The organism is Bradyrhizobium sp. CSS354 (assembly GCF_029051725.1).
GTDB lineage: Bacteria > Pseudomonadota > Alphaproteobacteria > Rhizobiales > Xanthobacteraceae > Bradyrhizobium.
The window spans coordinates 115,344-172,037 of sequence record NZ_JAACFU010000011.1 but is presented as its reverse complement, the minus strand read 5'-3'; the positions used below and the strand labels follow the sequence as shown (position 1 = coordinate 172,037).

Annotated in this window: 49 protein-coding genes and 1 pseudogene (1 of these 50 cut by a window edge); 26 read left to right on the top strand and 24 right to left on the bottom strand. The window is 65.1% G+C overall.

Annotation, left to right across the window (positions count from 1 at the left end):
- The first annotated feature begins 166 nt into the window (after positions 1-166).
- From GWG67_RS25810 to GWG67_RS25800, 3 genes are read left to right on the top strand one after another with little or no spacing between them, the layout of a single operon-like run.
- The gene (locus GWG67_RS25810; RefSeq protein ID WP_275172194.1) at positions 167-664 is read left to right on the top strand and encodes a (2Fe-2S)-binding protein; all 498 of its coding nucleotides are present in this window, start codon (positions 167-169) and stop codon (positions 662-664) included.
- The gene (locus GWG67_RS25805) at positions 661-1,716 is read left to right on the top strand and encodes a xanthine dehydrogenase family protein subunit M (RefSeq protein ID WP_275172192.1); all 1,056 of its coding nucleotides are present in this window, start codon (positions 661-663) and stop codon (positions 1,714-1,716) included. The genes GWG67_RS25810 and GWG67_RS25805 overlap by 4 nt, the downstream gene beginning before the upstream one ends.
- Positions 1,709-3,964, top strand: a complete 2,256-nt coding sequence (locus GWG67_RS25800; RefSeq protein WP_275172190.1) for a xanthine dehydrogenase family protein molybdopterin-binding subunit — start codon at positions 1,709-1,711, stop codon at positions 3,962-3,964. The genes GWG67_RS25805 and GWG67_RS25800 overlap by 8 nt, the downstream gene beginning before the upstream one ends.
- Before the next feature lie 43 nt (positions 3,965-4,007).
- Here the strand turns inward: GWG67_RS25800 and GWG67_RS25795 are convergent, their stop codons facing one another.
- Both GWG67_RS25795 and GWG67_RS25790 read right to left on the bottom strand, forming a co-directional pair.
- On the bottom strand, positions 4,008-4,160 hold the full coding sequence (locus GWG67_RS25795) for a hypothetical protein (protein ID WP_197031157.1): 153 nt from the start codon (positions 4,158-4,160) through the stop codon (positions 4,008-4,010).
- Between the two features lie 140 nt (positions 4,161-4,300).
- Positions 4,301-4,849, bottom strand: a complete 549-nt coding sequence (locus GWG67_RS25790; protein ID WP_007606338.1) for a cupin domain-containing protein — start codon at positions 4,847-4,849, stop codon at positions 4,301-4,303.
- Positions 4,850-4,998: 149 nt separating this feature from the next.
- Here GWG67_RS25790 and GWG67_RS25785 point away from each other — a divergent pair, with 149 nt between their 5' ends.
- On the top strand, positions 4,999-6,327 hold the full coding sequence (locus GWG67_RS25785; RefSeq protein WP_275172188.1) for an aspartate aminotransferase family protein: 1,329 nt from the start codon (positions 4,999-5,001) through the stop codon (positions 6,325-6,327).
- A gap of 69 nt (positions 6,328-6,396) precedes the next feature.
- A complete protein-coding gene (locus tag GWG67_RS25780; protein WP_275172187.1) occupies positions 6,397-7,662 on the top strand; it encodes a D-amino acid dehydrogenase in 1,266 nt (421 codons plus the stop codon).
- Between the two features lie 116 nt (positions 7,663-7,778).
- Here the strand turns inward: GWG67_RS25780 and GWG67_RS25775 are convergent, their stop codons facing one another.
- Together GWG67_RS25775 and GWG67_RS25770 are read right to left on the bottom strand one after the other, a co-directional pair.
- The gene (locus GWG67_RS25775) at positions 7,779-8,453 is read right to left on the bottom strand and encodes a helix-turn-helix domain-containing protein (RefSeq protein WP_275172186.1); all 675 of its coding nucleotides are present in this window, start codon (positions 8,451-8,453) and stop codon (positions 7,779-7,781) included.
- 19 nt (positions 8,454-8,472) lie between these two features.
- The gene (locus tag GWG67_RS25770) at positions 8,473-8,610 is read right to left on the bottom strand and encodes a hypothetical protein (protein WP_275172184.1); all 138 of its coding nucleotides are present in this window, start codon (positions 8,608-8,610) and stop codon (positions 8,473-8,475) included.
- A 23-nt stretch (positions 8,611-8,633) separates the two neighbouring features.
- Here GWG67_RS25770 and GWG67_RS25765 point away from each other — a divergent pair, with 23 nt between their 5' ends.
- Genes GWG67_RS25765 through GWG67_RS25750 form a run of 4 tightly spaced genes read left to right on the top strand, consistent with a single transcriptional unit; the run spans position 8,634 to position 12,104 of the window.
- The gene (locus GWG67_RS25765; protein ID WP_275172183.1) at positions 8,634-9,392 is read left to right on the top strand and encodes an ABC transporter substrate-binding protein; all 759 of its coding nucleotides are present in this window, start codon (positions 8,634-8,636) and stop codon (positions 9,390-9,392) included.
- A gap of 31 nt (positions 9,393-9,423) precedes the next feature.
- Entirely contained in the window at positions 9,424-10,077 is a 654-nt protein-coding gene (locus tag GWG67_RS25760) for an amino acid ABC transporter permease (RefSeq protein WP_007600584.1), read from the top strand.
- A complete protein-coding gene (locus GWG67_RS25755) occupies positions 10,074-10,805 on the top strand; it encodes an amino acid ABC transporter ATP-binding protein (RefSeq protein WP_275172182.1) in 732 nt (243 codons plus the stop codon). The genes GWG67_RS25760 and GWG67_RS25755 overlap by 4 nt, the downstream gene beginning before the upstream one ends.
- Positions 10,806-10,817: 12 nt before the next feature.
- Positions 10,818-12,104, top strand: coding sequence for an FAD-binding oxidoreductase (locus tag GWG67_RS25750; protein ID WP_275172181.1), 1,287 nt, complete (start codon positions 10,818-10,820; stop codon positions 12,102-12,104).
- A 3-nt stretch (positions 12,105-12,107) separates the two neighbouring features.
- Here the strand turns inward: GWG67_RS25750 and GWG67_RS25745 are convergent, their stop codons facing one another.
- From GWG67_RS25745 to GWG67_RS25735, 3 genes are all read right to left on the bottom strand, one after another.
- Entirely contained in the window at positions 12,108-13,697 is a 1,590-nt protein-coding gene (locus GWG67_RS25745) for a gamma-glutamyltransferase family protein (RefSeq protein WP_275172180.1), read from the bottom strand.
- 224 nt (positions 13,698-13,921) lie between these two features.
- Positions 13,922-14,098 (bottom strand): hypothetical protein, encoded by a 177-nt coding sequence (locus GWG67_RS25740; protein ID WP_275172179.1) that lies wholly within the window; start codon positions 14,096-14,098, stop codon positions 13,922-13,924.
- 9 nt (positions 14,099-14,107) lie between these two features.
- Positions 14,108-14,341, bottom strand: a complete 234-nt coding sequence (locus tag GWG67_RS25735; RefSeq protein WP_007600593.1) for a hypothetical protein — start codon at positions 14,339-14,341, stop codon at positions 14,108-14,110.
- 206 nt (positions 14,342-14,547) lie between these two features.
- Here GWG67_RS25735 and GWG67_RS25730 point away from each other — a divergent pair, with 206 nt between their 5' ends.
- The 3 genes from GWG67_RS25730 (at position 14,548) to GWG67_RS25720 (ending at position 18,670) form a co-directional block, all read left to right on the top strand.
- On the top strand, positions 14,548-16,620 hold the full coding sequence (locus GWG67_RS25730) for a sorbosone dehydrogenase family protein (RefSeq protein WP_275172177.1): 2,073 nt from the start codon (positions 14,548-14,550) through the stop codon (positions 16,618-16,620).
- A complete protein-coding gene (locus GWG67_RS25725; RefSeq protein WP_275172176.1) occupies positions 16,577-17,518 on the top strand; it encodes an SMP-30/gluconolactonase/LRE family protein in 942 nt (313 codons plus the stop codon). The genes GWG67_RS25730 and GWG67_RS25725 overlap by 44 nt, the downstream gene beginning before the upstream one ends.
- 126 nt (positions 17,519-17,644) lie before the next feature.
- A complete protein-coding gene (locus GWG67_RS25720) occupies positions 17,645-18,670 on the top strand; it encodes a histone deacetylase family protein (RefSeq protein WP_275172174.1) in 1,026 nt (341 codons plus the stop codon).
- A 137-nt stretch (positions 18,671-18,807) separates the two neighbouring features.
- Here GWG67_RS25720 and GWG67_RS25715 read toward each other — a convergent pair whose 3' ends face one another.
- The 4 genes from GWG67_RS25715 to GWG67_RS25700 form a co-directional block, all read right to left on the bottom strand.
- Positions 18,808-19,788, bottom strand: coding sequence for an LLM class flavin-dependent oxidoreductase (locus GWG67_RS25715; RefSeq protein ID WP_275172173.1), 981 nt, complete (start codon positions 19,786-19,788; stop codon positions 18,808-18,810).
- On the bottom strand, positions 19,785-20,516 hold the full coding sequence (locus tag GWG67_RS25710) for a 4'-phosphopantetheinyl transferase superfamily protein (protein ID WP_275172172.1): 732 nt from the start codon (positions 20,514-20,516) through the stop codon (positions 19,785-19,787). Before GWG67_RS25710 ends, GWG67_RS25715 begins: the two co-directional genes overlap by 4 nt.
- 244 nt (positions 20,517-20,760) lie before the next feature.
- A complete protein-coding gene (locus tag GWG67_RS25705) occupies positions 20,761-20,931 on the bottom strand; it encodes a hypothetical protein (protein ID WP_162847227.1) in 171 nt (56 codons plus the stop codon).
- Positions 20,932-21,072: 141 nt separating this feature from the next.
- Positions 21,073-27,528 carry a non-ribosomal peptide synthetase gene (locus tag GWG67_RS25700; RefSeq protein ID WP_275172171.1) on the bottom strand — a complete coding sequence of 2,152 codons (6,456 nt, stop codon included), beginning with the start codon at positions 27,526-27,528 and terminating at the stop codon, positions 21,073-21,075.
- A 143-nt stretch (positions 27,529-27,671) separates the two neighbouring features.
- Between GWG67_RS25700 and GWG67_RS25695 the strand changes: the two genes are divergently transcribed.
- From GWG67_RS25695 to GWG67_RS25685, 3 genes are all read left to right on the top strand, one after another.
- Positions 27,672-31,136 carry an AAA family ATPase gene (locus tag GWG67_RS25695; protein WP_275172169.1) on the top strand — a complete coding sequence of 1,155 codons (3,465 nt, stop codon included), beginning with the start codon at positions 27,672-27,674 and terminating at the stop codon, positions 31,134-31,136.
- 1 nt (position 31,137) lies between these two features.
- On the top strand, positions 31,138-31,932 hold the full coding sequence (locus GWG67_RS25690; RefSeq protein WP_275172168.1) for a protein-L-isoaspartate O-methyltransferase: 795 nt from the start codon (positions 31,138-31,140) through the stop codon (positions 31,930-31,932).
- A gap of 95 nt (positions 31,933-32,027) precedes the next feature.
- Entirely contained in the window at positions 32,028-32,978 is a 951-nt protein-coding gene (locus GWG67_RS25685; protein WP_275172167.1) for a DUF6492 family protein, read from the top strand.
- 12 nt (positions 32,979-32,990) lie between these two features.
- Here the strand turns inward: GWG67_RS25685 and GWG67_RS25680 are convergent, their stop codons facing one another.
- Positions 32,991-34,058, bottom strand: coding sequence for an endo-1,4-beta-xylanase (locus GWG67_RS25680; RefSeq protein ID WP_275172166.1), 1,068 nt, complete (start codon positions 34,056-34,058; stop codon positions 32,991-32,993).
- 305 nt (positions 34,059-34,363) lie between these two features.
- On the opposite strand from GWG67_RS25680, the gene GWG67_RS25675 reads away from it, so the two are divergent.
- From GWG67_RS25675 to GWG67_RS25665, 3 genes are all read left to right on the top strand, one after another.
- Positions 34,364-35,800, top strand: coding sequence for a lipopolysaccharide biosynthesis protein (locus GWG67_RS25675; protein ID WP_275172165.1), 1,437 nt, complete (start codon positions 34,364-34,366; stop codon positions 35,798-35,800).
- Between the two features lie 178 nt (positions 35,801-35,978).
- Positions 35,979-37,052, top strand: a complete 1,074-nt coding sequence (locus tag GWG67_RS25670; RefSeq protein ID WP_275172164.1) for a fatty acid desaturase — start codon at positions 35,979-35,981, stop codon at positions 37,050-37,052.
- Positions 37,053-37,336: 284 nt separating this feature from the next.
- A complete protein-coding gene (locus tag GWG67_RS25665) occupies positions 37,337-38,893 on the top strand; it encodes a L,D-transpeptidase (RefSeq protein WP_275172163.1) in 1,557 nt (518 codons plus the stop codon).
- Positions 38,894-38,915: 22 nt separating this feature from the next.
- Here GWG67_RS25665 and GWG67_RS25660 read toward each other — a convergent pair whose 3' ends face one another.
- The 5 genes from GWG67_RS25660 to GWG67_RS25640 all read right to left on the bottom strand — a co-directional run bounded on the left by GWG67_RS25660 (position 38,916) and on the right by GWG67_RS25640 (position 43,506).
- Complete coding sequence (locus GWG67_RS25660; protein ID WP_275172162.1) at positions 38,916-39,731, bottom strand: class I SAM-dependent methyltransferase; 816 nt, start codon at positions 39,729-39,731, stop codon at positions 38,916-38,918.
- Positions 39,732-39,846: 115 nt separating this feature from the next.
- Positions 39,847-40,383: a VOC family protein gene (locus GWG67_RS25655; RefSeq protein ID WP_275172160.1), complete on the bottom strand. Its 537-nt coding sequence runs from the start codon at positions 40,381-40,383 to the stop codon at positions 39,847-39,849.
- 40 nt (positions 40,384-40,423) lie between these two features.
- Positions 40,424-41,392 carry a tripartite tricarboxylate transporter substrate binding protein gene (locus tag GWG67_RS25650; protein ID WP_275172159.1) on the bottom strand — a complete coding sequence of 323 codons (969 nt, stop codon included), beginning with the start codon at positions 41,390-41,392 and terminating at the stop codon, positions 40,424-40,426.
- A gap of 14 nt (positions 41,393-41,406) precedes the next feature.
- Positions 41,407-42,300, bottom strand: coding sequence for an MBL fold metallo-hydrolase (locus GWG67_RS25645; protein ID WP_275172157.1), 894 nt, complete (start codon positions 42,298-42,300; stop codon positions 41,407-41,409).
- A 3-nt stretch (positions 42,301-42,303) separates the two neighbouring features.
- On the bottom strand, positions 42,304-43,506 hold the full coding sequence (locus GWG67_RS25640; protein ID WP_275172155.1) for an ABC transporter substrate-binding protein: 1,203 nt from the start codon (positions 43,504-43,506) through the stop codon (positions 42,304-42,306).
- A gap of 107 nt (positions 43,507-43,613) precedes the next feature.
- On the opposite strand from GWG67_RS25640, the gene GWG67_RS25635 reads away from it, so the two are divergent.
- The 3 genes from GWG67_RS25635 to GWG67_RS25625 are packed head-to-tail and all read left to right on the top strand — an operon-like array spanning position 43,614 to position 45,703.
- Entirely contained in the window at positions 43,614-44,315 is a 702-nt protein-coding gene (locus tag GWG67_RS25635; protein ID WP_275172154.1) for a TetR/AcrR family transcriptional regulator, read from the top strand.
- Positions 44,293-44,844 (top strand): carboxymuconolactone decarboxylase family protein, encoded by a 552-nt coding sequence (locus GWG67_RS25630; protein ID WP_275172152.1) that lies wholly within the window; start codon positions 44,293-44,295, stop codon positions 44,842-44,844. Before GWG67_RS25635 ends, GWG67_RS25630 begins: the two co-directional genes overlap by 23 nt.
- 10 nt (positions 44,845-44,854) lie before the next feature.
- Positions 44,855-45,703, top strand: a complete 849-nt coding sequence (locus GWG67_RS25625) for an SDR family NAD(P)-dependent oxidoreductase (protein ID WP_275172151.1) — start codon at positions 44,855-44,857, stop codon at positions 45,701-45,703.
- Between the two features lie 15 nt (positions 45,704-45,718).
- On the opposite strand, the gene GWG67_RS25620 is transcribed toward GWG67_RS25625, so the two are convergent.
- From GWG67_RS25620 to GWG67_RS25605, 4 genes are read right to left on the bottom strand one after another with little or no spacing between them, the layout of a single operon-like run.
- Positions 45,719-46,228, bottom strand: coding sequence for a DoxX family protein (locus tag GWG67_RS25620; RefSeq protein ID WP_275172149.1), 510 nt, complete (start codon positions 46,226-46,228; stop codon positions 45,719-45,721).
- Positions 46,228-47,007, bottom strand: a complete 780-nt coding sequence (locus GWG67_RS25615) for a DNA-binding domain-containing protein (RefSeq protein ID WP_275172147.1) — start codon at positions 47,005-47,007, stop codon at positions 46,228-46,230. Before GWG67_RS25615 ends, GWG67_RS25620 begins: the two co-directional genes overlap by 1 nt.
- Entirely contained in the window at positions 46,997-47,911 is a 915-nt protein-coding gene (locus GWG67_RS25610) for a DUF692 domain-containing protein (protein WP_275172146.1), read from the bottom strand. Before GWG67_RS25610 ends, GWG67_RS25615 begins: the two co-directional genes overlap by 11 nt.
- Before the next feature lie 46 nt (positions 47,912-47,957).
- Positions 47,958-48,263: a DUF2282 domain-containing protein gene (locus tag GWG67_RS25605; RefSeq protein ID WP_275172144.1), complete on the bottom strand. Its 306-nt coding sequence runs from the start codon at positions 48,261-48,263 to the stop codon at positions 47,958-47,960.
- Positions 48,264-48,582: 319 nt separating this feature from the next.
- Here GWG67_RS25605 and GWG67_RS25600 point away from each other — a divergent pair, with 319 nt between their 5' ends.
- The 3 genes from GWG67_RS25600 (at position 48,583) to GWG67_RS25590 (ending at position 52,698) form a co-directional block, all read left to right on the top strand.
- The gene (locus GWG67_RS25600) at positions 48,583-50,676 is read left to right on the top strand and encodes an adenylate/guanylate cyclase domain-containing protein (protein WP_275172143.1); all 2,094 of its coding nucleotides are present in this window, start codon (positions 48,583-48,585) and stop codon (positions 50,674-50,676) included.
- Between the two features lie 107 nt (positions 50,677-50,783).
- Positions 50,784-51,368, top strand: a complete 585-nt coding sequence (locus GWG67_RS25595) for a HutD family protein (protein ID WP_275172142.1) — start codon at positions 50,784-50,786, stop codon at positions 51,366-51,368.
- Positions 51,369-51,510: 142 nt separating this feature from the next.
- Positions 51,511-52,698 (top strand): adenylate/guanylate cyclase domain-containing protein, encoded by a 1,188-nt coding sequence (locus GWG67_RS25590; protein ID WP_275172140.1) that lies wholly within the window; start codon positions 51,511-51,513, stop codon positions 52,696-52,698.
- Positions 52,699-52,710: 12 nt separating this feature from the next.
- Here GWG67_RS25590 and GWG67_RS25585 read toward each other — a convergent pair.
- Positions 52,711-53,168, bottom strand: a pseudogene (locus tag GWG67_RS25585) (hypothetical protein).
- 116 nt (positions 53,169-53,284) lie between these two features.
- Between GWG67_RS25585 and GWG67_RS25580 the strand changes: the two are divergent.
- Entirely contained in the window at positions 53,285-54,082 is a 798-nt protein-coding gene (locus tag GWG67_RS25580; RefSeq protein ID WP_275172226.1) for an adenylate/guanylate cyclase domain-containing protein, read from the top strand.
- Positions 54,083-54,110: 28 nt separating this feature from the next.
- Here the strand turns inward: GWG67_RS25580 and GWG67_RS25575 are convergent, their stop codons facing one another.
- Together GWG67_RS25575 and GWG67_RS25570 are read right to left on the bottom strand one after the other, a co-directional pair.
- Positions 54,111-55,112: an NADP-dependent oxidoreductase gene (locus tag GWG67_RS25575; RefSeq protein ID WP_275172139.1), complete on the bottom strand. Its 1,002-nt coding sequence runs from the start codon at positions 55,110-55,112 to the stop codon at positions 54,111-54,113.
- Positions 55,113-55,160: 48 nt separating this feature from the next.
- The gene (locus tag GWG67_RS25570) at positions 55,161-56,018 is read right to left on the bottom strand and encodes an oxidoreductase (RefSeq protein ID WP_275172138.1); all 858 of its coding nucleotides are present in this window, start codon (positions 56,016-56,018) and stop codon (positions 55,161-55,163) included.
- Positions 56,019-56,146: 128 nt separating this feature from the next.
- On the opposite strand from GWG67_RS25570, the gene GWG67_RS25565 reads away from it, so the two are divergent.
- Positions 56,147-56,694, top strand: partial view of a TetR/AcrR family transcriptional regulator gene (locus GWG67_RS25565; protein ID WP_275172137.1) — the 5' portion only. It continues 4 nt past the right edge of the window; only the first 548 of its 552 coding nucleotides appear in the window; its start codon is at positions 56,147-56,149; its stop codon lies beyond the right edge, outside the window.

The window sequence follows — 56,694 nt, the reverse complement described above, 5'->3', positions numbered from 1 at the left end:
TGACGAATTCCAAATATTTCCCGCCGGCTCTTGTTAAGCGGAGGCTGCCTCCGTATCTTTGCTGAAGACGTTGGCCCGGATGATGTTCGGGCGGCGCATGTTGACGGCGGCCACGGCGGTGGCGCGCTGCGCGACGACTCATGTCCATATCTGATCGGAGCCTTGTATGAACCACTCCATCAGCCTCACCGTGAACGGTGCGCGGCGCGACTTCGTCCTCGACGATCCGCGTGTCACGCTGCTCGATCTCTTGCGTGAGCGCCTCCATCTGACCGGAACCAAGAAGGGATGCGATCGCGGCCAATGCGGCGCCTGCACAATTCTCGTCGACGGCAAGCGCATCAACTCCTGCCTCGCGCTGGCCATCAGTCATGACGGCGCCGACATTCTCACCATCGAGGGCGTGGCGCGCGGCGACCAGCTTCATCCCGTGCAGGCCGCCTTCATCGCCCATGACGGCTTTCAGTGCGGCTTCTGCACGCCCGGCCAGATCATGAGCGCGATCGGCATGCTGAGCGAGGCGCAGGCCGGCAACGATCCCGAGCGCATTCGCGAATGTATGAGCGGCAATCTGTGCCGCTGCGGCGCCTATGCCGGCATCGTCGATGCCGTGCTCGACGCGCAGGCCGGCATGGACGAATCCACTCAGAGGCGCTCCGCATGAAGCAATTTGATTATGTCAGGCCCGCCACGGTCTCCGAGGCCGTCGCTGCCGCGGCCCAGCCGGGCGCCGTCTATCTCGCCGCCGGCACCAACCTGCTCGATCTGATGAAGGGCGGCGTCAGCCGTCCGGATCGTCTGGTCGACGTCACCCATCTCGACGGGCTCGATCGGATCGAGCGCCTTGCCGACGGTGGCATCCGCATCGGCGCGCTGGTGAGCAACGCCGATCTTGCGCATGACGCCGACTTTGCCAAGTCCTACCCGGCCGTCGCCGAAGCGCTGCTCTCCGGCGCATCCGCGCAACTGCGCAATGCCGCGAGCGTCGGCGGCAATCTGCTGCAACGGACGCGCTGTGCATATTTCTACGACACCGCCAGCCGCTGCAACAAGCGCGAGGCCGGCAGCGGCTGCGACGCGCGCGATGGCGAGAACCGCACACACGCCGTGCTCGGCTGGAGCGAAAACTGCATCGCGACGCATCCGTCCGACTTCTGCGTGCCCCTGGTCGCGCTTGACGCCATCGTCGAGATCGAGGGCCCGAACGGGCGGCGCGAGATCGCGCTCGACGAACTGCATCGCCTGCCCGGCGACACGCCGGAGCGTGAATCGGCGCTCGAACCGGGTGATCTCATCGTCGCAGTGCGCCTGCCGCCTGCAGCGCGGGGCTTTGCCGCGCATGCGCGCTATCTCAAGGTCCGCGATAGAACGTCCTACGCGTTCGCCGTCGTCTCGGCTGCGGCTGCGCTGCGGATCGAGAATGGCAAGATCATGGAGGCGCGGCTTGCGCTCGGCGGTGTCGCCGCAAAACCCTGGCGCGCCCGCGCTGCGGAGGACGTGCTCAAGGACGTCGCGCCCACGGTGGACGCTTTCCAGGAAGCCGCCTCGCGCGCGCTCGCTGACGCAAAACCGTCCGGCGACAACGCCTTCAAGATCGAGCTCGCGCGCCGCATCGTCGTGCGCGCTCTGAGCCTCGCCGCCGCCGGTACGCCCGCGCGCATTCCCGCGCTGCCGGCCTCTCCCTTTGCCTCGACGTCCGGAGCCATTCATGCCTGAGCTTAATCTCACCAGCGCACCCGCTCATCTGCGCCACGGCTCGAACATCGGCCAGCCGCTGACCCGCCGCGACGGGGTCCTCAAGGCCAAGGGCCAGGCGACCTACGCCGCTGACAACCATCCGCCCGGCATGCTGTTTGCGGTGATGGCCGTCGCCAGCATTTCGCGCGGCCGCGTGACCTCGCTGGACGTCACTGCTGCCAAGCGCCATCCGGGCGTCATCGACGTCATGACGTCAAACCACAAGCCTGAGCTCGCGATCGACCCCGAGATCAAGACCAATCCATTCGTATTCCGGATGGAAGTGCTGCAGAGCAATGAGGTCCGCTACGCCAACCAGCCGATCGCCGTCGTGATCGCCGAGACGCTGGAAGCGGCGACGGAAGGCGCGGCGCTGCTGGCGCCGCGTTACGAGACCTTGCCCGCACTTGTCGGCCTCGATGCGGGTGAGAGCTTCGTGCCGCCGGTCGTCGGCGTCGGCAACCCGACGGAAAATCACCGCGGCGATGTCGAGGCGGGACTTGCGGCTGCCGACAAGCGGATCGACGCGGTTTACGAAACGCCGCCCCAATATCACAACGCAATGGAGCCGCATGCGATCGTGGCGGCCTGGGACGGCGATAGTCTGCAGATCGACATGCCGACCCAGGGCCTCATGCTGTCGCTCGCGCGCGTTGCCGAATTGTTCGGCATCGCGCACGACAAGATCCACATCCGCAGCCCGTTCCTCGGCGGCGGCTTCGGCTCGAAGGGGCTCATGGCCGGTCCTCCGGTCCTCGGCATCATGGCGGCAAAGCTCGTCGGCAAGCCGGTCAAGCTGGTGCTGCGTCGCGAGCAGATGTATGGCCCGGTCGGCCATCGCGCGCCGACGCGGCAGCGGCTGCGCATCGGCACCGACAGCGAGGGGCGCCTGACCGCGCTCGATCACCATGCGAGGACCGTGTCGAGCACGTTCGATGATTTCTACGAACCCGCAGCCGATGCCTCGCACACGCTCTATGCGGCGCCTGCGATCCGCACCTCGCACGATGCCGTGCGCGTTAACACCGGCACGCCGTTGTTCATGCGCGCGCCCGGCGAGGCGACCGGCTCGATCGCGCTGGAGAGCGCGATCGACGAGATGGCCTGGGCCTGCGGCATCGATCCGCTCGCCTTTCGTCTGAAGAACTATGCCGAGGTCGAGCCGATCACCGGCAAGCCGTTCTCGTCCAAGGCATTGCGCGCCTGCTACGAGCAGGGCGCGGCGCGCTTCGGCTGGGCGAAGCGACCGCTCCAGCCGCGGCAGATGCGCGACGATGCCGGCCTCTTGGTCGGCTGGGGCATGGGCACTGCGACGTTCCCGGCATTGATGTTCCAGGCCGAAGCGCGTGCCGTACTTCGCCGCGACGGCTCCGGTGCCATGGAGATCGGCGCGCATGACATGGGGCAGGGCGCCTGGACGGCGCTGGCCCAGATCGCGGCCGACGAACTGGGGCTCGACATCGACCACGTCGATTTCAAGGCGGGGTCATCCGACCTGCCCGATGCCGGCATTGCCGGCGGCTCGGCACACACGGCAACCGCGGGGGCTGCGATCCACAGCGCGGGCGCGGCCGTGATTGCAAAACTCGCCGACTTCGCCACCAGCGACGAGCGATCGCCGCTGTTCGGCGCCGGCAATGCCGGCGTGATCGCGCGCGATGGCAGGTTGATCCGTCGCGACGACGAGAGCCGCGGCGAAAGCTACGCCGAGATTCTCGCGCGCGCCGGCGTCGCCGAGGTCGAGGCGCGCGGCACCGGCGCGCCGAATCCGGCGGCGATGGAGGAGTATGCGATGCACGCCCATGGTGCGGTGTTCGCGGAGGTGAAGGTCGATCCCGAGCTCGGCCAGGTCCGCGTCACCCGCATGGTCGGCGCCTTCGCGGCGGGACGCATCGTCAACCCGCGCATGGTGCAGAGCCAGCTGTTCGGTGGCATGATCTGGGGCCTATCCTTCGCCTTGCACGAGGAAGCCATCACCGACCGCCGCACCGGAAGGATCATGAACGCCAATCTCGGCGAGTACCATATCCCGGTGAATGCCGACGTGCCGCCGCTCGACGTGATCACGGTCGAGGAGCACGATCCGCATGTGAACGCGCTCGGCATCAAGGGTGTCGGCGAGATCGGCATCACCGGCAGCGCAGGCGCGGTCGCCAACGCGGTGTGGCACGCGACGGGCGTGCGTGTGCGCCGCTTTCCGATCCGGATCGAGGAGTTGTTGAAGTAGCTTTGAGGCCGCGGCGGGCGAGGCCTTCTCGCTCCGCCGCGTGCTAATGCAGCTTCTTGCGAAGAGCCTTGAGCGCTTCTCGCTGCGACTCGATGTAGTTCGCGATGGTCTTGCGCAGCTCCTCCGAATGGAGCTTGTCGCTGTCGCGCTGCACTTCATCGAGTGCAGCCTCTGCATTTGCGAGCGTGATCTTCATAGCGAGCCCTGTTACGAAGCGGCTCCGGAAAGCGGAGGCTGCTTGGCTATGGCTCGAAACATATAGAGGATCAGGCTCCCGAAATTGAGATGGCTCAAGCTCCGTAAGATACCGGTGGCTCCGTAGGATTGCGGACAACTTCAAAACGTCGGAGGCGTGCAGGCCGAGATCACCTCGCACGGCTTGCCGCCGACGCAGCGGAAGCGATGCGGGCGACGGCTCTCGAAATAGTAGGCATCTCCCGGATTGAGGATGCGGCGCTCGTCCTCGACGGTGACTTCGAGCTTTCCCGAGATCACGATGCCGCCTTCCTCGCCATCATGGACGAGGTGAACGCGCCCGGTGTCGCTGCCGGGCTCGTAGCGCTCCTTCAGGATCTGCAGGCTGCGACCGAACAGATTGTCGCCTACTTGCCGATACGAGATCGGCTTCTTGCCGACCTCGGTCAGCTCTTCACCGCGGTAGAATATCTTGCGCCGGCTCTCCGGCTCCAGCGCGAAGAACTCGGCGAGCCCCATCGGGATGCCGTCGAGAATGCGCTTGAGCGCTCCCACGGACGGGTTCATCTGGTTGGATTCGATCAGCGAAATCGTCGAATTGGTGACGCCGGCGCGCTTGGCGAGTTCGCGCTGCGACAGCTTCTGGCGCGCCCGGATGAATCGCAGCCGTCCACCGATATCGACGCTCATGTCCCTGTCCCGTGTTGCAGGTGTTGCGGATCGCGCAAATATGGACCGGCAGCCCCAGTCAAATCAATGGCTTGCAGCTCATCAGAAAAGGACTTGTTGCGCTTTTCAAGCCGTGCCTCTGGTAGCAGGTCAGCAAAGGAGCGTGGCCCGTGACCCTTCATCAGATTCCGAACACCATCAAGACCGACTCGTTCTGGATGCCGTTCACGGCCAACCGGCAGTTCAAGAAGGCGCCGCGCCTGTTCTCCTCGGCCGAGGGCATGCATTACACCACCGTCGACGGCCGCAAGGTGATCGACGCCTCCGCCGGCCTCTGGTGCGTCAATGCCGGCCACGGCCGCAAGCAGATCGCCGCCGCCGTCGAGCGCCAGCTGATGACGCTGGACTTCGCACCGTCGTTCCAGATGGGCCATCCGCTGGCATTCGACTTCGCCGAGCGTCTGGCCGAGATCGCACCGAAGGGCCTCGATCGGATCTTCTTCACCAATTCCGGCTCAGAGTCGGTCGACACCGCACTGAAGATCGCGCTCGCCTATCACCGCGCCAACGGCCAGGCGAGCCGCACCCGCCTGATCGGCCGCGAGCGCGGCTACCACGGCGTCGGCTTCGGCGGCACCTCGGTCGGCGGCATGGTCGCCAACCGCCGCGCCTTCGCCACCCTGCTGCCGGGCGTCGACCACATCCGCCACACCCATGATCTCACCCGCAACGCCTTCGCCAAGGATCAGCCCGAGCATGGCGCCGAGCTTGCCGATGATCTCGAGCGGCTGGTGGCCCTGCACGGCGCCGAGACCATCGCGGCCGTCATCGTCGAGCCGGTGCCGGGCTCGACCGCAGTGTTGCCGCCGCCGAAGGGCTATCTCCAGCGCCTGCGCGAGATCTGCGACAAGCACGGCATTCTCCTGATCTTCGACGAGGTCATCACCGGCTTCGGTCGCCTCGGCACGCCGTTCGCCGCCAACTTCTTCGGCGTCACGCCTGATATGATGACGACGGCCAAGGGCATCACCAACGGCACCGTTCCCTGCGGCGCCGTGTTTGCGAGCCGCAAGGTTCACGACGGCCTGATGGTCGGCCCGGAGAACGCGATGGAGCTGTTCCACGGCTACACTTATTCGGCGCATCCGGTCGCCTGCGCCGCGGGCATCGCCACACTCGACATCTACAAGGACGAAGGCCTGCTGACGCGCGGTGCTTCGATTTCCGAATACTGGCGCGACGCGCTGCATTCGCTGAAGGGTCTGCCGAACGTCGTCGACATCCGCAATTGCGGCATGATGGGCGCGGTCGAGCTGTCGCCGCGTGACGGTACGGTCGGCGTGCGTGGCTACGACGTCATGGTCGACTGCTTCAATCGCGGGCTGTACTTCCGCATGAGCGGCGATAGCTTTGCGCTGTCGCCTCCGCTCATCGTCGAGAAGAGCCACATCGATGATATCGTGTCGATCCTCGGCGACGCCATCAAGCGGGTGGCCTGATAATTGCTCTCGCCGTTGCGGAGTTCCTCTTGCAGCGGCGAGCGTGATGCCGCGGGAGTTTGACGAAGCGTGAAAGTTCTGATCCTCGGCAGCGGTGTCATCGGTGTCACCTCTGCCTACTACCTCGCGCGTGCCGGCCATGAGGTGACGGTTGTCGACCGTCAGCCCGAACCGGCGCTCGAGACCTCCTTTGCCAATGCCGGCGAAGTGTCGCCCGGCTATTCCTCGCCCTGGGCCGGTCCCGGCGTCCCGGTGAAGGCGGTCAAATGGCTGCTGATGAAGTACGGCCCGCTGGTGATCCGGCCGAAGCTCGATCCCGTGATGTGGGTCTGGCTGCTCAAGATGCTGCGCAATTGCACCAGCGAACGCTACGCGATCAACAAGAGCCGGATGATTCCGATCGCGGAATATAGCCGCGATTGCCTGCGCGATCTGCGCCGCGACATCGGCATCCAGTATGACGAGCGCTCGCAGGGCACGCTGCAGCTGTTCCGCTATCAGGCTCAGCTCGACGGCACCGGTGAGGACATCGCCGTGCTTAAGGAGTACGGCGTGCCCTTCGAGGTGCTGAGCAGGGAGGGCTGCATCGCGGCCGAGCCGGCGCTGGCGGGCGTGAAGGAGAAGTTCGCGGGCGGACTCCGCCTGCCGCAGGACGAGACCGGCGATTGTCACATGTTCACGCAGGCGCTGGCCAAGCACGCCGAAGCGCTCGGCGTGCGCTTCATGTTCAATACCGGTATCGATCGCATCGTCACCGACGGCGCGCGCGTCAGCGGTGTCGCCACCAGCGCCGGAATGTTGCAGGCAGACGCTTACGTGCTCGCGCTCGGAAGCTGGTCGTCGCGGCTGGTCGCGCCGCTCGATATTTCGCTGCCGGTCTATCCCGTGAAGGGCTATTCGATCACGGTGCCGATCAAGGACGCTTCCGGCGCGCCGGAATCGACCGTGATGGACGAGAGCTACAAAGTCGCCATCACGCGCCTCGGCAATCGCATCCGCGTCGGCGGCACCGCCGAAATCTCCGGCTTCTCGAGCCAGCTCTACGACGCGCGCCGCGCCACGCTCGATCACTCGCTGACCGATCTGTTCCCGCGCGGCGGTGATCTCTCCAAGGCGACGTTCTGGAGCGGTCTGCGCCCGATGACGCCGGACGGCCCGCCGGTGATCGGCCCGACGCAGTATGCCAACCTTCACCTCAACGCCGGCCACGGCACGCTAGGCTGGACCATGTCCTGCGGCTCCGGCCGCGTGCTCGCCGACATGCTGTCGGGCAAGAAGCCGGACATTGATGTGAGTGCGCTAACGGTGGACCGGTACAAGTACCGGTTTGGCTAAGTGAGGCCGTCATTCCGGGGCGTCTCGAAGAGACGAACCCGGAATCTCGAGATTCTCAGGTGCGCAATTGCGCACCATAGTTCGATGCTGCGCATCGCCCCGGAATGACGGCTGCGCTACCCCGTCCCCGTCACGCAATTCACCCACAACACCACGGCCTTCGCATCCTCGGCCGGATTTGAAAACCGGTGCGGCCGACGGCTCGCGAATCTAAAACTGTCGCCCGTCTTCAGCGACCATGTCTCGTTGTCCACTGTCAGCATCATCTCGCCTTCGAGCACGAGGCCGGCTTCCTCGCCGTCATGGGTGTAGAGCTCGTCGCCGGTGGAGCCGCCGGGCTCCAGATGTACCAGGAACAGATTGAGCCGGTTGTCGCCGCTCGCCGGGCTCAGCAATTGCTTCGACACGCCGGTGCGCCAGAGCTTCAGTTCGGGCCGCTGAAGCCCTCGCGTGACGATTTGGTCGGATGCGCCGTCGGCATTCGGGCTCGCGCCGAACAGCGCGGCGATGCCGACGCCGAGCACGTCGGCGAGCGTGGCCAGCACGCGCAGCGACGGCGACGACAGGCCGCGTTCGATCTGGCTGAGGAAGCCGATCGAGAGATCCGTGCGCGAAGCGACCGTCTCGAGCGAGAATTGCCTGATGCGCCTGAGATCGCGAATGCGGCGGCCGACCGCGACATCCATCGCCGGCTCGGCCGCTTTCGCAATAGTGCTGGTGCTGGCGCTGGCTTTCACCTTCACCTTTATCTGCACCTTCTTCACCCGCTTTGCGGCGGCCGGTCTGCGCATTCTTTTGCCACCGCTCACGTCAAACCGCTTCCTTCATGTGCATGAAAACCGCTTGCATCGGTCGCGAAAGTGTGACCAAATTTTCATACTGGTGAAAATAGGCCGAAACGGCTTGGCCCGCAACGTCGGCGATGACGAGATCTGCGAGCGCCGCCATCGGCCGGGCCCAAGGGGGATGCGATGAAGCGTTTTGGTCTGGCCGCGGTCGCGGCACTCGCAATTGCCGCAGCAGCGCCGGCTTCGGCGCAGCAGGTGCTGAAGGTCGGTTCGACGCCGACAGGCATTCCCTTCACGTTCCTCGACACCAAGACCAATACGATCCAGGGCATCATGGTCGATCTCGTCACTGAAGTGGGCAAGGATGCCGGCTTCAACGTGCAAATCGAGCCGATGCAGTTCTCGGCGCTGATTCCGTCGCTGACATCGAGCAAGATCGACATCATCGCGGCCGCGATGTTCATCACGGCGCCGCGCAAGGAGGTCGTCGACTTCTCCGATCCGATCTACACCTATGGCGAAGGCCTCGTGGTCCCCAAGAGCGATACCAAGGCCTACGCCACCCAGGACGATCTGAAGGGCGAGACGGTCGGCGCCCAGGTCGGCACCGCCTTCGTCGACGCGCTGAAGAAGTCCGGCCTGTTCGCCGACGTCAAGGCCTACGACACCATCCCCGACATCCTGCGCGACGTGAACACCGGCCGCCTCAAGGCCGGTTATGCCGACTATCCGATCCTCGCCTACAATCTGAAGCAGGGCGGCTTCCCCGAGGTGCGCCTGGTCGACGGCTACAAGCCTGTCACGGTCGGCTCGGTCGGCATCGGCGTGCGCAAGGGCGAGACCGCGCTGCTCGGCAAGATCAACGCCTCGCTCGCCAAGTTGAAGGCCAACGGCACCATCGACAAGATCCTCGATAAATGGGGCCTGAAGGCACAGGGTTGATCGCCAGACGCCAATCGATGAAAGCTGATTGATGAAGGGCTTCTGGCACGACGCGGCCGAATTCTTCCCGATCCTGATGAGCGGCGTCGTGCTGACGATCGTCGTCACCATCGGCTCGCTGCTGCTATCGACGGTGCTTGGCCTGGTTTGGGCGATGATGCGGGTCTCCGGCATCCGCGTCCTGTCGCTGCTCAGCGCCAGCCTGATCAACGTGATCCGCGGCATTCCAATCATCGTGCTGTTGTTCTACCTTTACTTCGTGATGCCCGATCTCGGCGTCACGCTGTCCGCGTTGCAGGCCGCGATCCTCGGGCTCGGCATCGCCTACTCGGCCTATCAGGCGGAAAATTTCCGCGCCGGCATCGAGGCGATCGACAAGGGGCAGATCGAGGCGGCGCAATCGATCGGCATGGGCTGGTGGCTGACCATGCGCCGGGTCGTGCTGCCGCAGGCGGTGCGCATCGTGCTGCCGCCCTATGGCAATGTCATGATCATGATGCTGAAAGATTCCTCGCAGGCCTCGACCATCACGGTCGCCGAGCTCGCCCTTCAGGGCAAGCTGATCGCGTCCTCGACCTTCAAGAACACCAACGTGTTTACGATGGTTGCGCTGATGTATCTCACCATGAGCATTCCGCTGATCCTGCTGGTCCGTCACTTCGAGAAGCGGGCCGGCAAGAAATGATCGAGCTGATCGACGTCCACAAGAGCTTTGGCGAGAACGAGGTGCTCAAGGGCATCACGGCGTCCGTGCAGAAGGGCGAGGTGGTCTGCATCGTCGGCCCCTCCGGCTCCGGCAAGTCCACCATCTTGCGCTGTATCAACGGTCTCGAAAGCTATGACCGCGGCGAGATCAGCGTCGAAGGATTGAAGGTCGACCGCGACGCGCCGTCGATCGTGAAGATCCGCACGCAGGTCTCGATGGTGTTCCAGCGCTTCAACCTGTTTCCGCACCGGACGGTGCTGGAGAACGTGGTCGAAGGTCCGCTTTATGTGAAGAAGGAGCCGAGCGCTGCCGCATTCGAGCGTGGCCGCGCGCTGCTCGCCCAGGTGGGACTTGCCGAGAAAGCCAACGAACATCCGCCGCAGCTCTCCGGCGGCCAGCAGCAACGCGTCGCGATCGCGCGGGCGCTGGCGATGCAGCCCAAGGCCATCCTGTTCGACGAACCGACCTCGGCGCTCGATCCTGAATTGGTCGGCGACGTTCTCGGCGTGATGCGCAAGCTCGCCGACGACGGCATGACCATGGTGGTCGTTACGCACGAGATGGGCTTTGCCCGCGACGTCGCCGACCGTGTGCTGTTCATCGACGGCGGCGTCATCGTCGAGGAAGGGCCGGCGAAATCGGTGCTCAACCAACCGCAGCATGCGCGGACGCAAGATTTTCTGCGCCGCGTGCTGCATCCGCTCTGATCGGTCTTCGCCATGACCACGCGCCTGCCCCTGCCGCCGTCTCTCTATGCCGACACTGCCGTCGCGCCGGTGGCCACGCCGCCGCTCGACGTCGACAAGGCGGTCTCGGTCGCCATTATCGGCGGCGGCTACACCGGCCTGTCCACCGCGTTGCATCTGGCGGAGCAGGGCGTCGAGGCACTGGTACTGGAGGCGCAGGAGCCGGGCTGGGGCGCGTCGGGCAACAATGGCGGCCACACCAATCCCGGACTGAAGCACGACCCCGATCAGATCGAAGCCGATTTCGGCGCTGAGCTCGGCCGCCGCATGATCGACTTCTCCTATGGCACGACGAATTTCACGCATGATTTGATCCGCCGGTACCAGATTCCGTGCGAAGCGCGGCAGAACGGCACGCTGCGCGCGGCCTATAATGAGGCCAGCGCCGCCGCGATCGAGACAACCGCACAACAGTGCATCGCCCGTGGCATGCCGGTGTCGTACCTCAATCGCGAGCAATTGCGGGAGATGACCGGCACGGATCGCTACATCGGCGCCATGCTGGATACGCGCGGCGGCGATCTGCATCCCCTCAGCTACGCCCGGGGCCTCGCGCGCGCCGCGATCTCCGCGGGCGCTCAGGTGCACGGCGAAACACCGGCGCTGTCGCTCCGTCGCGAGGGCAGCCGCTGGCGCATCGAGACTCCGCGCGCGGTGGTGCATGCCGACAAGGTGCTGCTCGCGACCAACGGTTTTACGGACGATCTCTGGCCGGCGCTTCGCCGCACCATCGTGCCGGTGTTTTCCTCGATCGCCGCCACGGCCCCGCTGTCGGATGAGGTCGCGCGTTCGATCATGCCGACGCGCCCCGTCCTCTACGAGAGCGGCCACATCACCGTCTATTACCGCATCGATCAGCAGAACCGCTTCTTGATGGGCGGCCGCGGTCCGATGCGCTGGATCAGTTCGCCGCGCGACGTCGCCTATCTCATGCGATACGCCGAGCGGCTATGGCCGCAGCTCAAGGGCGTTGCCTGGACCCATGGCTGGAATAGCCGGCTCGCCATCACCGCGGATCATTATCCGCATGTGCACGAGCCCGCGGACAACATCCTGATTTCGCTTGGCTGCAACGGCCGCGGCGTCGCGCTCTCGACCGCGATGGGCGCGCAGCTGGCGTGCCGCCTGATCGGCGGCGCCAAGGCCGAGATCGACATGCCCGTCACCGGAATCAAGCCGATCCCGATGCATGCGTTGTGGCCGGTGGGCGTGACGACGGCAGTGATCGCTGGTCGCGTGCGGGACCGGCTGGGGATCTAAGCCTCAGCCCTCGACCACCGCGTCGGCCCACGGTTGGAAAATCTCGACCGCGCCGGAATTGGTGTCGCCTTCGCGCATCACGACGCTCGGGCAGGCGAACTTCTGCGGCAAGGACTGCACCCGCGCTTCCTCATAGTCGAATCGCGCCGCAAGCATCTCGCGTGTGTCCGCCGGCAACCTGGTATCGCCGATTACGATCGCGCCTTCGCTGGCATCGATGCGCGGTTGATGGATCGCGGCGTCGAGATCCATGCCAAAATCCATCGCAAACGACACGATCTGCATCACCGACGGCAGAATGCGGCGGCCGCCGGAGGCGCCGACCGCAAGCCGTCTGCCGTCCCTGGCCTCGGCGATAACAGGCGTGTAGTTGGTGAGGCAGCGCTTGCCAGGGGCGAGCGAGTTGGTGGTGCCCGGCGTCGGGTCGAACCACATGATGCCGTTGTTCATGGCGATGCCGGTGTTCGGCGTGACGTATTTCGAGCCGAAGGAAGACAGCAGCGTCTGCGTCACCGCCGCGATGTTGCCGTGGCGATCGACTACCGAGAAGTGCGTGGTACAGGCGGGCGCCAGATAGTCCGCGCCGAGCGAGCGCTTGCCGTCGGCATCCCCCATATCCTTGAGCCGCTCGCGATAGGCTGATTGCAGCGCGGCGGCATATTCGACGTAGGCGGCTGCATCGGGCGCGCTTCCCGGCTTAAGGTTCTGTTGCAACAGGCGTAGCGCATGCGCCATCGTCGGCCCGGCTGTGAGCTCCGGCGTCGCAAACACCTTGCCGCCGCGATAGGGAATCGCCAGCGGCTCGCGCAGATGGGCTCGGAACGCGGCGAGGTCCTCCACCGACAGCGCGCCGCCGTCAGCCTTGATGTCGGACGCGATGCTCCTGGCGAGGTCGCCCTGATAGAAATCGCGCGGACCGGCGTCGGCGAGGTGCGCCAGTGTCGCCTTCAGCTTGTCCAGCGGCAGTCGCGTCTCGGACTTGATGCCCCATGGCGCGCTCGGCGGCAGGCCGTCCTTCAGGAATGCTGCCGCGCTCGCGGGATAGCGCCGAAGATCGGCCGCCGATGCCGCGATCGTCAGCGTGGTCCACCAGTCGACCAGCAGGCCTTCACCGGCGAGGGCCGCGGCTGGCGCGACCAGATCTTTCCAAGGCAGCCTGGCGTGACGACGATGCGCCTCCTCCATGCCCGCGACGACGCCGGGCACGGCGATCGAGCCGGGGCCGTGGATATTGCGGTCGTCCCTGACCCGCTGCCAGGGAAACAGATCGGAAGCCGCGCCTTCGCCGCTGAGCGGATAGTCGGCGGTGCGCAGGCTTTGCGGGGCGCACATGCCGTAGTCGATCACTTCGTAGCGATTTTCCGCCGCACGGTAGAGCACCATCGCGCCGCCGCCGCCCATGCCGCTGTTCCAGGGCTCCAGCACGTTGAGCGCGAAGGTGGTGGCGACGATCGCGTCCACACAGTCGCCGCCCGCCGCCAGCACTTGTGCGCCCACTTCGGCCGCCCGCCGCGATTGCGCGGCGACGATGCCGCCTTTGGATGTGACGGCGGGCTTGCGGACGGTTTGGGCGTGGCTGAACTGATGAGGCATGATGATGTCTGTGTGCTGTCTTCGGTTTGGCTTCGTTGCGCTGAGCTCCGCAATGGGCGGGAGCGTGCGAAGAATGGCACATCGCCCCCACCGAGAACATGGAAAGGGCGGCGCGACATGGCTGGTGTGAAGCAGGCGGGGGAGGCGCCAACACGTGAATGCCCGGGCAGGCCCGGGCATGACGAGTTGTGAGACCGATCAGTGGAAAGCAGGAGCCGCAGGGCTCAGCGGGCGCGATCCAGCCGGCTGGCCTGATACTTGGCGTGCCATTTCGGGCCAGGCCCGCGCATGTAGTGGAGCTCGGGCCGGTAGGGATTGCCGGCGATCCGGATCAGCGTCTGCCATTTGCTGGCGACGAAGCTCAGGGGCTGGCGGAGCAGGGTCAGTGACGCGAGCAACATGGCATCACCTCAGTGCGGCTTGCCGAGCATGGCAGTGAAGGGGAGATCGAAGATCTCCTCGCCGTCGGAGCCGCTGACATGGATCACCCAGTCGCGCCAATCCTCAGCGCCGGGCGTCAGGATCATCGCGTTCATGATCTGGGCGGCACGGTCGCGCGCCTCGGTCAGATTGGTCACCGCTGTGCCGCTGCGATCGATCAGCGTGCCCTCGGTATTTGAGCAGTGAAAATAGACCTGGACCATATGCGTCTCCTATTGGGAGCGATTGGGACGGCAAACCGATACCATTCCAAGCCTTCGCGAAACATTCGGGTCGAGCCCGGTAAGGGAATCTACGGAGATTGGTCGGCGCCAAGCCCCCTGCTGGTTTGATCACAAGGGGGTGTTGATCAACTGGACGGCATTCCCACGGCATGGAACAACCCTGGACGGAAAGCCCGGGAGGCGCCGTGAACCACCTCACATTCTGGCGTGAACGCCGAAGCCTGCGCGTATGCGCGGGCGCCTTGGTGATCCTCCTGACCTTCGCCTCGGTAGGCTCGTCAGAACCGGTCCGCAAGAGCGGCTATGCGATCGGCCCGGAGACCTGCGGCAGCTCCGATCTGGTTTTTCCAAGAATCCAGATCGACATGAAAGCGGGATTTTGCGCCGGCCTCGTCGCCAGCGAGGAGGATCGGCTGAAATTCCCGCGCTCGATCATCCAGGTGCCCGGTCGTGACCTGTTCGTGGTCGCGGACATGGCGGGCTGGGGCCATACCGACGGGCGGCTGCTGTTGCTCGACCCGCGTGCACCTGAGGGACAGCGGTTCAAGGAGCTGCTGACTGCAATCGAATATCCGTTCGGTCTCGTGATCGGTCCGGACAAGAAGCTCTATGCCTCGAGCGCGGAGACGATCTTCCGGTTCGATCCGCTCGCCGACAAACCGCGCGATACGGTCGAGACCATCGTCCGTCACATGCCGGGCCGCCGGATCACATTGCCCGACGGCACCAGGGTCGACGAGAGCGCGCATCCACTCAAGCAGTTTGTCTTTGATAAGAACGGCCGCCTGTTCGTCAACATCGGCTCGCACAGCGACGACTGCATCACGCCGGCGCCGATCACAAAGCCTTGCGCGGCGGCCGAGGGCGCTTCCGCGATGGCGTCGATCTGGCTGTTCATGCCGCCGCCGGGCGGTATTTTCCCGGCGTTGAAGCCTGGCGATGCCGACCCGCCGCATAGCGTCTATGCGCGCGGCCTGCGCAACTCGATGGCACTGGCGCTGCACCCGAGCTTTCCCGATGCGGGCTATGCCTTCCTGCAAGGCGAGAACGGTCGCGACCTGCCTGACATTTTCAAGCCGAACGAGGAGATCAATGCGATCGAGCAGGGTCGGCATTACGGCTGGCCCTATTGCTACGATCTGTCGACGCCGAGTCCCGAATTCAGGATCGTCTTGCAGGCGGGAATCTACAAGTCGCTGTGCACCTCCAACGTTCTCTACAAGTCGCCGTTCTCGCTGCTGCCGCCGCACGGTGCGCCGCTCGCGATGCTCTATTATCACGGCGTGAAATTTCCGGAGCTCGAGGGCAAGCTGCTGGTCGGCCTGCACGGCTATCGCCCGACCGGCAGCCGCGTCATCGTCTATGACGTCGACGACCACGGCTTCCCGAAGCCCGCCCCGGCGCCGGTGCGCTATCATGTCAGTTGCGCGGCCGATCCGACCCACAGCTTTCACACCGAGGCCGGCGACGTCGCCGCGGCGCCGTTCGAGGAGCTGATCGCAGGCTGGCACCGCGTCAACGGCGCGCGGCCGCAAGGTGCGCCCGTCGGCATGACGGTCGCGGAGGACGGCGCAATCTGGTTGGTCGAGGACAAGAACCAGACCGTGATCCGGATCGACCGGGCCGCGGGCGATGCGCCCGCGCCGTTGCCCTGCGACATGCGTAGCCAGGCGCTGATCGATCAACTGGCGGTCTTCGTGGCCAGGGACGCGCAGAACAGCGTCCGGCTTACCAATTTGCGCAAGGGCCTCGTCGAGAAGCATTGCGTCGGCTGTCACTCGGATTTCGGCTTGAAGCCCGGCCAATCGGACGCACAGAAGGACGCGACGGTGCTTCGCTTCATGCTGTCGCAGGATGGCTGGATCTATCCTGGCGATCCCGACTCCGGCAAGTTGCGCACGCGGCTTCACGGGTTAGGCGCGGAGAAGCTGATGCCGCCGGGTGGCGAAGGCTTGCCGAAGGCCGAGCCTGGTTACACGCGCCTGCTCGACACGGCGGATCTGCTGGTGTCAAAAATGGTTCCAGGCATCCGGATGCGGATCAAGCCCGGCCCGCCGCAGCGCAAGTTCTTTGGGAAAACCAACAAGGAATGCGGCGAAATACCGGCTGCCAAGGTCGTCGTCGTGACACAAAGGAACGCTGTAGACAAACTTGGCTTCAGCCGCTTCTTCCGGCCGGCCGATCCCTATCTGAATGGCGAGTGCAGCGACGGCGATGGCTATTACATCCGGCAGGAATTTTTGGTGCCTGTGCAGTAGCGTTGTTCTCGTCCTTGCGACGGCACCGGCCCGAGCGGAAACGAAACTGTTCGAAAGCGTGCAGGTGACGCCATCAGGCGAATACACGTTCGGCATCGAAGGGCCGGCCGCCGATCTCGATGGCAATCTCTTCGTCGTCAATTTCGGCAAGCCCGGCACCATCGGCAAGCTGCCTGTCGGCGGCGCGGCGTCCGTGCCGTTTACGGCTTTGCCCGAGGGCAGCGTCGGCAACGCCATCCGCTTCGCGCGCGATGGCACCATGTTCATCGCCGACTACAAGAAGCACAACATCTTCGCGATCCCGAAGGGATCGACCGAGCCCGCCCTCTGGTTTCACTCCGACGAGATGAACCAGCCCAACGACATCACCATCGCCCGCGACGGCACGATCTACGCGAGCGATCCGAACTGGAAAGGTCGCGAAGGTCACATCTGGCGCATCGCGAAGGGAGCCGACGGAACGGTGCAGGGACAGCTCATGTCGGCGCCGCGCGCGATGGGCACCACCAACGGCATCGATCTCAGCCCTGATGACAAGACGCTCTATGTCGGGGAATCCAGCAGCGGCCAGATCTGGTCCTACACGGTCGGCGCCAATGAGCTCACCAGTCCGAAACTCGTCAAGGCGTTCCAGCCCGACACCGTCGACGGCCTGCGCACCGACATGGCCGGCCGCCTCTATGTCGCGCGCATCCTCAAGGGCACGATCACGTTGATGAAGGCCAGTGGCGCGGTCGAGCGGGAGATTGCGCTAAGGGCCAAGGAGCCGACCAATCTCGCCTTCGGCGGCAGCGACGGCAAGACGATCTTCGTGACCCAGCGTCAGGGCGGCTTCGTCGAGTCCTTCCGCACCGACCAGCAGGGCCGCGAGCACTGTCTTCAGCGCGGGCGCTGCTGAGTTTCACGAGCGATCTGCTTCCGGCGCAGGGCGGCGCGACACGGGCGGCATTCTTCTTGCTTGCATCTCGCCGCCGCGGGGATTTAGACATCTGTGGCACCGTCAAAGCGACCACGGAGTGTTTGAGTGAAAGCCGTCCATACCGAGCTGCATCGCAGCCACGATCCGCAATTCTTCCTGGTTCGTGGTGTGGTCAAGCGCACAACCGAGCAGCCCGAACGTGCCGACCGCCTGCTCAAGGGGCTCAAGGACGGCAAGCATCAACTGGTCGAGCCGACCACATTCGGGCAGGGGCCGCGTGCGCGCATCCACAGTCCGGAATATCTGTCGTTCCTGAGCGAGGCCTGGGAGGCCTGGACCGCGCTCGGCGATTCCGGCCCGGAGATGATTGGCAACATCCATCCGGTGCGCCATGCCGCGACTTATCCCACTCACATCATCGGCAAGCTCGGCTGGCACACCGCCGACACCGCGGCGCCAATCGGCCCGGGCACCTGGGCCGCGGCCTGCGCCGCGACCGACGTCGCCGTCACCGCGGCGCAGATGGTGATGGACGGCGAGGATGCGAGCTACGCGCTCTGCCGTCCGCCCGGCCATCACGCCTATCGCGACATGGCCGGCGGCTTCTGCTTCCTCAACAACAGCGCGATCGCGGCGGCGCATCTGCGGCAGAGGCACGAGCGTGTCGTGATCCTCGACGTCGACGTCCATCACGGCAACGGCACGCAAGGCATCTTCTACGCGCGGCCGGACGTCTACACGGTCTCGATCCATGCCGATCCCGTCGCGTATTACCCTTACGTGTGGGGCTATGCGCATGAGCGCGGCGAAGGTCCCGGCCTCGGCACAAATCTCAACATCCCCCTGGCGATCGGCACCGGCGATGACGGTTACATCCAGGCGATGGACGTCGCGCGCAAGGCGATCGAATCCTTTGCGCCCGGCGCCCTCGTCATCGCTCTCGGCCTCGACGCCTCCGAGCACGATCCGCTGAAGGGTCTCGCCGTCACTACGCCCGGCTTCCGCCGCATCGGCCAGGCCATCGCGAAGATGGGCCTGCCGACCGTGTTCGTGCAGGAGGGCGGCTATCTCTCGGATATCCTGGGCGCGAACCTGACCTCGGTGCTGGCGGGATTCGAAGAGGCGCGGTGATTCTCGCTGAGTAGCCCATCATTCTCCGTCATTGCGAGCGTAGCGAAGCAATCCAGAATCTTTCCGCGCAGGGACTCTGGATTGCTTCGCTACGCTCGCAATGACGATGTGATGGTTAGGTCGACTTCATCAACAACTCAAAACATCCCGCTTGCCGCGAGCGCCTTGCAGACGTGCTGCATCTCGGTCTCGTCTGCGACCATGTCGAGCATGATCGTGGTCAGCCCTTTCGCGGCAAATTCCTTCAGCTTCGCGCCGATCTCCGCGTAGCTGCCGACGAGGTAGGGGCAGTCGGCCTGGAAGGTCAGGAACGGCAGCAGCCAATAGCCATTGTCCGCTAGCTCGCCGCTCTGGCCCTCGTAGAGGCGCCGCTTCCACACGGAATCGCTGTTTTCCACGGTGAGTGCGAGCAGTTCGCGATCGTCGGCATTATCGCGGAAACGCGCCTTTGCCGCTTGTCGTGCCTCGTCGCGTCCCTCGCGGGCGAAAATTCCAAAATTCACGCCCGGCGCATCGAGGCCGCGGTCGAGATCGGGCGGCAGCATCTGCATCTTGATGCAGCCGGTCTCCTTCGCCACGCGCTGTGCCGGCTCGGACTGGCCTGCGACCAGAAATTCCGGCATCAGCTCCGGCGGCAGGCGCGGCCGCAGTTGCAGGTTGCTTGCGCGGTAGAACCGGCCCTCGAAAGTCGCCGGCCGCGGGCTTGCCAGCAGCTGGCGCATCAGCGCAACGAATTCGCCGAGCCGGACATAGCGGTCGGCATGCGACTGCTCGTCGCCGAGCCCCTGCAAATCGCTGACCGCCGTCCCCGTGATCATGTTGAGATAGACCTTGCGGCCGTGGAGCTGCGCAAAGGACGAGACAAATTTCGCCGCCGTGAACGGGTGCATGTAGACCGGATTGACCGCGATCAGCGGCGAGGATCGGGTCGTCTCGCCGATGATGTGCTGGGCCATCGCCCAGGGCTCGACGAACACGTCGTTGCCTTCGAACAGCAGGATGCCTTCGAAGCCGTTGCGGTCGGCGAACTGCGCGACCCGCATCAACTCGGCGACGTATTTCTTGGGGTCGCGGTTGCGCGAAATCGCGGGAAATACGCGCAGCCGCCGCGGCGTCATTCAGCCGCCTCCTGCAGCGGCCACGCATTGCGGGTGATGGGAAGGCCGCCGGTGGCGCGGGAGCCATCGGCAATCGCGAGACGATGCGAGGGCGACGGCGAGATCAGCTGGAATCGCCACCCTTGCGGATCGTCGGCAATATCGGGCTTGAAGCTGATCTCGATCGCCTCGCGCGATACCTGCATCGCGAAGGCATCGAGCGGCAAATTGAGGCCGAAACCCCTGGCCTTCAGATAGGCCTCTTTCAGCGTCCAGTAGTCGAAGAAGCGCTCGGTCGCGGCGGGCTCCGGCAGCCCGCGCAGCGTTTCGACCTCTTCCGGCGCGAAGAACCGAAGCGCCGTCGACAGCGGCGCCACCCGACGCGACACGGTCTCGACATCGACGCCGACGGTCTCATGCCCTGACACGACGCAGGCGACGCAGCCGTCGGCATGCGACAGGCTGAAATGCAGCGCGCTCGAGGTCTTGGGCGATGCGACAAACGGCCGCCCGTAACGCCCGGCCGCAAATGACCAGTCGGTGGGGGCGACCTCAGGTGCGACATGCGAGAGCGCAAGGCGCAACATCGCATGCGCGAAAATATACTGCCGCTGGTGCCGCTCGAACATGAAGCGGTGGGCTCGTACCCGTTCGTCGACCGAGAGCAGGCGCCGGCACGTATCAACCGCATCCGGCGCGTCAAAAGTCTCGATCAGTCCGACAAACAGTTCAATTCTGTCGTCTGCCATCAATTGGGCCCATGGCGTCAGGCCGGGGCCAAATCCCCTGCCATGACGGAAGAATCAACTGAGCAAGAATCAACTGAGCGGACCGCTTCTAGCGGTCCACTCGGCGAATCCTTGTCGATTGCTGGCCGGTTTACGGGCGCAAGCTTGTGCGAGACCCCAACTCGACACGCGAGCGGCCAAATTTGAAAGCTGAAGCCCGAAAACTGAAGCCCGAAGATTCGTGCGGCGTCCCGGCCGACGAGTCTTACGTCTTCTTCTTCTTGGACTTCTTTGAGCCGCCCAACATCGAGATGCTAGCGTCGACGTCCTTCAGCGCGGACTGCAGCTTCTTCTTCTCGGCGCCGAGCAACTTCTGCAGGGCCTTGCGGTCCTTGTCGCTCAACGAGGTGCCCTTGGTAAATTTGATGAAACCCATAACGAACTCCCCGGTTGAAAATAATCGTCCAAATCAAAACGCGAGAATAATCTTGCGCGATGGCGCCAAATAATCAAGATGCAACTTGGTCATTCACAGCTTTGACGAGTGACCCCGTATTCGTCCGTGCTTTGCGGCCGGTCATGCCGCCCTGCGATTGAGCAATCGGCCGAGTGGCGCATTGGGTTGGACGAGAGCAGCCCCGAGCAGCGCGACGAGATCCTCCATCCACTGGCCGACCGTAGCGCCGTCGAGCAGCTCGCTCTTGTAATTGCATGAACCGGTGATACCCGTCGACCGCTCCTTGAGCATCAGCGACAGCCATGTCTGGTCGATCGGCAGCACCGGCTGGCCTTCGCGGGCGATGTTGCCGATCGATGCTGTCGCGAGATCAGGCAAACCGAGCGGCTGGCGCAGCGGATTTTGCAGGGTGAAATAGACCTGGAGCAGCGAGGCTGGATTGACGCCCTCCTGCTCCAGATGGTCGGCCAGGATGTTGAACGGCAGCTCCTGGCGCGCATGCGCGTCGAGCACGCTCTCGCGGACCCGGGCCATTGCCTGCGCGAACGACAGCTCCGGCGTGATTTTGGTGCGAACCATCACCGTGTTCTCGAACGGACCGACGATCCGGTCGGTGTCCGGCTGGGCGCGATTGGCCATGGCGGTGGCGATCGAGATGTCGTTGCGGCCGGTCCGCGCCAGCAGCAGGGCTTTCAAACCGGTCAGCAGGCACATGAACAGCGTGCAATTGTGCTGGCCGGCGAAAGCCGCGAGCCGGCTGATCAGCTCACGCTCGAGACTGACCGGATGGTGCCCCCTGGACGGGCCCGGGCTTGATTCGCCCTCGAAGAGGGGAGGCGCCCCGCGCAAATTCTCGGTCCAGTCGGCCGCCTGACGGCGGGCGGCATCGGTGCCGCACCACCAGCGTTGCCAGCGCGCCACGTCCGAAAAAGCCGGCGGCGGTTTCGGCAGCGGCACCGACCGATAGCCGGCCAGCGCCGCATAACGGTTGGATATTTCCTCGAACAGCACGCCGATCGACCAGCCATCGACGACGGCGTGGTGCAGTGTCAGCAGCAACACGTGATCGCCGTCGTGAAGTCGCAGCAGCCGGGCGCGCAGCAGCGGCGCGCGCGTGGTGTCGATCGGGGTATAGGTCTCCTGTTCGATCAGGAGATCGATCTTGCGGAGCTCCAGCGCCTTGCGCCGCTTGTTGTTGTGGGGCTGACCGTCGCCGATCGTCTCGACGGCCAGAACACGGCCGAGGGCGCCGGGCGCGGCGATGCGGCTGACGGGCTCCCCGCCGTTCCAGCCGAAATGGGTCCGCAGCGATTCGTGCCGGCGCACGATGTCGTCGATCGCCTGCGCCAGAGCAGCCAGAATGAGCGGCCCCTGGAGACGGAAGGCGAAAGGCAGGTTGAACAGCGGCAGTCCCTGAAGATTCTGCTCGATCCGCAGCATCTGGTCCTGCGCGATCGAGAGCGTGGGAGGGCTGCCTTCGGCCAGGCTCGCTGTAGCCAGCCTTGCGAAACTTGCGGCCGGCTTGCGCGGCTTTGCCGCCACGGCCTCGTCGACCCGCCGGGCAAGCTCGTCGATCGTCGGTGCCTCGAAGATGGTCTTGATCGGCAGCGACACGCCGAGCGCCCGAGCGACGCGCGCCATGACTTGGCCCGCCAGCAGCGAATGGCCACCGAGGTCGAAGAAATTGTCGGTCACGCCGAGGCTCTCGACCGTCAGCAGGTCGATCCAGATGTCGGACAGTACCTTTTCGGTGAAGCGCCGCGCCGGCACGGTCGTATCCGGTCCGGACGTTTCCTGCTGCGCCGGCGCCAGCAGCGCGCTCCGGTCGATTTTGCCATGGGCATTGAGCGGCACCTGATCCAGGAACAGGAACGCGGACGGGATGGCATGGCCCGGCAGCCGGCTCTTCAGGAAGTCGCGCAGCTCGCTGGCGCTGCTCCGGCTGCCGGATCTTGCGACGATATGGGCGATCAGCCTGACATCGCCGCTCGCTTCGCGACGGGGCTCGACGATGCCGGCGCGCACATCCGGATGGTCGGCAAGCGCGTTCTCGATCTCCTTGAGCTCGATACGGTAGCCGCGGACCTTGACCTGATGGTCGGCGCGACCGAGGCATTCGATCGTGCCGTCGGCGCGGCGACGGGCGAGGTCGCCGGTCCGGTACAGCCGGCTGCTTGCTTTGCGCGAGAACGGATCGGGCAGGAAGCGCTGCCGGTTCTGCGCGGGATCGTTGACATAGCCGCGGCCGACGCCGGCGCCGCCGATGCAGAGCTCGCCGGTCACGCCGACCGGCTGCGGCTGCAGGCTTGCGTCGAGCACGTAGAGCTGCATGTTCGGAAGCGCCGCGCCGACCGGGACATGGCCCGTGTCGGTCGCCGGCGCCTTGGTCAGGCGATGCAGCGACACGTCGTCGGAACATTCCGACGCACCATAGGCATTGATCAGCGGCACTTTCGGGCAGTGGGCAAACCAGGCCTTGCAGAGATCGACGGGCAGCGGTTCGCCCGTCGAGATCAGAAGGCGCAGCCTTGCAAAGGCGCGTCGGACCTGTGTCTCGTCCATGCGATCGAGGATCACGCGCAGCAGCGACGGGACGATCTCCAGCACTGTGATGCCCTCGCGCTCGATCTCGCGCGCGAGCAAAATCGGGTCCTGCACGATCGCGGTACCGCAGACATGGACGCGCGCGCCGACCATGGGCCCCGCGAGGAACTGCCACACCGAGATGACAAAACTCTGCGGCGCGGTCTGCGCGATCACGTCCCGGGACGAGAGGTTCAGCTCGGAGATGAGCGAGGCCAGATGGTTCGAAAGCCCGCGCTGCTCGATCATGACGCCCTTCGGCGCGCCGGAGGAGCCGGAGGTGTAGATGAGATAGGCAAGGCTCGAAGCCGCGCGCCGCGTTGCGCGGGCCGGCTTGGTCGACGCTGGCGCGATGGCGTCCTCGAGCTCGGCCGTTTGAATGCGCTCGACCAGCGGTTCGAGCAGCGCCTCGGCCATGGACGACTGCGCCCGTCCGGTCAGCAGCATGCGGGCGCCGCTCGATCCGAGGATGGTTGCGAGCCGTGCCGGTGGCTGGTCGGGATCGAGATTGAGGAAGGCGGCGCCAACGCGTTGCACGGCGATCATCGCGGCAAGCAGGTCGGGCCCGCGATCTGCAAGCAAGGCAACCACGGCCTCGGCACCGATGCCTTCGAGGGTGAGCCAGCGCGCGACCGCCTGGCTGCGGCGGGCCAGCTCGCGATAGCTCAAGGACGTGCGGCCGTCCGACACCGCGATCGCGTTCGGGGTCTTCTTGACCTGGCGGTCGAAACGTTCGCTCGGATTGCCGCGCGTGGCGAAATTGGCCGGCACGCCCCGGCCCTGCGCCAGCAGCTGCCGGCGTTCGGTCTCGGTCAGGAGTGGCAGGTGCGAGATGCGCTGCTCGGGATCGGCGATGACGGATTCGAGCAGGGTTTTGAACTGAGCTGCCATACCTTCGATCGTCGCCGCGTCGAACAGATCGGTGGCGTATTCGAAGAAGCCGGTGAAACGGCCGTCGGCCTCGACCAGTTCGAGCGTGATGTCGAATCGCGCCACCTTTGGATCGATCTCGAGCCGCCGCGTCGACAGACCGGAGAAACGTGCCGCCTCGATCGAGGCGTTCTGGAGGATGAACATGATCCGGAACAGCGGGTTGCCGTCGCTCCTTCGCGCGATCTGAAGCGCGCGCAGGACTTCCTCGATCGGGAGGTCCTGATTGCGATAGGCATCGAGCGTGACCTGCCGTACCCGGCGCAACATGTCGACGAAGCTCGGATCGCCGCCAAAATCATTGCGCAGGATCAGGGTGTTGGCGAACAGTCCGATCAGGCGCTCGCTCTCGATCTGGTTGCGGTTGGCGATCAAAGATCCCGTCGCGACATCCTCGTGTCCGGTGTGGCGGAACAGCAGGCACTGGAACGCCGCGAGCAGGGTCATGAAGGGCGTGACGCCCTGGTCTTGGCTCAGCGCACGCAGGTCGGCCGACAGGGTCCTGGAGAATTCGAGATAGTGACGGGCACCGTGACCGCTCCAGACCTCCGGCCTTGGTCGGTCGGTCCGCAGCGGCAGCGTGGTGACGCCGTCCAGCTGCGTCCGCCAGTAATCGAGCTGCTCCTTTGCCGCCGGCGTCTTGGCCCAGCTTTGCTGCCACAGCGCGAAGTCGCGGTACTGGAAGGCGGGCGAAGGCAGTGCCGCCGCGTCCTTCTTGCGCGCTGCCGAATAATGGGCGGCGAGTTCTTCCCAGAACAGCCGCTGCGACCAGCCGTCGGTGACGAGGTGGTGGACGTTGACTACCAGCGCATGGCTGCTCTTGTCGAACGAGAGCAGCGTGACTTTCAGCGGCGCCTCATGCGCAAGGTCGAACGGATGCTGCGCGAGCCGGAGCGCTTCGCGCCTGACGACAGCGGCCCGCTTGTCCGCAGGGCAGGGCTTGAGCTTGATCCGCTCGAACCGCGGCGGCGATTGCAGCACAAGCTGCACCGGCTCGCCATCGCGTTCGATGATCACCGACCGCAACGCCTCATGGCGCGCCGACACCGCGGCGAGGCCAGCAGAAAGTGCGGCGATATCGAGCCCACCCTTGAGGAGCGCGACTTCGACGACGTTATAATTGTACCGAGTGGGGTCCAGCCGCGAGAGCACGTACATCCGCTGCTGCTGGAACGACAGCGGCGCGTCTGCTTCCGTGGCCTGGCGCCAAGCCGGCAGCAGCGTTTCGCGATGGGTTGCAGCGGTCTCGATCCGGGCCGCAAGCGCGGCGGCCGTGGCGCAATCAAAAACGTCCTGGAACGAGAAGTCGACATTGAAGCGTTCGCGCAGGCGCGAGCGCATCTGCGTCACCGCGAGCGAGTCCGCGCCGAGCGCGAAGACGTCCTGATCGCCCCCGACCTGCGGCAGCTCCAGCAAATTGGCCCAGACCCCGGCGAGCTCCGTCTCCAGCGCATTGCGCGGCAGACGAGCCTCGTCCTCGCCGCCGCCCCCTGTTGCGATCAGCTCGGCCAGCGCATTGCGCTTAACCTTGCCGCTGGCGCCTTTCGGCAGCGTCGCCACGCTGCGGATCAGGCTCGGCACCTTGTAGGCCGCGAGCCGCTTCCGGGCGAACTGACGCAACTGGTCCGAGGTCGCCTCGGAATTAGGCCGCAGCACCACGATTGCGGCGACGTTCTCGCCGAGCTTCTGGTGCGGGACGGCAAACACGCCGGCCTCCAGCACCCCCGGATGGCTGAGCAGAACCTCTTCCACCTCGAGGGGCGAGATCTTCTGCCCGCCGCGGTTGATGACGTCCTTGATGCGGCCGACGATGAAGAGATAGCCGTCGGAGTCGAGATAACCGAGATCGCCGGTCCGGAACCAGCCGTTGCGAAAGGCAGCCTGTGTCGCCGCCTCGTCATTATAGTAGCCGCGGCTCATATTGGGTCCGCGCAGCGTGATCTCGCCATGCTCGCCGCTGGCGAGCGCGCGGCCCGTCTCGTCCATGATTGCGATCTCGGGGCCCGCGGCACGGCCGACCGATCCAATCTTGCGCAGCTCGAACGGGTTGGCCGCGATCTGTGAGGCCGCCTCCGTCATGCCGTAGGTTTCGAGCACGGGAACGCCGAACGTCGCCTCCAGCCCGTCGAGGATCGCAGGCGCAAGCGATGCCGAGGCGGAGCGGATCACGCGCAGCGACGACGATCGGGCAAGATCCGGGTTCGCCTCCGCCGCCGTCAGCAGCGCGCGATGGATGGTCGGCACTGCCGTGTACCAGGTCGGTTGCAGCTGCCGCATCCAGCCGAAGAAGGAGGATGCGTCGAAACCGTCGGTACAGATCACGCTGGAGCCCGCGGCCACCGCCGTCAGCAGGCCGGAGATCAAACCATGGGCGTGAAACAGCGGCAGGACGTTGAGCAGACGATCGTGGGACGCGAGCGACAGCACGCGGCCGGCGTTGTAGGCGGAGAGACACACATTGCGATGCGTCAGCGGCACCATCTTCGGCCGCGCCGCCGTGCCCGATGTCAGCAGGATGAACGCGTCATCGTCGCCGCGCGAGGCGCCGATGCTGCTCGCCGGTCCAACCGCAGGCCCGACGAACGCGCAGCCGCCGAGATCATCTTGCGATCCCGGCACGAAATCGATCACGGCAATATCGAGCGCCTTGGCGACATCGCGAGCCGCCGAGTTCGTGTCGGCCCTGGTGACGAGCGCCGTCAGCTTCAATTCGCTGAAATAGCGTTGCAGCTCGTCCGCCGTCAGATCGGGATTGACGGGGACGCAAGCGCAGCTCGAGGCGACCGCGATCAGGGCCAGTGCGCTGTCGGCACCGCGCGGCAACGCGACCGCAATGCGGTCGGCAGGTGCAATGCCAAACCCGCGCAGCGTGCTGACGAGCTCATGCGTTCGCTCGGCAATCTCGCCGTAGTTGAGGACCGGCCGGCCGGGGGCGAGGAGGGCGGGGGCCGCCGGCGTCTTGCGGGCATGGAAATCGAGAAGGCCGCCGATATGCGCGAATATCTTCGTTTCGGCCGTCGTGCCGGCTGATTCCTGCGGCGCTGGGCGTGTGGCGTCCGACAATTCCGTTCCCTTTTGATCCGATTGGGCTATTCTTCCAAGAAGTTAAGGAACGCGTCCAGTCTGAGGTGAAGTTTTGGCCCCAAAATCTGTGGTTGCGGGGCCCTGAGCCCTTCGACGGAGTGATTGGGTCGGGCAGAATCACCATGCTGGAGAATGAGCCGGGCACGGGAGCGGAAGGCGGGCTGAAGCGCTGGCTCGAGGGCATCGGTCTTAGCCACTATACCGATCTCTTCGCGCAACACCGTCTCGATCTCGACGTCATGGGGGACCTGACCGAATCCGATCTGGTCGAGCTCGGCTTGCCGCTCGGCGATCGGAAGCGGCTCCAGCGGGCCATGACCGCGCTGTTCCGGGCCGAAACCGCGGAGAAGGCCGACGCGACGGTGCGCCCGCAAGTCCGGACGGAGGTCGGCGCCGAGCGACGTCAGCTCACCACCATGTTCTGCGACATGGTGGATTCCACCTCGCTCTCGGTGCAGTTCGATCCGGAAGACGTGCGCGACATGATCGCGAGCTTCCGCGAAACCTGTGTCCGCGTGGTGAAGCATTACGAAGGTTTTGCCGCCCGTTTCGTCGGGGACGGTATTTTGGTCTATTTCGGCTATCCGACCGCACATGAGGACGACGCCGAGCGCGCCGTGCGTGCGGGGCTGGAAATCGTCCGGGTGCTGTCCACCGCCCGCGCGATCGAGCCACGTGGCGCGCTCAGCCACTCACCCGCCGTCCGCATCGGCATCGCGACCGGTATCGTCGTGGTTGGCGACCTCGTCGGACAGGGCACGGAAGAGCGCGACTCCGCGGTCGGAGAAACCGTCAATCTCGCCGCGCGCCTGCAAGGTCTGGCGCCGCCCAACGGTGTGGTGATTTCCACGTCGACCCAGTCGCTGCTGAAGGGGAAGTTCGACTACCGCGATCTCGGCGTCCACGCGCTCAAGGGCATCTCGGAGAAAGCGCAGGCCTGGCACGTGATGCGCGCCTCGCGGGTGGAGACCCGATTCGCCGCCGCGATGGGCACGCGGCTGACCCCGCTCGTCAACCGCGAGGAGGAGATCGCGCTGCTGATGGGGCGCTGGCAGCAGGCCAAGGAGGGCGAGGGCCAGGTCGTGGTCAAGTTCGGCGAGCCCGGCATCGGCAAGTCGCGCATCATCCAGGAAATCTTCGAGCGGATCGCGGGCGATCGCCATGGACAGGTCTCGTTCCAGTGCTCGCCCTATTACACCTCCACGGCGTTCTATCCGTTCGCCGAACAGCTCAAATTCTCTCTCGGTCTCGATCGCGAGGACGCGTCCGTGCAGTCGCTGGCGAGCCTGGAGACCGCGATCGCCGCCGCTCATGGCGACATCGAGCAGGTTGCGCCGCTGCTTGCCGCGCTGTTGTCCATTCCGACCGGTGACCGCTATCCGCCGCTGGAGCTGTCGCCGCAGCAGCAAAAGGATGCGACCGTCGCGGCGCTGGTCAATCATTTCCTCGGCCTTGCGCGCGAGCAGCCGCTGGTGATCGCATTCGAGGATCTGCACTGGATCGACCCGACATCCCGTGAGGTGATCGATCTCCTGGTCGACCGAGCACAGAACCGGGCAATCCTGGTCATCATCACCGCGCGGACCGAATTCCAGCCGAGCTGGAACGCCCATTCGCATATCACGACCCTGGTGCTGAGCCGATTGAGCCGGCAGTTGCGTGCGACGCTGGTCGAGCGCGTGGCCGGACGCGAGCTTCCCAAGGAGGTCATCGAGGAGATCATCGTCAAGACCGACGGCGTGCCGCTGTTCCTGGAGGAGCTGACCAAGACGGTTCTCGAATCCAACCTCCTGACCGAACGGCACGGGCGCTACGTGCTGTCGGGCCCGTGGCGGCAGCTTGCGATCCCGGCGACGCTGACGGATTCGCTGATGGCGCGGCTGGACCGGATGGGACCGTTCAAACGGATCGCGCAGATCGGCGCCACCATCGGCCGCGAATTCTCCTACGAGACCCTGCACGCAGTCGCCAACACGCCCGCCGAACAGATCGAGGCCGCGCTCAATCATTTGGAGGAGGCCGGGCTGATCATGCGCCGCGGCCATCCGCCCGACGCGCTCTACTCCTTCAAGCACGTGATGATCCAGAACGCCGCGCATGCGAGCTTGCTGCACAGCGAGCGGCGCAAGCTGCATTCCCGGATCGCGCAGGTGCTCGCCGAGATGTATCCCGAGAAGACCGAGCGCGAACCGGAACTGCTCGCCCATCATATGACTGAATCCGGCCAGAGCGAGAGCGCCGCCAGCTTCTGGCTCAAGGCCGGCAAGCAGGCGGCCAAGAGTGGCGCCAATCTGGAGGCGATCGGGCATCTGGGCCGCGGCCTCGGCGTCGTGCAGGCCAATGCGCGCATGCAGGGCGCCGACGAGATGGAGCTCGAGCTGCGCATCGCGCTCGGCAACGCACTGATCGCCGCCAAGGGCTATGCCGTGCAGGAGGTCGAGGAGAACTACGTCCGCGCCCTCGAGCTCGGCCAGCAGCTCGACGACGACGAAAAGGCCTTCGCCGCCACGCGCGGGCTCTGGGTCTGTCATTTCATCCGCGCCGATCTGACCCGCGCGCACGACCTCAGCGTCGAGCTGTTGAAGTTCGCCAAGCGCGAGCGGCTGAACGAGGGGACGCTGCCGGCGCAGCAGACCGGCTATCTGATCGAGGCGCATCGCTCGATCGCGATGACCATGCTCTATCGCGGGCGCTTTGCTGTGTCCCAGCACCATCTGCATCGCTGCATCAACCTCTACAGCCCCGACCTGCACTCCGATCTGATGGAGCGGCACGGCACCGATCCCGGCGTCGTCTCGCTGTCCTATCTCGGCTACCTGCTGTGGTTCCTCGGCCGGCCCGACGCGGCGCGCCAGCACAGCGAGCAGGCGATCGCGAACGCCGAGAAGATCCGCCACCCCTTCACGCTCGCCTTCGCGCTCGTGTTCGGCGCCTATCTCTGCCAGCATTTGCGCGATGTCGAGGGCACGCGCGACCACGCCAACCGCGCCATGATCATCGCCACCGAGCACAATTTCCTGCACTGGAAGCAGCAGGCGGCGATCTTGCGCGGCTGGGCGCTGGCGCAGCTCGGCGAGGCCGACGAAGGCCTCAGCCAGATGCGGTTCGGCCTCGACGAATATGAAGCGATGGATTCCTGGCTCGCCGGCTGCTGGTTCCGCTGCCTGCTTGCCGAGGCCTACGCCAAAGTCGGGATGCGCGACGCCGCCTTGCGCGCGCTGGATGGTGCGCTCGCGACCGCAAGACGGACCGGCGATCACTCCTACCTCGCCGAAGTCTACCGCCTGCAAGGCGAGATCACTCTGTCGGACGGGAATCCAGCCTCGGTGCAGGAGGCCGAGGACCTGTTCAACCTGTCGCTGGAGATCGCGCGCAAGCAGGGCGCTCTGTCCTGGGAGCTTCGCACCGCCGTCAGCCTCGCGCGCCTGTCGCACGAAGCCGGCAAGCGCGAGCACGCTCGTCTCCTGCTCGTACCGATCGTCGGCAGGTTCAGCGAGGGCTTTTCCACGCCGGACCTGAAACAGGCGATGCAACTGATCAACGAACTCGGCGCCGACGCGCCTGTTCGCGCACAGGCCATCCCGTGAGATGAGCGACCTCGCCGCCGCGCGTGCGCGTTACGTGGAGCTGATCGCAAAGCGCGAGCGGATCTCCTCAACGCGCTTGCTCGAAGCCCTCGGCACTGTTCCCCGCGAAAACTTCCTGGCGAAGGGGCCTTGGCGCATCAAGACCGAGGCGGCGCGCAACTATCGGCTGACGCCGGATGCCGATCCCGTTCATCTCCAGAACAATGTGCTGGTCGCGATCGATGCGCGCCGCAAGCTCGACACCGGACTGCCGAGCCTGTGGGCGCACTTCATCGATTTGCTCGACGTCGGGGAAAAAGACCGTGTGGTCCAGATCGGCTGCGGGCTCGGTTATTTCTCGGCCGTGCTGTCGAAGATCGTGGGCCCCAAGGGCAGGGTGCGGGCGATCGAATGCGACGAACGGCTTGCGTCGCGCGCCGCGAATTATCTCAGCGCCTATCGCAACGTCGCGGTCGTCCATGGCGACGGATGCGAGGACATCGGCGAACCCGCCGACATGATCATCGTTCATGCCGGCTTCTCGCAGCCGCATCCGCTCTGGCTTCGTTCGCTTCGTCCGCGCGGCCGGCTTCTGGTGCCGCTGACCCAGCGGGACCGCGAAGGCGCCGCCCTCAAGATCACCCGCAAGGGCAAGGGGTTCGAAGCCGAGGCGGTGCAGCAGGTCCGGATCTTCCCCGGCCAGGGCCGAGGTGTGACCGCGCTCGACGACCGCGTCGCCGACTGGTGGCAGCGCGCCTCCGCACTGGCGCCGCTGCGTTTTCGCGGCATCGAGCAGGGGCTGCCTTCGGATGGCTAATGCTTCGTTTCATTTTACCTTGATTGCGAATGTAAGTATCCAACGCGTCTCGACGCCGCTATGACTGCGGCCTGATCGCCATACGAGCGCGCGCCATGCATTCCGTTGCCCTGCTGACCGCCAGCTACGCCAAGGATATCGAGCGCTTTTCGCTGCTCAGCGAGAGCATCGACACCTGGTTGACGGGCTACACGCGGCATTATGTTCTCGTTAACGATGAGGATCTGCCGCTGTTCGCGCGGTTCGCTTCCGACAAGCGTGTCATCGTTCCGGCCTCGCGCTATTTGCCGAAATGGCTGTGGGCGCTGCCGCCGGCACTTCAGTTCATCAGCAAACGGCGCGTCTGGCTGTCGTTGCTGTCGTCGCCCGTTCATGGCTGGCACATCCAGCAGATCCTCAAGATCGCGGGCGTCCTCAACGCGCCCGAACAGCGCGTCTGTATCCTGGATTCGGACAATCTGTTCTTCCGCGAATTCGACGTCGGTCAATATGCGGGCTCCGAGAAGACGCCGCTATTCGTCACGCGTAACGGGATCGACGCCGCCCACCCCTTGCATGTCCTGTGGCTCCGCACCGTCGATCAGCTCCTCGGTATCAAGGAGCGGTCCTTCCCTGCGGACGACTATGTCGGCAACGCGCTGGTGTGGGACAAGGACACCGCGCGTGCGATGACCGACGCGATCAAGTCCGCGACGGGATTGAACTGGGTTCTGGCACTGTGCCGGAAGAAGAAGTTCTCGGAATATCTCATGTACGGCCATTTCGTCGCGAACTCGCCCGCGCATCTGGCCACGCATCGGGTCACCGAAGACAGCATCGCGGTCTCGCATTGGGACGACACGCGCCTCGACCGCCCGGCCATCGAAACGATGATGCACGCCGCTTCGCCCGACCAGGTGGCGCTGTGCATCCAGTCTTATTCGTCGACCTCGATCGACGATATCCGCGACGTGTTCCGCCTTAGCTCGCGCGACCGTCGTGGTCCGAGCCTGTCTCCGGAGGACATGGGGGACGAGGTTCAGTTCGAGGCTCCGAAGACGCGCTGAGACCCGGCGCCTTCACGCGTCTCTCGTGAACTTGCTGATCACGTTCATGAACGGCTTCGGCTTGAATTCGCCGTCGAGCGGCAGGGGACGGTTCGGCTGCTTGTCCGCCCGCGCAAACGTGCCGTTGATCCAGCTATAGCGGTCCGAGAGGCCCCAGGTCAGGATCGAGCGCACCGGTCCGCTGGTCGAGATCGCGGTCAGGAGATCGTCGACGCGCTTGGCGACGATGGCATCGCGCTCCGTCGGCGTCCCCGTCAGCTTCTGATCGTCGACATCGAGCTCGGTGACGAGCACCTCGAGGCCCCAGGCGCGCAGCTCGGTGACGAATTCCGCGAGCCCATGGGTGTCGATCTCGAGCTCGGCATGCAGATGCGATTGCAGTCCCACGGCGTGCAACGGCACGCCCTGGTCGAGCAGGTCCATGATGAGATTGCGGTAGGCCGCGCGCTTCGCAATGAACGTGTCCTTTGCCGACTCGATGTCGTATTCGTTGATCGCGAGCTTGACGAAGGGGTCGGCCGCGGCCGCCGTGCGGAACGCCAGCGGAATCCAGCGATTGCCCAAATGCTGCGTCCAGAACGAGTCGCGCCGGTCTTTTGGACTGCGCGGATTGTCCGGGATCGGCTCGTTGACGACGTCCCACGACGTCAGCTTGTCCTTGTAATAGGAGACGACGGTGCCGATGTGGTCGACATAGGCGCGCTCGACGCCCTTGCTATCCTTGATCTGCTTGGTCCAGTCCGGAATGTCGTGATACCAGGCGAGCGCGTGGCCGCGCATCGTCAGGTCGTTCTGCCGCGCGAAATCCAGGATCGCGTCGGCACGTTCGAAGGCAAAGGTGTGCGCGTCGGGACGCAGCATCGGCCATTTCAGCTCGAGCACCGGAACCACCTGCGTGCAATAGGTGCTGATGGCTTCGCCGAGCCTGGGATCGGCTTGCAGATCCCAGAGTGTGGCCGCGGCACCGAATCCGGGACGGCGCTGGGCGAGTTTCGACATCGGCGCTGCGGACGCCGAAACGCCCGCCGCGAGTGCTGCGGCGCTGCCGAGGAGAAATTCGCGTCTGTCGAGCTTGGTCACAGCATTCCTTCTGGAGCCAACGCGCCATCGTACCAAGCGACGCCTTGCAACGCCGGGGTTTCCCCTCGTTGGGTTAACTTTGCCAGCTGCGAAATCATGGTTCCTTTCGGTGGCCACGCCCTCTTCAGGGAAGGGCAAATTTAACGCTAACCCGCGAAAACGCGCTCAAAGCCGCATTCGCCGCCCGATCTCCAGACTTATGTGACACTGTTGAGGGATGCTGCGGCGCAATTCGTTCGCCCCGCCATGGTCCAATTGATGAACGGCCGTCACACTCGCAACAATGTTGCCGGTCCCGTGCTCGCATGCTGAACCGCCATTTCTCGATTTATCTCGTCGCCTACATCCTGCCTGCGGCGGTGGGCTTCTTCGCCGTCACGGCCTACACGCGGCTGCTGACGCCGGCGGAGTACGGCGTCTACGTCGTCGGCATCAGCCTGGCCGGCATTCTGGGCGCGATCTTCTTCGCCTGGATCAAGCTGTCGGTGTCGCGCTATCAGGCGATGTCGGCCGAGGTGGATTTCCGTGGCACTGCAATGGTCGCATTCGCGCTCACCGTTGCCGTCCTCTGCGCCACCACGCCGGTGGTCTTCCTGTTCCGCAGCGATCTCAGCGTTGGGCTGCTGCTTGCCAGCATGTTCGTCGCGATCATGGCGAATGCCGTCGATGTCGGGCAGGAGTTCGAGCGCGCCAAACTGCGTCCTTACAGGTTCGCGGCGATCTCGATCGTGCGCAGCGTGTCGAGCGTCGGCTTCGGCCTGCTCGGCATCTGGCTCGGCTGGGGTGGATTGGGACTGCTCGCCGCATTCGGCCTGGGTTCGCTCGCCGGGATCATCCTGAACCTCGTCGGCGACCGCACCAGGATCGCGCGCTTTCAGCGCAGCCAGTTCGTGCAGCTGGCGCGCTACGGCCTGCCGCTGACGCTGGCCGGATTGTCCGTTGCGGTCTACTCGGCCTGCGACCGCCTCATCGTGGCTTATTTGCTCGGCAAGGACGCCGCCGGCATCTTTGGCGTCGCCGCCGATCTGCCGCGACAGTTCATGGTCATGATCGCCTCCAGCGTTGCTGCGGCGACAGTCCCGCTGGTATTCCGGTCATTGTCGGACAAAAATACCGAGACGACGCGGGAGCGGCTGACCGAGAGCCTCGAACTTCTGCTCGTCGTGGTCGCGCCCGTCGCCGTCTGGCTCGCGCTCGCAGCCGACCAGGTCGCCGGCACGCTCGTCGGCGTCGACTTCCGCGCCGGGGTGTCGGCGCTGCTGCCGACCCTGGTGCTCGCCCGGTTGTTCGGCATCGCCAATCAATTCTACGTGCAGATCAGCTTCCAGCTTGCCGAGCGGCCGTTCATGCTGGCGGCGCAGTCGTTCCTGACGCTGGTCGTCAGCGTGGCGTTGATGTTCGTGCTGGTGGCCGGCCATGGCCTCTACGGCGCGGCGCTGGCGACGCTTGCGACCGAAGCGATCGGATTCCTCGTTGCCGTCGTCCTGATGCATCGCGCCTACCCGGTCCCGTTCGATCTCCACCGCCTCGCCGGCGTTGCCGTCTCCGCCGCGGCGATGGGGGCTGCGATTCTCGTGGCACGATCTCAGGTCAATGGCTCCGGCCTCGTCCCGCTCATTGTCGTGAGCCTTGCGGGCGGGCTCGCTTATGCCGCCGCCGCATGGTTGCTGAACGTCGCCAATGTCCGGACGCTGTCGCTGCGTTTCCTGCGAACCTTCAACCGCAAGGCGCTGGGCGTTTAGCCGCGGCCTCCGACGAGACTCGGCCTCGCTCTCTGAAGCTCTGAAAGCGCCGCCTGGCTTGGCGAGGGCCCTGTTCCGACCGGAAGCGTACAGCCGCCCGGCCAAGGCGGAGGGCGATTCTGTTGCGTCGATGGCCATAACCGTGCTTCTTGGGCGCCATGTCGGGAGCAGAGCAGATATGACCCAAGAAACGCCGGAAATCCGCGCATCGGCGCAGTTGCTTGCCCGCTATCGCGAGCCCGACAATGCGCGGGGTATCCTCGAACTGGCGATTACGGCGATACCGTTCGTCGTCATCTGGGCTCTGATCTGGGCCGCTCTTGACCAGGGTTATTGGTTTGCCCTCCTGCTGGAGGTGCCCGCGGCGGGTTTGCTGGTCCGCCTCTTCATGATCCAGCACGATTGCGGACACGGCTCTTTCTTCCGCGGCCGCCTTGCGAACGATTGGGTCGGCCGTGCCCTCGGCGTGATGACACTGACGCCATACGGGTACTGGCGGCGCAACCATGCAGGCCATCATGCGAACTCCGGCAATCTCGATCAAAGGGGCTTAGGCGACATCGACACGTTGACGACGCGCGAATTTCTCGGGCGGTCGCGATGGCGTCGGACGCTATATCGTTTGTATCGACATCCCCTGGTGATGTTTGGCGTCGGTCCCTCGTATTTGTTCATCTTGAAGCACCGATTGCCGGTCGGGATGATGGGGCGCGGCTGGAAACCCTGGCTGAGCACGATGGGCACGAACATCGCCCTCGCGGTTCTCGTCGTCACGATGATCCAGCTGGTCGGCTATGGGCCGTTCCTGCTCGTGCACCTGCCGATCATTGTTCTGGCAGCGTCGATCGGTGTCTGGCTGTTCTACGTCCAGCACCAGTTCGAGCACACGCACTGGGCCCACGACGAAACCTGGAATTTTCACGACGCCGCGCTGCACGGCAGCTCTCACTACCAATTGCCGGGTGTCTTGCGATGGTTCACGGCAAATATCGGCGTCCACCACATCCATCATTTGTCCAGTCGAATTCCCTCCTATCGCTTGCACGACGTGTTGCGCGACCATCCGCAGTTCGCTGGTGTCGGGCGGATTACGCTGCTCCAGAGTTTGCGGACCGTGCGGCTGACCTTGTGGGACGAGGAGCGGCAGCGGCTCGTCTCCTTTGGAGAGGCGGCCTTGTTTGGCAAGGCAGCCTTGTTTGGAGAGGCCGCTTTGGCCCCAGCGGCTTCGCTCACGCCGCCCCCGCGCGGCTGACGAATGTCGTGAATCCGCGCGTGCGGTCGTTGGGTTCTCTGCGAACCGTCGATCGGAAGGCGCAGGCGTTAAGCCTCCACCCCCCGGTCATTCTGCCGCAGCGATAGACCGCCAGCTTCGGCCGCACGCCGCCCTTCCGCCTGCGCCAACCGTCGTATATGAGATTTATCGCCCAAACGTGCCGAATCTCGCCACAGACGGAACGTAAGGCGGCTGCGATTTCTTAATTCAAAGATCGCAATCTGATCAATGACCGGCGGACTGGCATTTCGACCGAGGATGGCATGAGAAACCTGATGACGACGGCGCAATCCACCGTGGCGATGCGGCGTTGGGGGCCTCCCGGAATTGTGACCTTGGCGGCGATGCTCGCCTTTGCGGCTGTGGGCCCCGCCAATGCGGCCAAGCAGGTGCGTCAGCCGGCCGAGGCGGTGGCACCGCGCGAGGCCGGCGAACCGATCATGGCGATCGTCTCGATCAAGAGCCAGCAGGTCACCTTCTACGACGCCGAGGGCTGGATTTTTCGCGCGCCGGTGTCCACCGGCACGACGGGACGCGAGACACCGGCCGGCGTCTTCGCCATCGTCGAGAAGGACAAGGACCACCGCTCGACCATGTATGACGACGCCTGGATGCCGAACATGCAGCGCATCACCTGGAACGGCATCGCGCTGCATGGCGGGCCGCTGCCCGGCTATGCCGCTTCGCATGGCTGCGTGCGGATGCCGTTCGGCTTCGCGGAAGGCCTGTTCGACAAGACCAACATCGGCATGCGGGTGATCATCTCGCCGAACGATGCGGCTCCGATCGACATCGTTCATCCCGCACTCTTCATGCCGAAGCGGGACGCCATTGCGGCGGCGCCGGGCCAGATCGGCAAGCTCTCCGGCGAGGCCGAGGAGGCCACAAGGGCGGCCGAGGAGGCCAAGAAGGCCGCGACTTTGGCCACGAAAGAGGCGGCAGCGCTGCCGGCGTCGCTGCGCAAGCTGGAACAACAGAAGACCCGCGCTGACGCCGAGCTCGCCTTCGCCGACAAGCAGCTCGCGGCCGCCAAGACCGATCAGGCCCGCGCCAAGGCCGAGGAGCTGAAGCAGAAGGCCGCCACCAGGGCCGCCGACGCGGCGACGCAGCTCGATGCCGCCAAGGCCGCCGCACAGCCGAAGCGCGATGCGGTCGCGGCCACGAAGGAGGCGGCCAAGGCGGCAGCGGCCAGGAAGGTCGACGCCGTGAAGGCTGCGACCGACGCAAAGCTCGCGCTCGAACCGGTCTCGGTCTACATCAGCCGCGCGACGCAGAAGCTCTACGTGAGGCGGAACACGCACAAGCCGGCACCGGACGGCGGCGGCGAGGTATTCGACACCAGCATCGAGGTTCCCGTCACGATCCGCAATCCGGATCAGCCGCTCGGCACGCATATCTTCACGGCGATGGCGAAGAACGATACGGGCCTGCGCTGGAGCGTGGTCACGATCGAAGACGGCGACAACGCCAGGAACGCGCTCGACCGCATTACCATCCCGCAGGAGGTGCTCGATCGCATCGCGCCGACCGCGTTGCCGCGGTCCTCGATCATCATCTCGGACGAGCCGCTGAGTGCTGAAACCAACTACCGCACCGAGTTCGTCGCGGTGCTGAGCAACCAACCCCAGGGTGGTTTCATCACGCGCAAGCCAACCGCGCCTCCGATGGCCATGGCGAGCGACGACGGCTGGGACAATGGCGGCAATGGTTTCGGCTTCTTCTTCCAGCGCGATCCGAACCCGCAGCCCGTCAATCCGCGCCGGCGCGGCCAGTATCAATATTATCAGCCGGCACAGCCGATGCAGCGGGGCTTCTGGTAAGAGGCGGGCAGATCGAAGCCCGTCACGATCGCCGCGCTTCGATCACGATCGCCTGGATCTTGCCTTCGATCGGTCCGGACCCATGGCGCGTTCGGATCGCCTCGGCAACGATGTCGGTCGCAGCCTGAAGCTTGCTGGCATCGCGTGCCTCGATCTCGCTGCGCAGCGGCGTGCCCTGGCAGAGCGCGATCGCGACGTGCTCCGGCGACGGCGCCCGGCTTATTTCAGTTCGCGTTTCGATCGATATGTCACGAAAACCTGCGTGTTCGAGGTCGGTTCTGATGACGGCCTTGTCGTGATAGCCGTGCGGCGTCCGGGCCATGAAACGGGGCGGGTCGTCGGGGAACAATTTTTCGAGCGCGACCGTTGCTTCATGCGTCCGCACATTGTCCTCGATGCGATCCCAGACGTTGAACACGAACGTGCCGTCGTCCTTCAGGACGCGCTTCACCTCCCCGTAAGCCTTGACGCGGTCCGGAAAGAACATGGCGCCGAACTGGCAGCAGACCACGTCGAAGGCGGCATCCTCGAAGGGCAGGGCCGCTGCGTCGGCCTGGCGCCACGAGATGCGATCGTCATCTGCCTGACGCTGTGCCGCGACGGCGAGCATCGGCTCGTTGAGGTCGGTCGCGACATAACGGACGCCGGGCGGCAGCGCCGCCGCCACCGCGCGGGTCACTGCGCCGGTGCCTGCCGCGATCTCGAGCAGCACGGAGGGAGAGCGGGCCGCGACACGCCTTGCGATGTCCTCGGCGTAGACGGCGAAGATCATCGGTACCAGATATTCGTCGTAGAGCTTTGGGATCGAGCCGGCGAAAACCTTGTCAGTGTTGGACATGCTTGCCTCGCTGAAGGTTCGGACATGAGGCTCATATTACCATGGATTGCCGTCTACCGCGCCAGCAGCGCGGTGAACCCGGCCGGTTCCTGCATCGCCTTATGGGCCTCCGGCGTCATCGGCTCATAGCGACCTCGCGGATCGGCCGCGTGCCGTCCCAGTTGGACGCAGCCTGTCGGACCTTCTCGAAGAACGGCCCCTTGGTGCCGCTGATGTCGGAGATCTCGATCACCGTGCCTGGATGGGCCTGCGTGTCGAAATAGGCAAAGCGCCCTTTGTCGCCGCCGATCTGGCCCTCATGGCCGATCCTGTAGCCGAGCCCGAGCGCCCTGTCGTAGAGCGCCTGGTAGTCGTGGCTCCAGTAGGACATGTGCTGGAGGCCTTCGTGGCCGGACTCGAGGAATTCCCTGTACAGCGAGGGCGCATCATTGCGCTGCTGAATCAACTCGATCTGGAGATCGCCGGAATTGGCCAGTGCGATGCTCATCTCGACGGCTGAGTTTTCGCCGCGATGGCGGAACCAGTCGGTCTTGACGCGGTCCATGTAGTACCAGGGGCCGACGCCCATCACCTCGATCCAGTGCTTCATCGCGGCGTGGATGTCCCGCACCACATATCCGTTCTGGCGCACCGCGCCGAAGATGCGGCTCATGCCGGCGCTCCCCTTGTCACTTGGCTCATTTGACCTCGGTTCACTTCACTTCAATGCCCGCGTCCTTGGCAACCTGCTTCCAGGCCGCGATGTCGCGGGCATTGATGTCGCGCTGCTCGTCGCCCGGCACGAATTGCGGCGTGATGCCGAGCCCCAGCAGCTTCCCTTTCACCTCGGCATCGGCGAGCGCGTCCTTCAATGCCGCCGACAGCTTTTTCGCAATCGGTTCGGCGAGGCCCGCAGGCGCATACATCGCCCAGGACAGGCTGCGGTCGAACGGCACGCCCTGTTCCTTGTAGCTTGCGACATCCGGCAGGCTCGGCGAACGCTCGCCGCAGGCGGCCAGCGCCTTGATCGAGCCGTCCTTCACCAGCGGCGTCGCGGTCGCCATGTCCAGTGTCGCCAGCGAGATGTGGCCGCCCAGCAAATCGCCGGCCAGTTTGGCGATGCCGTTGAACGGCACGTGGTCCATCTTGATTCCGGTCTGCTGCATCAGGATTTCCGCGCAGAATTGTCCGGTCGAGCCCACGCCCCAGCTTCCGTACTGGATCGGTTCGCCCTTCTCGGCCAGCGCAATCAGGCCCTTGATGTCGTTGGCGGCAAAATCCTTGGTCGCGACCAGCATGATCGAGGAGGTACCGATGCGCCCGATCGTGGTGAAATCCTTGATCGAATCGTAGGGCAGTTTCGGATAGATCGCCGGCGCGAGCACATGCGTTGTCATGCCGCCGACCGTGATGGTGTAGCCGTCATTCGCCGACGCCGCGACCATCTGGGTGCCGAGCGTGCCGGCGGCCCCGGTGTGGTTCTCGATATAGATGCTCTGTCCGAGCGTTTTGCCCATTTTGTCGCCGAGCAGCCGCCCGATCACGTCGCCGCCGCCACCGGCCGCGTAGGGCAGCAGCATCCTGATCTTGTGCGTGGGATAGGCGGCCGGATCCTCGGCGCGCGCAGGCAGCGCTGCCGAGAGCAATGCGAGCAATGATAGTGTGAAGGTGCGCAGCTTCATGGTGTCTTTCCCCCTCAATCCTCGAACCGAAACCGGAATGCCTCGCCGTGCCGGATCACGCGCCCCCCGGTCGGCGCCGGAAAATGGCCGGTGAGCAGATAGCTCGGCGTGTCCGCGAGCTCGTCGAGCAGCGCCATCCGTGTCGCGATCGCAGCAGCCGGATCGACGTCGGCCGCATTCGACAGCCAGGGCGCGGCACACTGGATCGGATGATGGATGACGTCGCCCGACATCACCGCGTGATCGTCCCCGCCATGGAGATGGATCTGCATGTTGCCGGCCGTGTGGCCCGGCGCCGGCGCGAAGCGCAAGGCGGCATCGCGATCGTCGAACAAGCGATGGTCGGTCTCGACGAATTCGGCAAGACCCGCCGCGACCACCGGCAGCACCGAATCCTCGAACGAGCCGTGGTTCACCGGGCTGTTTGGCGCAGCATTGTGCGCGGCCTCGAAGTGGCGATATTCGGCGCGGCCCATCAGATAGCGCGCCTTGGGGAAAGTCGGCACCCAGCGGCCGTCGAGGAGGCGTGTGTTCCAGCCGACGTGATCGACATGCAGATGCGTGCACATCACGAAGTCGACCTGTTCGGGCCTGACGCCGAGCGCCTGCATGTTCGCGAGATAAGGCTGGTCGAGGTTGTTCCATGCCGGGACGCGCGGCCGTTGCTTGTGATTGCCGCAGCAGGTGTCGACGATGGCGGTCCAGCGCGGCGTGCGAACCAAATATGAATGGTGGCTGAGGATGAAGCGGCCGGTCTCCGGCTCGATATAACGCTGATCGAGCCAGCTTCGGTTCGCCTCGATCACCTCGTCGGTGACGTTGGCGAACAGCCAGGCCTTGTCGAACGCGAGCGCTGCGATCTCGCTGACGAGATCAATCCGCATGCTGCCGATGCGCACCTGCCGCATCGCTCAGTTCTTCAGAAGATCGCCGAACGGCATCCAGCGCGTGCCGTCGAAGCGGATCAGCTGGAGGCTGGTCATGGGCGTGAAGCGTTCGGGCGAATTGTTCACCGCGGTGCCGTTGATCAGCATCGGCAGGCGCACATCCTTCATGGTCGTTGCCTGCTTCATCACATTGGCGCGGGTGAGGTCGTTGCCGGCGGCCTTGAGCACGGTCACCAGCGTCTGCGCGATGGTGTAGCCATAGACGTTGAGCCAGTCGCTCTTGTTGGCCTCGGGCAGGTACTTGTCCATGAAGGCGACCCACTCCTTGAGGCCGGCATCGTCCTTCAGTGCCGGATCGGTCGCGTCCTTCAGATACTGGCTGGAGATGACGCCGGTGGAATTGTCCTTGCCGGCCGGCTCGAGCACGCCGCTGATCGAGGCCGAGACGTTGGAGATGATGGTGACGGGCTTCCAGCCGATCTCGCCGATCTTGCGGATCGCCTGCGCCGCAAACTTCGGCGTTGCCGCCACCAGCACTACGTCAGCGCCTGCGGTCTTCAACTGGAGGATCTGGGTGTCCACGGTCGGCGCCGAGGTTTCATATGCCGCGCGCGCGACGATCGCCTCGCCGTTGCCGAGCCCTTCCTCCAGCGCCTTCAGATAGTCCCTGCCGAGGTCGTCGTTCTGGTAGAGCACGCCGATTTTCGCATTGGAATGGCTCGCCTTGATGTATCTGGCGTAGGCGATCGCCTCGTCGCGATAGGTCGGCTGCCAGCCGACGGTCCACGGGAAATTCTTCGGATCGTCCCACTTCGCCGCACCGGATCCCAGGAAGAGCTGCGGCACCTTGCGGTCGTTGAGATATTTGTGCACGGCGCTGTTGGTCGGCGTGCCGACACCGCCGAAGATCAGCAGCACGTCCTCGCTCTCGACCAGCCGCCGCGTCTGCTCCACCGTCTTCGGCGGGCTGTAGGCATCGTCCGCGATGATCATCTGGATCCGACGCCCGTTGACGCCGCCGTCGTCGTTCACCTTGCGGAAATAGGCCTCGGCGGATTTCGCGATCTGCGCGAAGGCCGACACCGGGCCGCTCAGCGGCGCGGTGGTGCCGATCTTGATGATCTTGTCGTCGGCGCCGGGATCGTATTTGCTTTGGGCCTGAGCGGTGCTTGCGGCGAGCATCGGCAACAGGATGCAGGCCGCGCGAAGGCGGGCGAAGCGCGCCATGACGTCGTCTCCCCAAAGTTTGCTCTCCGCTTCTCTGAGGCGCGGAGTTGAAACGAACGATCGTTCGTACGGTTGACTAGCGAACGATCGTTCGTTAGTCAAGTCGCATGGCTGTCCACACCACCAGCGCGGCGGAAGCGGCTGCGCCCACGACCCGCGAGCGCATCCTCACCGAGGCGCTCGATCTGTTCGCGCAGAGCGGCTATGGCGGCGCCTCGATGCGAGAGCTCGCGCGTCGTGTCGGCATCCGCGAGAGCAGCCTCTACAATCACTTCGCCGGCAAGGCCGCGATCCTGGAGGCGATCGTTGCCGAGCACGGTCCGGCCAGCTCGGCGAGCCGGCTCGAAGAGCCGCGCTACAAGCAGCTTGCGCGCCAGCCCGCCGCGTTCTGCCGGCAGTTTGCGTTGGACCTCGTCGAACAATGGTCCGATCCGCGCGAGCACCAGTTCCAGAAAGTCATCACCGCCGAGCGCAATCGCGTGCCCGGCATCCGCGCCAAATTCGCCGATCATTTCTACGCGCGCGAGCAGAGCATGATGACGGATTATTTCCGCGGCTTTGCGCTCGCCGGTCTGGCCTCGACGCCGGATCCGCGCGAGACCGCGCGGCTGTTCGCGGCCGGGCTGATCTACATCCGTCTCGAGCATTACGTGATGGGCGCGGCACCGTCGCCGCGGCCGAAGGTGATCGAGGCGATCGACCGCTACCTCGCGTTCTTCCTGTCGCTGATCGCGGCGGATGGCGGGACAAACGACAACAAGAAACGAAAAGCCAAGGGAGAGAATCGTGGCAAGGCTGCCCCTGATTGATCCGGAGACGACCAGCGGCGATATCCGCGCGTCGTTCGACCGCATGCCGGTCAAGCTGAATATTTTCCGCATGATGGCTCATGCCGAGGCCAACATGATCCCGGCGATGCGGCTCGGCAATTCGATCCTGCACAAGCAGAAGCTCAGTGCGGTCAATCGCGAGCTCCTGATCCTGCAGGCAGCCCAGCTCGAAGGCGGCGCCTATGAATGGCGCCAGCACGTGCCGATCGCGCTCGGAATCGGCTGCACGCAAGCACAGGTCGATGCGGTCGAGCGCGCCGACTACGATGCCGCCGGCTTGAACGAGGCCGAGCGCGCCCTGCTGAAATTCGGCCGCGAAGTGGTCGAGAACGTCCGTGTTCCCGAGGCGATCTTCGCCGCCATGCGCGAGTATTTCAGCGACCAGGAGATCGTCGAATCCCTCGTCGCGCTCGGCTTCTACATGATGATGGCGCGTCTCACCGAGGCGACCGAGACCAATCTCGATCCGGCAGCCGGCATGAAGGTCTATGACGGCGGCAAGAAATAAGGCAGCGCGCATGTCCGATAATTCCGAGACCAGGCCAGACCGCTACGTCCGCCCGCCGAGCGCGGAATCGCTGGGCGAAGCGCCTGGCAGGGGACGTCTAAGGGGCCGCCGCATCCTGGTCGTCGGCGGTGGCCAGCGCGTGTTCGACGTCGCCACCGATCCGATCGGCAACGGCCGCGCCATGAGCATTCTTTGCGCGCGCGAGGGCGCGAAGGTCGCGGTCGCCGATCGCAACCGCACCTCGGCCGAGCATACGGTAAAGTACATCACCGACGAAGGCGGCGAGGGCTTTGCCATCGCGGCCGATGTCACCTCTGAATCCGACGTCCAGCGCATGATCGACGAGGCGCATCGCGCCATGGGCGGTCTCGACGGCATGGTGCTCAACATCGGCACCTTCGGCAAGGTCGGGCTCGATGCCGTCAGCCCCGAGGAGTGGAATGGGATCTACGACGTCAACGTTCGCGGTCCGATGCTGTGTTGCCGCGCGGGCCTGCCGAAGTTCGACAACGGCGGATCGATCGTCTTCATCTCCTCCATCGCCGCGCTGAAAGCCGGCTCGCAGATGGCGGTGTATGATTCATCGAAAGCCGCGCTCGGCGGCCTCATGCGCAACATCGCCCATCTCGGATCGCGCCGCGGCATCCGCGCCAACCTGGTCTATCCCGGCCTCGTCGACACCCCGAACGGCCGCGAGGCCGGCGCCGGCCGACCCAACCGCGGCAAGGGCCACGTCCCGTTCGGCCGTCAGGCCACCGCCTGGGAAATCGCCTATGCCGTGCTGTTCTTCCTCTCGGACGAGAGCGTCTACGTCACCGCGCAGACGCTCGCTGTCGATAGCGGCCTGAGCGGGATGTGACAGGACGCCTCGCGCCTATGGCCGGGGGCCGCGCGCTCGGCAGATCAAATGGTCCAGCGAGACCCGGCCCGGCCCATAGGCCATGATGCCGAGCGCCATCGCCGCCCAGGTGATGTGGATCGGCCAGCCGTCAGGCACGGTGAGCTCGACGATGACGGTCATGAACAGCAGTCCGAGCGCCGCAAACCGCGTGCCGAAGCCGAGCAGGAGGAGGATCGGGAACATGATTTCTCCGCATCCCGAGAGGAAGGCCATCACGGTCGGCGCCGGATAATGATAGGGCCCGCCGGGGAGATGCAGCATGAACTCGTCGCTGAACAAAGTCACCGCGGTGTCGTTGAGCCTGAGGAAGCCTGCCCATTTGAGCATTCCGGAACGCCAGAACGGCACCGCCAGCGCGATGCGGAGCGCAAGCTGAACGACCGACGGCGAGGCGATGGTCTGCACCAGATGATTGGCCTTGTCGACGAGGAGCCCGAGCGCGGGGAGGCCGCCACCCGCCTGCATGCGTTGGTCCGTGATCATCAGACGTCTCCGAAAGCAATTGAGGTGAAGGCGCCCGCCTCGATCAGGCCGGTGATGTTCGAAGCGAGGTCGAAGTCGGCTGCTGCGTCCAGCGCGCGTGCAGCGGCCTCGCCGAGCGGCCGACCCGACATCAGGCTGCTCGCGACTGCCGCTCCGCCGGGCGGCAGGTGCCGGACCACGACATCGAATTCGGCGCGCGTGACCAACGCGTCCTCGGGCGACGCAGCATCGATGCGCCCGACCGGCGACGTATCGCGGTTGGCCGCGAATATCGTCACCGCCGCGAATTGCGACCGCACGATCCCCGCTGCCGGGTGCGGTATGAGAACGAGATCGCCCAGCCGCTCAGGCGCAACTGCGGCAAGCTGCGCCGGCGACACCGGTACGGCGTCGGCGGCATGATAGGCATCGAGCCAGGCCCGCTCGATGCGGGCGACATCTGCAAGCCATGGCATCATCTGCGCATGTTCATATTGCGCGATGAAGGCCGGGAAGTCGCGGCCGTAGTCGAACAGCAGCGGTGAGATCGGTGGCGTCTGGCGAACATGGAAGCGCGCCATGGCGCGGAAGAAGTCGATCCCGGTGATGCGCTGCACCGCCGGATAGATCGCAGCGAGCGCGTCGATCAGGCTGACCGTGACATTGTTGCGGTAGACATCGTAGCGCTTGCCGGGTGCCTTGCCGTTCGGACCGGTCACGATTTCAGGCGCAAGGCGCACCGGGTCCAGCAGCGCCGGTGCGAAGGCTGCGGCAAAGCCAAGGTCAGGCTCAGGCGGCATGACGATCTCCCGTCAACCCGACCGGGCGGCAACGATCGAGGATCGCCTGCGCAGCGGCGGCTTCCGCCTGCAGGACCGGCCAATCCGGGATCTTGCTGTCCCACTCGATCAGCGTCGGCACGCCGCCGCGGCGCCGGACGACGATCTCGTACAGCTTCCACACGGCGTCCGCGACCGGGCCGTCATGGCTGTCGATCAGCAGCAGGTCGCCTTCGTCATCGGCCTGCTCGGCATGGCCGGCAAGATGGATCTCCCCGACGCGGGCCAGCGGAAAGTCCGCGAGGTAGTCGAGCGCCGAGAAGCCGTGATTGGTCGCTGATACGAATACATTGTTGATATCGAGCAGCAGCCCGCAGCCGGTCCGCTCGGCGACAGTGCGGATGAAATCGGTCTCGCTCATCGACGATTCGCGAAAAGCGATATAGGTCGACGGGTTTTCCAGCAGCAGCGGGCGGCGGATCGCGTCCTGCACCTGATCGATGTGATCGCACACATTTCGGAGCGTTGCTGCGGTGTAGGGCAGCGGCAACAGATCGTTGAAGAAGCTGGTCTCATGCGTCGACCAGGCGAGATGCTCGGATACCAGCGCAGGCTGGTAGCGCGCCACCAGCCCGCGAAAGCGGGCCAGATGCGCCTTGTCGAGCGGCTGTGGTCCGCCGATCGACATGCACACGCCATGCAGCGACAGTGGATGATCGCGGCGGATCGCTTCCAGCGCGCGATGCGGCGGTCCGCCTGCGCCCATGTAGTTCTCGGCGTGGACCTCGAAGAAGCCGCGCCGCTGGTTCGCGCCCAGGATCGCCTGAAGGTGTTCGGGCTTGAAGCTCGTCCCGGCGACGCCGCCGATGGGCGCGGAATAGCGGAGGGGCACCGCAGACATGTCAGGCGCGATTGCCGTCGTCATGGTTTCTCTCCGCTCTTCCCTGTTGTCGTGCTCGTGTCGCAGCGCGTCAGACCGGCTTGAGCGAGCCCTTCTTGCCGCCCGGCAGCTCGATGCTGGTGCAGGTGCCGCCCTGGACGAATTTCCATGCATTGCCCTGGAAGTCGGTGGTCGAGGTGCCCTGGCAGGTCGTGCCCGGTCCGGCGGCGCAATCGTTCTGGCCCTTCAGCGCGACGCCGAAGCATTTTTCCTTTTTGGCCGCGATGGCCGCGTCGCCCTCGGCCTTGGTCAGCGGAGCAGCAGCGGCCAGGGTCGCAAGTGCGGTCGACATGGCGCCGGCGAGAACGAGCGTGGTCACGGCAAATTTGGCAGACATTGAAGATTCTCCTGTTCGAGATGGCATCGCCTGGCAGGCGAAGAGCGCCTTGTTCGGTTCGCCTCGCACCCAGCTCGTGTTACCGCTAGAGCAGGTCACGAGTTTGTGAGGCCGTTGGATGGGCGCACGGGCTGTGCGCTTGGACCGGATTAGCGGGTGACGGGCCGGTCAATCCAATGCCTAGTCTCTATCGAGACCTTAGCCGGAGAGCATTGGCGGCGGCACGCGGTGCCTGCCACAGGTAACGAATGCACGCGTGCCACGTAGAGCGGTAACAGGAGGTGGCCAGTCGCCGCTTTGCCGGAGAACGGAAACAGCGATGAATGTTGATCCCGGACGGCACCTGCGCGCGATCGCGAAGCTGACGGTCAGCATCCGCCTCGCCGTCTCGGCGCTGGTCCTGACCGCGATTCTTTTGACCGCGGCCCTCTCCAGCCTGTTGTGGTGGCGCACGGCGGAAGCGGCGAGCCGGCAGCTCGCATCGACCATCAACGAGCAGATCGTGGCCGCTGTCCGCAAGGAGGTCGCCGCGATCGTGGACGAGGCGCGTGCCGCCCATACCGCGATCCGAACCCTGTTCCTGCAGAACGTGCTCGACACCCGCGAGGCCGACAAGCGCGAATTCGTCTTCCTGTCGCAATTGCAGTCGCAGGCGACGATCTCCTGGGTCGCCTTTGGCTGGCCCGACGGCTCCTTCTTCGCCGCGCACAAGCTCGGCGACCGCCGGCTGGAGATGATGGAGATCTCCCTGACCGATCATGCTGGCCAGCGCCGCATCGACGAATACGAGGTGGTGCCCGGCGACATCGAATTCGCCAATCGCCGTTTCGAGCCGACCGATTTTCGCGTCGCCGATCGCGCTTGGTTCAAGACCGGGCTGGCGGCCGGGGAGCCGGAGTGGTTCAAGGTCATGGACCATCCGACCGGCGAGCGGCCGTCGATTGCCTTTGCCGGTCCGATCGACGTCTACCAGGAGCGGCAGGGCGTCCTCGCCATCGTCATCGAGTACACCAGGCTCGCGCGCTTCCTGTCGCAGCTCGAGGTCGGGCGCACCGGAACGGCTTTCATCATCGACGGCAGCGGCGAGCTGATCGCGGCGCCCGATAAGGACGCCGACGAACTGCACGTTGCGAAGGGCGATACGACGCTGCTGCCGCTGGCGCGGATGGCACTCGTAAAGGCGGGCGAGGATGGCCGCAAGGAAGCGTGGCGAAGTCGGCTGACATCGGCTGGCGCGGCTTACGAAGTGGCGCTCACGCCGCTGCCGTTTCCCGGCTGGTCGCTGGCGACCGTGATCCCCGAGGCCGAGTTCCTCGGCCCGGTCGAGACGACGTTGCGCCGCCTGATCCTCGGCCTTGCCATCGGCGCCGTGCTCGCGGCGCTGGCCTCGGCGATGCTGGCGCGTTCCGTCATCGCCGCGCCGCTGTCGCGCGTCGTCGGCGAGCTCCGCCATGTCGAAGCCTTCGCGCTGGAGCAGGTCCGCCGCCATCCGTCGCGGCTCAAGGAGATCGCGAGCCTGTCCGGCGCGATCGCCGAGATGGCAGCCGGCCTTTCCGCGTTTCGCAAATTCATCCCGGCCGATCTGGTCCGCTCGCTGTTGCGCCAGGGCGTCGAGGCAAAACCCGGTGGCAGCATGCAGGAGCTCAGCGTGATGTTCGTCGACATCGCCGGCTTCACCGGGCTGTCCGAGCGGCTCGGCGATCGCGTGGTGCCGTTGCTGTCGCGCTATCTCGACCTCGCCTCCGAGGCCGTCGTCGCCAATGGCGGCACCATCGACAAATTCATCGGCGACGCCGTGATGGCGTTCTGGGGCGCCCCGCAGCCACAGGCCGACCACGCGCTGCGCTGCTGCCGTGCGGCGCTCGGCTGTTGCAGGGCCATCGCGGCGTCGGGCCTTGCCGACGATCTCGGCCAGCCGCTCCAGATCCGGATCGGCATCAATTCCGGCCGCATGCTGGTCGGTAATATCGGCTCGGAATTGCGTCTGAACTACACCGTGATCGGCGATGCCGTGAACGTCGCGAGCCGCCTCGAGGGCGCCAACAAATCCTACGGCACGCAAATCCTCATTGGCGAAGCGACCGAACGTCTCGCACGCGGCGCCATCGTCACGCGCGAGATCGATAGCATCGCCGTGTATGGACGCGAGGAGGGTTTTGCAGTCTATGAATTGATCGGACTTGCCGGGGAGGGCGGCGGCGACCAGGCAGCCTGCTGGATCGGGCGCTACGAGCAGGGGCTCGCCAGCTATCGCGCTCGCCGGTTTGCGGCTGCACTCGCCGATTTCGAAGCCGTGCTGAACATGCGTGGCCCGGATCGCCCGGCCGAACTGATGCGCGACCGCTGCCGGCAGTTGGTTGAGAGCGCGCCTGATGTTGCGTGGCGCCCGGTCGCGGCACTGACGACGAAGTAGTCGCGAAAGATTGGCGCGCTGACGGGAAGCGAGCTGGCGACGATCCTGTCTGCATGATACGCAACTGACACCACCCGTCCTCTTGCGCTCCCGGACCACCTCAAGACATGAAAACCACACTGCTGAAATCCGAAGACTACGCTCGCTCGCCCTGGAAGAACGGCGGCGGCATCTTCACCGATATCGCGGATGCCCATCGCGCTGATTCCAGCGTGAAGGATTGGGACAGCCTGCTGTGGCGTTTCGCGGCGACCCCGATCGTGGCGCCCGGCCCGTTCTCCCATATGCCCGGCATCGACCGGTTGCAGATGGTGGTCGGCGGCCGCGGGCTGGTGCTGAAGTCGCCCACCCAGGAATTCGACGAGCGCGAGCCGTTCACCACGGTGCGCTTCACTGGCGAGCACGCGATCGTCACCGAGCTCGAGGAAGGGCCAGTCGAGGTCGTGAATTTGATGGGCCGGCGCGGTGCGGTCGCGCTAGAACTCGAAGCGCTCAGGGAGCCCGGTGAGCGGCGATTATCCGCCGGCACGCATCTGGTCTATGCGGCGCGCGGCGACTGCGGCATCCGTCTTGACGGCACGGATTTTTCGATTTCGCACGAAAACACGTTGAAGGTCGAACTGACGGGGGCATCGACGCTTGCGCTCGTCTCGGGGCTGGCCGTGCTGGGCTCTATTCAAATCGTCGGCTGAACGGCGTTCCCGCCCATCAGAGCGATGCGTACAATCCGTGCAACTGGCTAGGTTGACGCCGTCGCGCCGGAGCACGATATCTGCCCTGATGCAGCCGCCGCCCAAAGCACGATGCGGGCGGCCACGATATGAACGGGCAGATATGATCCTAGAGAAGAAATCCGCCACGCTGTCCGATGGCGTCGTCGACTGGCTGATCAACGGCACGCGCGACCAGCGCTTCATCGACGTTATCTTTGCCGAGATGTGCATCCGGCTTCAGCAGGCCGGTATTCCGCTGGCGCGGTCGACGCTACACGTGCTGATCCAGCACCCGCAATGGCTTGGCGCCCGCTTCATGTGGTCCGACGGCATGCGCGAGGCGGAGATTGCGCGGGTCGACTATGACGTCCGCGAGCGGTCCGAGTTCATCGGTAGTCCCGCCAGCGAAATGTTCGAAGGCGCAACCGAGTTGCGCGAGAATCTCGAAGGCGACCCCGCGCTCGGCCGCAAGCACACGCTTTATCGGGAGATGCGCGCGCAGGGCCTGACCGACTATGTGGCCTGGCCGCTCTACCATACGCTCGGCAAGCGCCATCTCGTCACCTTCGCGACCGACCGGCCCGGCGGTTTCGACGACGCGCATATCGCCGCCCTCAAGAACATATTGCCGGTGCTGTCGCTGGTCAGCGAGATCCGCATCAAGAACCGATTGGCGCGGACGCTCCTTGAGACCTATGTCGGCTCCCACGCCGGCGAGCTCATCCTGGCCGGCGCCACGCGACGCGGCACCGGCACGACGGTGCGCGCCGCGATCATGATCTGCGATCTGCGCGAATTCACCAAGATTTCGGACAATTGGCCGCGCGACGACGTCATCGATCTGCTCAACGATTATTTCGACGCGATGTCGGAGCCGATCGCCCGGCATGGCGGCGAGATCCTGAAATTCATCGGTGACGGCCTGCTCGCCATCTTCCCGCTGAGCGAGCCCAATGCCGGTGCAAACCTGCTGCACGCCGTGACCGAAGCCCGGCAGGCCATGATCGCGTTGAACGCGCGCAACGACGGCACCGGCCGCGCGCCGCTGAACTACGGCATCGGCGTCCATGTCGGCGACGTCATGTACGGCAATATCGGATCGTCCACCCGGCTCGACTTCACCGTGATCGGTCCCGCCGTCAACATGGCCTCGCGCCTCGAAGCCCTGACCAAGCAATTGGGAAAGACGGTGCTGCTGTCACGCGAATTCGCCGATCTCGTTGGCAGCCAGTTCGATCTGGAGCGCGTCGGCGAGCACGCGGTGCGCGGCTTCAGCGAGCCGATCGAGCTGTTTGCGTATCAGGGCTGAGGCAAGGAAACATCACTGTTTCGATCCGGTCCAGCTTCCGACACATCCATCGGATCGCCGGAACGTACCGGAGCCGCTGCGGCCTGAAAATCGGCCGGACCGTTCGGACTGACTTGAGCGGTGCCGTACTGTCCGACCAACTGGCCGCCGGTGATGACCACCGTATCGGTGGAGGTGCCGCAGGACGCGCCGACACTGGTCAGGACCCATGCTCCGTCGAGATTGCCGCCTCCGCCGCTCTTTTGCGGCGCGCGGCGCGGCTCGTCGTCCGCGGGCTTGCTGCGTCGTGCCGGCTTCGAAGGCTCGGCCGCCCGCGGCGTCTCGCGCGAACCGGACAGCGATTTTTCGTCATTGCCGATGCTGCCGCCGGCGCTCCCCGACTGCGCACGCGCCATGCCGGGCACGGCGATGATTGCGAGCGCGGCTGACAACAGGGCGGCTTCACAACAAGCGCGAAAATGATTTTGCATATTGCACTGGTTTCAAATGAACAGGTCTTGACGGCGGATCGTATTGCCAATGCGCGAGTGTGTCACTACGCTTGGCCCTGGGTCGCCCAAACGTTGCTTCGATCGGCCGCATGTTCATGCCAAAATTCCTCCGCATCGGAATCCATCAGTCGAACGTATCGGGTTACACGTCGAAGGCGTGGTGTGTCCGGCGCGTCGGCACGGCGATCCTCCTGAAGTGGGGCGCCGTGGAGGTCCAGGGCGCCGGTGACGGACGAAAGGTCTACTGGACGCGTCTGCCGCAGGAGAAGACAGTTCGCTGTGGCAGCGCGCAGCGTGCCCAGGATTACGCAAAGGCCGCGATCGCGCGACGCCGCAACCATCGCTATGAACCGCTGGCCGGCGCGATCGTGCTCCGTCGCCGGCCGGCCGCAGGCAGCACCGAGCTCAAGCGAGCGCTCGCCACGATCCTGATCGTCGATATCGTCGGCTCCACCGCAAAAGCGGCAAAGCTCGGCGATGTCCGCTGGACCAAAATCATGGGCCATTATTACGCGGCGGTCCGCAAGGAGCTGAAGAGCTCGCGCGGCAAGGAAGTCACGACGACGGGCGACGGCGTGCTGGCGACATTCAAGACGCCGGCTGCCGCAATCAATTGCGCGACCGCGATCCAGAAGGCCATGCGTACGCTCGGCCTTGAGATCAGGGTCGGCCTGCATGCCGGCGAATACACCGTGAGCGGCACCGAGGCGGTCGGCCTCGCCTTCCACATCGGCACCCGCGTCGCCGCCAAGGCGCGCGCCGGCGAGGTTTTGGTCTCCAGCGCGGTCAAGGAGCTGCTGGCGCCACAGTCCGGGATCCGTTTCAGGGATCACGGCATGCACCAGCTCAAGGGCGTGCCGGAGCGCTGGCGGCTGTGGCGGGTAGAGGGCTGAGGCGATTGGGCGGGCCGCATCCACGCCCTCATCTCATCTGGACGACGATTTTCCCCTTAGCTCGTCCCCTTTCGAGATACGCCAGCGCCTCTTTCGCCTGTTCGAACGGAAAGACCTTGTCGATCACCGGCCGGATACGCTCCGCCTTGAGAAGCTCGCCGATCTCGGCGAGTTGGCTGCCGTCCGGGTGCACGAACACGAACGAATAGTCCGCGCCGATTTTGCCGGCCTGGCGAATGATCTTGCGGCTCAGCAATCCGAACAGCAGCACCATGAAGACATTCATGCCCCGGGCGCGCGCGAACGCGGCGTCCGGCGGCCCGACCAGCGAAGCAATCCTGCTCCCCCGCTTCAGGATCCGAAGCGATGTCTCGACCGCGTCGCCCCTGAGCGTACCCAGCACCGCGTCGTAGTCCCGCAGCACCGCCTCGAATTGCTGGGTCTTGTAGTCGACCACCTCGTCAGCCCCGAGGCTGCGCACCAGATCGATATTGCCGGTGCTGGTCGTCGTCCCCACTTTTGCCCCGAGATATTTCGCGAGCTGGATCGCAAACGTGCCGATCCCGCCGGCGCCCGCGGGGATGAACACTTTCTGGCCCGGCTTGAGCCGTATGCGCTCCCTAAGCGCCTGCCACGATGTCAGGCCGACCATCGGAATCGAGGCCGCCTGCACGAAGTCCAGGTTCGGCGGCTTGAGTGCGGCGGCATCCTCCGGCACGATTGCGAATTCTGCGAGAGCGCCGGTGCCGAGATCGAAGATGCTGGCAAAGACGGCGTCCCCCGGCTTGAAGCGGGTCACGCGGCTTCCGACCTCGACGACGACGCCCGCCAGGTCGCTGCCCAGCGTGGCCGGCAGCTGAAACTTGAGGATCGGCTTGAACGTCCCTTTCGGAATCATGTTGTCGATTGGGTTCAAGCCCGCGGCGTGAACCTGGACCAGGATTTCGTTCGGCTTCGGCGTCGGCCGGGGGATGTCGGCCAACGCGATCTGGTCCGGCTTGCCGTAGCGCTTGAAGACGAGTGCTTTCATTTTTCTCTCTCGGTCCGAAGGTTCTTCGCGACGGCAAGCTTGCGCCCCTCAGAAAGCCCGCGCCATGCGGGCGGGCTGCGACGCCGCCACCGCATCGAGCCGCAAATCCTTTCGGATCCCGGCATCCACCAGGGCTGCGGGCGCAAACCTGCGTAGCAATCGCAGGCGCTTCGCAAGGCTGCCGGCCGCGTATTTGAGCTGCGGGCGCGCCGCGCTCGCGGCCTTCAACACGGTCTCGGCCACCACGCCAGGCTGTTCGGCCGTCGCCATCACCTCGTTCACCCGCTTGGTCACGCCGGCGCGCGCCTCGCGATATTCGTCGAGCGTGGCGTCGGGCTCCATGAAGTTCGCGTCGAACGGCGTCTTGGTGTAGGCGGGCTCGACCACCGAGACCCGGATGCCCCGCGTGCGCAGTTCATGGTCGAGCGATTCCGAATAGCCCGCCACCGCGTGCTTGGTCGCGGCGTAGAGCGCGCCATAGGGCATCGGCAGAAAGCCAAGCACCGAGCCGATATTGATGATGCGGCCATTCCCCTGGCGCCGCATGTGCGGCACGACGGCGCGCGTCATCCGGATGAGGCCGAAGAAGTTCGTCTCGAAAATCGCGCGCGCCTGCTCCATCGAGCTCTCTTCCGCGCCGGCAGGGGCAACGCCGAAGCCGGCGTTGTTCACGAGCAGGTCGATGCGGCCCTCGCGCCGGATCACTTCGCCGACGGCGGCTTCCACCGATGCGTCGCTGGTGACGTCGAGGGCCAGCATCTCGAAGGCCTGCTTGCCAGACTGTGCGCCCCGCCTGCTGGTGCCGAACACCTTGTAACCGGCGTTGGCGAGCCGCTCCGCCGTGGCCTGGCCGATGCCTGAGGAGGCGCCGGTCACCAGCGCGATCTTCGGTTTAATCCTGTTCATAGTGCCTCTCCGACGCCACTACCGGGCCTGAAATCGTTTGATTACGATCGTAACTATTGATATAGATGACGATCGTAATTATAAAAGTCAAGCCCCGTGCCCAAATCCCTTGTCCAAGGATCGGTCCCATGCGCGTCTCAAAGGAACAGGCTGCCAAAAATCGCGAGCATATTCTCGAGACCGCCTCCCGGCTGCTGCGGGAGCGCGGCATCGCCGGCGTCGGTGTCGACGCGCTCGCGGAGGCGGCCGGGATGACGCACGGCAGCCTCTACAGCCAGTTCGGCTCCAAGGAGCGGCTGGTCGAGGAAGCGGTCGCCCATGCGATCAAGGCCAAGGGCCAGGAATTGCCCGAGGCGTTCGCGCTCGAGGACTATCTTTCGCAGTATCTCTCGCCGGGGCATCGCGACGATGCCGCCGCCGGGTGCCCGTTCGCTGCGCTCGCCTGTGAGGTGTCACGTCAAGGCAGCGGCTTGAGGGCGCGCTTCACCGCCGGCGTGCGCGGCACGATCTCCCTGCTGAGCAGCCGCATGGCCTCCACGCTGAAGCCACGCCAGCGCGAGGACAAGGCGCTCGCCGCGGCCGCCTCCATGGTTGGCGCCCTCGTGCTTGCCCGCGCCGTGGACGATCCCAAGCTGTCGGACGATATTCTTCGCGCGACGAGGAATTCGCTGGCGGG

Excerpts from the sequence above, each read along its gene's own strand:
- GWG67_RS25670 (WP_275172164.1), top strand. The coding sequence starts at position 35,979 with ATGACCCAAGAAACGCCGGAAATCCGCGCATCGGCGCAGTTGCTTGCC.
- GWG67_RS25735 (WP_007600593.1), bottom strand. The coding sequence starts at position 14,341 with ATGGTCCAGGTCTATTTTCACTGCTCAAATACCGAGGGCACGCTGATC.
- GWG67_RS25790 (WP_007606338.1), bottom strand. The coding sequence starts at position 4,849 with ATGAGCGTCGATATCGGTGGACGGCTGCGATTCATCCGGGCGCGCCAG.
- GWG67_RS25650 (WP_275172159.1), bottom strand. The coding sequence starts at position 41,392 with ATGAAGCTGCGCACCTTCACACTATCATTGCTCGCATTGCTCTCGGCA.
- GWG67_RS25575 (WP_275172139.1), bottom strand. The coding sequence starts at position 55,112 with ATGAAAGCACTCGTCTTCAAGCGCTACGGCAAGCCGGACCAGATCGCG.
- GWG67_RS25810 (WP_275172194.1), top strand. The coding sequence starts at position 167 with ATGAACCACTCCATCAGCCTCACCGTGAACGGTGCGCGGCGCGACTTC.
- GWG67_RS25625 (WP_275172151.1), top strand. The coding sequence starts at position 44,855 with ATGTCCGATAATTCCGAGACCAGGCCAGACCGCTACGTCCGCCCGCCG.
- GWG67_RS25685 (WP_275172167.1), top strand. The coding sequence starts at position 32,028 with ATGCATTCCGTTGCCCTGCTGACCGCCAGCTACGCCAAGGATATCGAG.
- GWG67_RS25750 (WP_275172181.1), top strand. The coding sequence starts at position 10,818 with ATGACCACGCGCCTGCCCCTGCCGCCGTCTCTCTATGCCGACACTGCC.
- GWG67_RS25710 (WP_275172172.1), bottom strand. The coding sequence starts at position 20,516 with ATGGCAGACGACAGAATTGAACTGTTTGTCGGACTGATCGAGACTTTT.
- GWG67_RS25655 (WP_275172160.1), bottom strand. The coding sequence starts at position 40,383 with ATGAGCCGCATCTTCGGCGCGGTGCGCCAGAACGGATATGTGGTGCGG.
- GWG67_RS25775 (WP_275172186.1), bottom strand. The coding sequence starts at position 8,453 with ATGCGCAGACCGGCCGCCGCAAAGCGGGTGAAGAAGGTGCAGATAAAG.
- GWG67_RS25615 (WP_275172147.1), bottom strand. The coding sequence starts at position 47,007 with ATGCCGCCTGAGCCTGACCTTGGCTTTGCCGCAGCCTTCGCACCGGCG.
- GWG67_RS25770 (WP_275172184.1), bottom strand. The coding sequence starts at position 8,610 with ATGGCGGCGCTCGCAGATCTCGTCATCGCCGACGTTGCGGGCCAAGCC.
- GWG67_RS25580 (WP_275172226.1), top strand. The coding sequence starts at position 53,285 with ATGCCAAAATTCCTCCGCATCGGAATCCATCAGTCGAACGTATCGGGT.
- GWG67_RS25620 (WP_275172149.1), bottom strand. The coding sequence starts at position 46,228 with ATGATCACGGACCAACGCATGCAGGCGGGTGGCGGCCTCCCCGCGCTC.
- GWG67_RS25715 (WP_275172173.1), bottom strand. The coding sequence starts at position 19,788 with ATGACGCCGCGGCGGCTGCGCGTATTTCCCGCGATTTCGCGCAACCGC.
- GWG67_RS25795 (WP_197031157.1), bottom strand. The coding sequence starts at position 4,160 with ATGAAGATCACGCTCGCAAATGCAGAGGCTGCACTCGATGAAGTGCAG.
- GWG67_RS25605 (WP_275172144.1), bottom strand. The coding sequence starts at position 48,263 with ATGTCTGCCAAATTTGCCGTGACCACGCTCGTTCTCGCCGGCGCCATG.
- GWG67_RS25765 (WP_275172183.1), top strand. The coding sequence starts at position 8,634 with ATGAAGCGTTTTGGTCTGGCCGCGGTCGCGGCACTCGCAATTGCCGCA.
- GWG67_RS25760 (WP_007600584.1), top strand. The coding sequence starts at position 9,424 with ATGAAGGGCTTCTGGCACGACGCGGCCGAATTCTTCCCGATCCTGATG.
- GWG67_RS25725 (WP_275172176.1), top strand. The coding sequence starts at position 16,577 with ATGGCTATTACATCCGGCAGGAATTTTTGGTGCCTGTGCAGTAGCGTT.
- GWG67_RS25600 (WP_275172143.1), top strand. The coding sequence starts at position 48,583 with ATGAATGTTGATCCCGGACGGCACCTGCGCGCGATCGCGAAGCTGACG.
- GWG67_RS25705 (WP_162847227.1), bottom strand. The coding sequence starts at position 20,931 with ATGGGTTTCATCAAATTTACCAAGGGCACCTCGTTGAGCGACAAGGAC.
- GWG67_RS25590 (WP_275172140.1), top strand. The coding sequence starts at position 51,511 with ATGATCCTAGAGAAGAAATCCGCCACGCTGTCCGATGGCGTCGTCGAC.
- GWG67_RS25660 (WP_275172162.1), bottom strand. The coding sequence starts at position 39,731 with ATGTCCAACACTGACAAGGTTTTCGCCGGCTCGATCCCAAAGCTCTAC.
- GWG67_RS25695 (WP_275172169.1), top strand. The coding sequence starts at position 27,672 with ATGCTGGAGAATGAGCCGGGCACGGGAGCGGAAGGCGGGCTGAAGCGC.
- GWG67_RS25800 (WP_275172190.1), top strand. The coding sequence starts at position 1,709 with ATGCCTGAGCTTAATCTCACCAGCGCACCCGCTCATCTGCGCCACGGC.
- GWG67_RS25570 (WP_275172138.1), bottom strand. The coding sequence starts at position 56,018 with ATGAACAGGATTAAACCGAAGATCGCGCTGGTGACCGGCGCCTCCTCA.
- GWG67_RS25755 (WP_275172182.1), top strand. The coding sequence starts at position 10,074 with ATGATCGAGCTGATCGACGTCCACAAGAGCTTTGGCGAGAACGAGGTG.
- GWG67_RS25675 (WP_275172165.1), top strand. The coding sequence starts at position 34,364 with ATGCTGAACCGCCATTTCTCGATTTATCTCGTCGCCTACATCCTGCCT.
- GWG67_RS25740 (WP_275172179.1), bottom strand. The coding sequence starts at position 14,098 with ATGTTGCTCGCGTCACTGACCCTGCTCCGCCAGCCCCTGAGCTTCGTC.
- GWG67_RS25665 (WP_275172163.1), top strand. The coding sequence starts at position 37,337 with ATGAGAAACCTGATGACGACGGCGCAATCCACCGTGGCGATGCGGCGT.
- GWG67_RS25690 (WP_275172168.1), top strand. The coding sequence starts at position 31,138 with ATGAGCGACCTCGCCGCCGCGCGTGCGCGTTACGTGGAGCTGATCGCA.
- GWG67_RS25640 (WP_275172155.1), bottom strand. The coding sequence starts at position 43,506 with ATGGCGCGCTTCGCCCGCCTTCGCGCGGCCTGCATCCTGTTGCCGATG.
- GWG67_RS25745 (WP_275172180.1), bottom strand. The coding sequence starts at position 13,697 with ATGCCTCATCAGTTCAGCCACGCCCAAACCGTCCGCAAGCCCGCCGTC.
- GWG67_RS25595 (WP_275172142.1), top strand. The coding sequence starts at position 50,784 with ATGAAAACCACACTGCTGAAATCCGAAGACTACGCTCGCTCGCCCTGG.
- GWG67_RS25645 (WP_275172157.1), bottom strand. The coding sequence starts at position 42,300 with ATGCGGCAGGTGCGCATCGGCAGCATGCGGATTGATCTCGTCAGCGAG.
- GWG67_RS25805 (WP_275172192.1), top strand. The coding sequence starts at position 661 with ATGAAGCAATTTGATTATGTCAGGCCCGCCACGGTCTCCGAGGCCGTC.
- GWG67_RS25610 (WP_275172146.1), bottom strand. The coding sequence starts at position 47,911 with ATGACGACGGCAATCGCGCCTGACATGTCTGCGGTGCCCCTCCGCTAT.
- GWG67_RS25635 (WP_275172154.1), top strand. The coding sequence starts at position 43,614 with ATGGCTGTCCACACCACCAGCGCGGCGGAAGCGGCTGCGCCCACGACC.